This window comes from Streptosporangium sp. NPDC048886, from assembly GCF_055586905.1.
Genome location: NZ_JBVJHH010000011.1, coordinates 152191 through 208831, shown reverse-complemented (window position 1 = coordinate 208831; position 56641 = coordinate 152191). Strand labels below are relative to the sequence as shown.

Below are 56641 nucleotides of genomic sequence, written 5' to 3'. Positions count from 1 at the left end.
GGCAGGGCGGCGGACCGCCGCCTGCCGCTGGCGGGACGGCTGACCGTCATCGCGCCCGCCGCCCGCGGGCAGGGCTGGGACCGGGCCGCCCGCGCGCTGGCCGCGGTACTGACCGACGACGGGCTGGCGCGGAAGGTCGAGGTGGGCAACTATCCGGGCAGCCTGGGCGCCGCCGCGCTGGGGGCCTTCGCCGCCGCCCACGACCCGTTCGCGCACGAGGGCAGGCTGCTGCTCACCGGGATGCCGATGGTGGCCGGGGCGGAGATCGCCAACACCGCCTCCGTGGTGGAGTCCACCACCCCCCTGGCCCGCCTGGTCGGCGACTGGGCGGCCCTGGTCGTCCCGGAGAACTCCCGCCTGCGCACCTTCGAGGACCTCGCCGCGGTGCTCCGCCGCGACCCGGCCGGGCTGACGGTGGGCGGCCGGATGGAGGGCGGCTCCGACCACGTGCTCTACGGCATGATCGGCAAGTGCCTGGGGGTGGACACCCGGCTGCTGGACTACGCCGGCTACTCCAGCGGGGCCGAGGGCGTGCACGCCCTCCACGACGGCAGGGTGGCCGCGCTGCTGGGCTCCGCCCGCTCCTTCGTGCCCGAGATCGCCGAGGGCCGGCTGCGGCCGCTGGTGGTCTCCTCCGCCGAGCGGATCGACGGGATCGACGCCCCGACGCTGATGGAGCTGGACGTCCGGCTGGAGTACACCGACTGGTGCGGCGTGCTCGGCCCCCGCGGCATGAGCTCCGACGACAGGGACGTGGCCGTCGCCCTGTGCGACCGCGTCGACGCCTCGTCCCGCTGGCGGGCGATCTGCGCGGCCAACGGCTGGAACCGGGTCTATCTGAGCGGGGACGACTTCCGCCAGTGGCTCGTCACGGAGACGCGCCGGACCCGGGAAGTGCTCGACGAGCTCGGACTGCTGAGCACCATCGGCACAAGCTGTTGGGGTAGTTGCGTCCGGCAGCACTACATGTAGGATCCTGCTCGTTGCTGGTTCGCCCCTCTGGGGTGAGGCAAGAGGGAACCCGGTGAGATTCCGGGACTGCCCCGCAGCGGTGAACGGGAACGAAAGCCGTCATGGAGCACTGGGCGCACCTGCCCGGGAAGCGACGGCCGGTAGGCATGTGCCAGACGCCCGTGAGTCCGAAGACCTGCCGGCGACGTGTGGAGAGGGAGCCGAGCCGGGCACCGAGGGACGCGTGGAGCGGCCCGGAGCGTGCCGGGTGAGGCGGACCCGACCACGGAGATCGTTCAGGGCCTCGAGGGAGGGCCCACGCGATGAGGCGGTCCGGCGTGCCCGGGGCCGTTCTCTGGCGCGTGCGCCCTTCCGGCGAGAGCCGTACGGGGAATTCGAGCGCGCGAGGGGTAGCACGTGACACAGACCTTGGTCGACGTCGCCAAGGAGACCGGCAACGGCCCGGTCGACCGCCGGCTGGCCATCGAGGAGGCCGCCGCCCGGGTGATCGCCGACCCGGAGAACTCCAAGATCGCCGCCGGGCTGCTGGCGGAGCTGATCGCCGAGGAGGCCGCCGGGCACAGCGTCCGGACCTTCTCCGAGTCCGTCGCCGCGACCCACGCGGCCGGGCTGATCCAGGACGGGCTGGCCGCCTTCGTGGCCTCCAACGCCGTGGCGCTGGACGCGCTGGTGGACGGGGCGGCCGACGGCCGGTTCGAATACTTCGGGCTGCGCACGGTCTACGACCGCTACCTGCTGCGCCACCCGCAGACCCGCAAGGTCCTGGAGCGCCCGCAGCACTTCTTCCTCCGGGTGGCCTGCGGCCTGTCGGAGACGGTGGAGGAGGCCGCCGAGCTCTACGCGCTCATGTCCACCCTGTCCTACCTGCCGAGCTCGCCCACCCTGTTCAACTCCGGCTCGCGCAGGCCCCAGCTGTCGTCCTGCTTCCTGCTCGACTCGCCCCGGGACGAGCTGGAGGCGATCTACGAGCGCTACGGGCAGGTCGCGCGGCTGTCGAAGTACGCCGGCGGGATCGGCATCTCCTGGACCCGGGTCCGTTCGCGGGGCTCGCTGATCCGGGGCACCAACGGCCACTCCAACGGCATCGTGCCGTGGCTGCGCACGCTGGACTCCAGCGTCGCCGCGGTCAACCAGGGCGGCCGCCGCAAGGGCGCGGCCTGCGTCTACCTGGAGACCTGGCACGCCGACATCGAGGAGTTCCTCGAACTGCGCGACAACACCGGCGAGGAGGCCCGCCGCACGCACAACCTGAACCTGGCCAACTGGATCCCCGACGAGTTCATGCGCCGGGTCGAGGCCGACGGTGTGTGGTCGCTGTTCGACCCCAAGGAGGTCCCGCACCTCACCGACCTGTACGGCGCCGCCTTCGACGAGGCCTACCGGGCCGCCGAGGCCGAGGGCCGCTCCGTCAAGCAGATCCCGGCCCGCTCCCTGTACGGCCGGATGATGCGCACCCTCGCCCAGACCGGCAACGGCTGGATGACCTTCAAGGACGCCGCCAACCGGACCTCCAACCAGACGGCCCGCCCCGAGAACGTCATCCACCTGTCGAACCTCTGCACCGAGATCCTGGAGGTCACCAACGACGCCGAGACGGCCGTCTGCAACCTGGGCTCGATCAACCTCGCCGCCCACCTGGACGGCCAGGACGTCGACTGGCCACGGCTGCGCCGGACCGTCCGCACCGCCGTGCGGTTCCTGGACCGGACCATCGACCTGGGCTTCTACCCGACCCCGGAGGCCGAGGCGGCCAACCGGAAGTGGCGGCCGATCGGTCTGGGCGTGATGGGCCTGGCGGATGTGTTCTTCGCGCTGCGGCTGCCGTTCGACTCCCCGCAGGCGCTGGAGCTGTCCACCCGCATCTCCGAGGAGATCGCGCTGGCCGCCTACGGCACCTCCGCGGACCTGGCCGTCGAGCGGGGCCGCCACCCCTCCTACGACGAGACCAGGGCCGCCGGCGGCGTGCTCCACCCCGACCACTACGGGGCCGGCGGCTCGCCGGAGTGGACGCGCCTCAGGGAGCGGATCGCCGAGACCGGCCTCCGCAACTCGTTGATGATCGCGATCGCGCCCACGGCCACCATCGCCTCCATCGCCGGCTGCTACGAGTGCATCGAGCCCCAGGTCTCCAACGTCTTCAAGCGCGAGACCCTGTCGGGAGAGTTCCTCCAGGTCAACCGCTATCTGGTCCGTGACCTGCAGGCCCGGGGCCGGTGGACCCCGCAGATCCGGGACGCGATCAAGCGGGCCGACGGCTCCGTCCAGGACGTCCCCGGCATGCCCGAAGACCTCAAGGCGCTCTACCGGACCGCCTGGGAGCTGCCGCAGAAGGCGCTGATCGACCTGGCCGCGGCGCGCACGCCGTACATCGACCAGTCGCAGTCGCTGAACCTGTTCATGGCCACGCCGACCATCGGCAAGCTCTCCTCGATGTACGCCTACGCGTGGAAGTCCGGCCTCAAGACCACCTACTACCTGCGCTCCCGGCCGGCGACCCGGATCGCGCAGACCACCGTGGCCCAGGTCGCGCCCGACCCGGAGGCCGTCGCGTGCTCGCTGGAGAACCCCGAGTACTGCGAAGCCTGCCAGTAGCCACCTCCCCGAAAGGCACTTGCTGATGCTGCTCGACCCTGGCATGGACCTCACCCTGCGGCCCATGCGCTACCCGGAGTTCTACGAGCGCTACCGGGCCGCGATCCGCAACACCTGGACCGTCGAGGAGGTGGACCTCAACTCCGACCTGGCGGACCTGGCGAAGATGACGCCGGAGGAGCGCCACCTGATCAACCGCCTCGTCGCGTTCTTCGCCACCGGCGACTCGATCGTGGCCAACAACCTGGTGCTCAACCTCTACCAGCACGTCAACGCGCCCGAGGCGCGCCTGTATCTCAGCAGGCAGCTCTTCGAGGAGGCGGTGCACGTCCAGTTCTACCTGACCCTGCTGGACACCTACCTGCCCGACCACGACGAGCGGGTCAAGGCCTTCGCCGCGGTCGAGCACATCCCCTCGATCCGGGACAAGGCCGAGTTCTGCTTCCGGTGGATCGACTCGCTCGGCGGGCTCAACAGACTGGAGTCGCAGGACGACCGGCGGGCGTTCCTGCTCAATCTGATCTGCTTCGCCGCGTGCATCGAGGGGCTGTTCTTCTACGGCGCCTTCGCCTACGTCTACTGGTTCCGCTCCAGGGGCCTGCTGAGCGGCCTGGCCACCGGGACGAACTGGGTCTTCCGCGACGAGTCCATGCACATGGAGTTCGCCTTCAGCGTGGTGGACACCGTGCGGGCCGAGGAGCCGGAGCTGTTCGACGACAAGCTCGGCGCGCAGGTCACCCAGATGATCGAGGAGGCGGTGGAGGCCGAGCTCGCCTTCGCGGCCGACCTGTGCGGCGACGGTCTGTCCGGGATGGGCGTGGACCAGATGCGGCAGTACCTGGAGTACGTGGCCGACCAGCGCCTGGTCCGGCTCCGGCTCCCCGTCCGGTACGGCACCGCCAACCCGTTCGCGTTCATGGAGTTGCAGGACGTGCAGGAGTTGGCCAACTTCTTCGAACGGCGTGTCTCTGCCTATCAGGTAGCCGTTGAGGGGAATGTGACTTTCGACGAGGCGTTCTGATTACACGATGGATCCCCGGGCACGCCGTCTGGTAACGGACGACAAGGGGGGACGCCGTCAGTGTCCAGATGGATCATCCTGCTCGGTTCCATGCTGGCCGCCGCCGCGTGTGTGGAGATGGTGCGGCGGGCACTGAGATGGAGGTTGATCGGGGAGAAGTGGGTTCTCGCCGCTCCGCTCGTGCGCCGCTGCACCTGGCCCGGGTTCGCCACGGCGGTCGTGGTGACCGCCAACACGCTCTACCGGCCGAGCATGGCCGAGGGGCAGGTCGGCGGAGTGATCGACCAGCTGCTCAGCCTGGCCATGATCGGATGCGTCACCTGGCTGGTCATCCAGGCCGCCTACGCGGTCACCGACGTGGTCCTGGAGCGCCTGGTCGTCGTCCAGGGCGAGCGCAACCGGCGGGCCCGCCGGATCCGCACCCAGATCACCCTGGTCCGCCGGGTGGCCACGGCGGTGGTGGTCGTGCTGGCGATGGGCGCGATGCTCTTCACCTTCCCGCAGGTGCGCGCGCTCGGCGCCGGACTGCTGGCCTCGGCCGGCATCGCCGGCGTGGTCGTCGGCGTCGCGGCCCAGTCCACCCTGGGCAACCTGCTCGCCGGGCTGCAACTGGCCTTCAGCGACGCGCTCCGGCTGGACGACGTCGTCGTGGTCGAGGACGAGTGGGGCCGGATCGAGGAGCTCACCCTCACCTACGTGGTGCTGCGTCTGTGGGACGAGCGCAGGCTGGTGCTGCCGGTCTCCTACTTCACGACCAACCCGTTCGAGAACTGGACCCGGCACGGCAGCCGGGTGATCGGCGCGGTGATCCTCCGTCTGGACTGGTCGGTCCCGGTGGAGGAGCTGCGCGCCGAGCTCTACCGCGCCCTGCGCGAGCACCCGCTCTGGGACCAGAAGGACTGGGTCCTCCAGGTCGTCGACACCCTCCCCGGCGGGCTGCTGGAGCTGCGCGCCCTGATGAGCGCCGCCGACTCGCCCAGCGCCTGGGACCTCAAGTGCGACATCCGCGAGCACATGGTGAAGTTCGTCCGGGAGAAATACCCCGAGTCGATGCCCCGCTTCCGGGTGGTGGAGCAGCGCGAGCCGCTGTCCGGACTCGGGCTGGGGGAGCACTGAGGCCGTACATCCCCAGCCGGGAGTGGAAGACCGTCGCCTGAGGGGTCCGCTGGTAACGCCGCGGGAAACAGCGGATACGCGGGTCAGCGGCCCGTCGTCCAGGTGGTGTTCGAAGGCCCTCCGAGGGCTCCGACCCGCGTATCCGTCGGAAATCTCACCCGTACCGCCGGGACTCCTTGTCCTCGGCAGAGGTCTGCTCCGCGATCGGGCCGGCAGGCGCGGCCGCGGAGCGCGGGGCGGTGAGGGATTGCGGGTCCGAGGTCGGCCTGGGATCGAAGGTCGTCTCCGGCGCGGGGGTCGCGGTGGGTCGAGGGGTGGGGCAGGTGTTCGGGGTGGGTGTGGGTGAGGGGACGGGCGTCGGGGCGGGTGAGGGGCACGCGGTGGGGGTCGCGGTGGGTCGAGGGGTGGGGCAGGTGTTCGGGGTGGGGGTGGGTGAGGGGACGGGCGTCGGGGCGGGTGAGGGGCACGCGGTGGGGGTCGCGGTGGGTCGAGGGGTGGGGGTCGGGCACGCGCTCGGGGTTGGCGAAGGGACGGGCGTCGGAACGGGTGAGGGGCACACGGTCGGGACCGCCTGCGCGGGACCGGCCAAGCCCAATGGGCCGACCAGGACGGTCAGGGCCGCGGTCAGCGCGAGCACCACCGCAGACCAAGTGATCTTCTTGGTGTTCATGGCCCTCGATTCTGATGGGCCGCGACAGGCCTGGCGTCACCCGCGCGGGTAAGCGGCCGTGATCTACGTGATGACACGGCGCGGCCGGCACGCCGTCCGGAACGGTCGTATTCACCTGACAGTGCGCAACATCTCCGAGGCTCCGCGCGTCAAAGTGGCTATGAACTCACGTACCGGACGCATGAGCAGCCTGAGGGCCCGCCGATTCCGAGCCTGGGTGAGCACCGCCGCCCTCGCCACCTCACTGGCGACGGTCCAGGGCGCAGGCGTCGCCGACGCGGCCGCCGCGGACAGTACGGCGGCACGGGCCACCGCCACCGCGGGGAAGACCGGTCAGGCCGCCGGCCGGTTGGACCGGGTCGACTGGGCGGCCGTGGTGGAGCCGGCGCTGAACTGTCCTGAGCCGGGGCCGGATGCCACCTGGTACGTCGTGCGCGCCCGCGTCGCGGCCGTCGGCGACCTCACCCGTGACCGGCGGCGCGAGACCGTCGTCGTGTCGTCGTGCCCGAGCCCGACGTCGAGCAATCCCCTGACCGCCTTCGTCTACGACGGGGCCTCCGGCCGCTCGGCCCCCCATCTGCTCGGGAGGCTCGGCGGGAACCGCTACTTCAAGTCCCTGACGGTCACGATCGGCGGCGGGCGGGTGCACCTGCGCGGCAGGGCGGTCAGCCGCCAGGCCCCTAACTGCTGCCCGGATCTGATCGTCAGCCAGACCTACGCGTGGAACGGCACGAAGTTCCGCAGGACAGCCGAGAAGGTGACCCGCATCTCCTGAGCCCTCGTCCCCGCGTCTCGCCGGCGCGGGGACGCGGAATCCTCGCCCTGCGGCGCGGTCGACCACCGCCGCGAGGTGTTCGCCGCTGCCGCGCGGCGTGTCGAGGAGGGCGCCGAGCGGGAACGGCTCCCGGATGCGTCCGCACCCCGCCGGTGAAGAGGCGGCCGACCGGCTCGGGCCTGGCCGGGACGCCAGGGGGCCCGGACCCGGACCCAAGCCCGGGTCCGGATCCGGTGACGCTAGGAGGGATTGGCCGGGCGTAGCACCCGGGCGGCCCCGGCGATCAGGGCGGTGGCCAGGATCCAGCCGGAGGCGACCAGGGTCCAGGCCAGCCACTGGGTCCAGCCGACCGGCTCCCACGCCGCCCGCTGCTCGAAGACGCTCACCGGGACGAGCAGGTCCAGTGTGTAGACGAACGGCTGGAAGCTGCGCACCTCGTCCGGGTCGATCTGCGCCGGGGGCACGGCGGCGAAGACCGCGGTGCCCGTGGTCAGCAGGACCGCCACCCAGAACCCGGCCAGCCAGGGGCGGTAGCCGTAGCCGACGACGAGGTCGAGCAGCCGGCCCCAGATCTTCCCGGTGGGCCTGAGCGTGCGGCGGCGGCGGCGCTGCTTGGCCAGCAGCACCCGGCGGGCGTCGGGCTCGTGGCCGATCCGCCGGAACCAGGTGGCGAGCTGCTCGTACGGCTGCGGCTTGTAGCCGTCCGGGTCCCGCCCGAGCCAGTCGAGCCGTTGGGCCACCGTCCAGTGACCCCGCAGCGACTCGTAGGTCAGCCCGGTGAGCTGGACCCGGTCCGGATAGGCGGCGGGGTTGTCGAGCAGGACGCCGAGCCGGGAGTAGCCGAGGTTGACCTCCCCCTCGATGGAGGCCGGGTTCAAGATCAGCTCCTCCACCTGGGCGTGGCTCAGGTGGAGCACCCGGTCGGGGGCCTCCAGCGTGGCCCCGTCGAAGGAGAGCACGCCGTTGACGCGCGCGCCGCGCAGCCGGATGGTGCCCGTCGCGGTGAACCCCGCGCTGAACTCCGCCGCCCCGGCCTCCATGAAGTCGGCGTGCACGGCGTGCGGGCCGGTCGCGGTGACGACCGACCGCTGCAGGTAGATCCCGCCGTTGAACTTCGCGCCGATGAACCTGAGCCCGCCGGTGACGCGCATGTCACGCAGGAACGCCCCGCCCTCCACGGTCAGTCCGCCGGCCCACACCGCCCACTGGCTCTGGTCGTGGCCCCGCTCCAGCATCTCCGCCTCGGTGAACGGCCGCCGGGTGTCCTCCAGCCGGCTCTCGCTCGCCCTGGACTGCTCGCCGGGGGCGTGCAGACGCGATCTGGAGAGCCGGAACTGGCCCGTCACGTGCGCGTTGTCCAGCCGGATCCCGCTGTGGACCGTGGAGCCGTCGAACTCCAGCAGGCCGTTGACCGTGCACCTGGCGGCCCGGACCCGCTCCAGCTCGCACCCCCGGAACCGCACCCCCGTGGTGGTGGCGTCGGTGAGGGAGACGACCTCGGGGAGGTAGCAGTTGAGCATGTGGAGCTTACCGGTGAGGGTGGCGTCGGACAGGTCGAGCACTCCGGTCACACGGGCGCCCGCCAGCCGCAGGCCGGCGGTCCTGCCCGGCTCGGGCTCGCGCGCGCCGAGCAGGAGCGCGGCGACGACCTCCGCCCGGACCGTCCGCTCCGGCCCCCACTCCTGGCCGCCGGCCGGATCGTCGGCCTCCTTGTCCCCGGTCCGCAGGTCCACCCAGGTGCCCGCCGGGTAGGCCTCCCAGACCCGCCGCTCGGCGGGGCTCAGCCGGCCGAACGGCCGCGTCAGTCGCATCGGAGCCCTCTCATGATCCGCGCTCCCAGCGGCGCCCGCCGCCCCCGCCGGGTCGGGCGCGGCCACGGGGCGGACGGCGGGTGGGAACGGTCACGGCGGGGATGGGTGGCTGCGAACATCCGGCCTCTCTGGCTTGGGGGGTGATCTGCCCGCACGGTCCGGGTGATGTCCCGGGAGAATCTATCTCGTGCAGATCTCTGATGGTTTCGAGCTGTCCGTCGACCGCCACGTCGCCACGTTGCGGATCAACCGCCCCGGCAAGCGCAACGCGATGAGCGCGGCCATGTGGCGGGCGCTGCCCGGCCTGCTCGCGCCGCTGGCGGGCGATCCCGGGGTGCGCGTCCTGGTGCTGACCGGCGCGGGCGGGACCTTCTGCTCCGGGGCGGACATCTCCGAGATCGCCGGGCTCTCCGACGCCGGTGACGACACGGGGCTGACCGTCGCCGCGGAGCGGGCGCTCGCGACGTTCCCCAAGCCGGTGATCGCGATGATCGAGGGCTTCTGCGTCGGCGGCGGCTGCCAGCTCGCCCTCGCCTGCGACCTGCGCCTGGCCGCCGCCGACGCCCGCTTCGGCATCACCCCGGCCAAGCTCGGCATCGTCTACCCGCTGAGCTCCACCCGCCGCCTGGTCGACCTCGTCGGCCCGTCGGCCGCCAAGCTCCTGCTCTACTCCGCCGACCTCGTCGACGCCGGCCGGGCACTGCGCACCGGTCTGGTGGACGAGGTGCACGCCTCCGCCGAGCTGTCCGGGCGCGTGTACGGCCTGGCCCGCACCCTGGCCGGGCGCTCCCAGCTCACCCTGGCCGCCACCAAGGAGATCGTGGACGGCCGGGCCGACGAGGCGCGCGTGCGCCGGTGGCAGAAGGAGTCGCGCGAGGAGGTCGCCGAAGGTGTCGCCGCCTTCCTGGAGCGCCGCCCGCCCCGGTTCACCTGGTCCCCCTGACCGCCGGGGCGCCGTCTCACCGGGGGGACATGACCTCGTAGAGGTTGCCGGTCTCGTCGACGAAGAACAGGCCGCGGGGGCAGAGCGGGTGGTCGATCCGGCCGTCGGCGGGGTCGGCGGGGCTGCTGCCGTACGGCACGCCGCGCTCCTGGAGACGGGCGAGGATCCCGTCGAAGGTGGCGGGGTCGACGTCGAAGGCCAGGTGGTGCCCCTCGGGGTCGTCGACGGTCAGGTAGTCGAGGGTGAGGGAGGGGTTGACCCGGACGGGCGCGAAGTGACCGCGCGAGCCGGCGGGCGGCAGGCACTCCAGCCCCATGACCTCGGCGAAGAACCGCGCGGCCCGCTCGTTGTCGACGGCGGGGACGATGGTGTGGTTCAGGGTGACGGGCATGGTGCTCCTCTCAGTTCAGGGCGCCGTGCACGAACACGGTCACGAGATCGTCGTTGCTCACCTGGGGACCGCCCAGCGGGCGCCGGGCGCTGGACGTCAGCAGGTGGAGGAAGATCGTCGCCAGGCGCTCCGGGGGGAGGCGCAGCGCGTCGCGCTCGGGCTCGAACAGCTCGGTCAGCGCCTCGTGGGTCCGGCGCATCGACTCCTCGCGGTCCAGCGGATGCGCCGGGGCCCGCGGGTCCGGGGACGCGCTCTCGCCCGCCTGACCGGCCGTGGCCCCTTCACCCGCCTGGCCGGCCGTACGGCCGGCGGGGGTCTCCGGGACAGGCCCGGCGGGGGCGCCCGCGGGAGGCGGGGTGCGACGGTCGCGGGAACGGCGGTGGCCCGAGGCGTGCAGGGCGCCGAGGACGGTGCCGATCCGCGCCGTGTGCGCCTGCAGGGCGTCGGCGGCCTCGGTCAGGCGGGCGGCCAGCGGCTGGTCCAGCGGGATCTCGGCGAGCTGGTCCAGTGCGTGGTCGGGGCGGAGCGCCTCGACCACGCAGGCGTCCAGCAGCGTGTCCTTGTCGGTGAACGCCCGGAAGATCGTGGCCTCGCCGATCCCGGCGGCCCGCGCGATCTGGCTGGTGGTGACGGCGCCGCCGTACTCGGCGACGAGGGGGAGCGCGGCCCGTACGATCATGTGGCGCCGGCGCTCCAGGCTCATTCCCGGCGCGCGCCGCCGGGTGGGTGGGGTCTCCATGCGCCCATCATGCGGAGTGAGTGCTCACTCCGTCAATTGATTACGCGGACGTCCATGACGGCGGAGGGTGCGCGCCGGCCGTCGGCGGGAGACCTCCCCGCCCGGTGGCTCCACCGGGCGGGGGCGAGGCTCACCGCTCGACGATCTCGTTCTTGCCGATGACCACGATGCCGTTGCGGGTCACCGCGAAACGGCTGCGGTCGTACTCGAGGTCGAAGCCGATCCGGGCGCCGTCCGGAATGATCACGTTCTTGTCGATGATGGCCTTGCGGACGATGGCGCCCCGGCCCACCTTCACGTTGCCCATCAGCACCGAGTCCTCGACCACGGAGTGGGAGTGCATCACCACGCCCGGGGAGAGGATGGAGCGCTCGGCCAGGCCGCCGGAGACGATCACGCCGGCGGAGACCAGCGAGTCGACCGCCCGGCCGATCCGGTCGCCCTCGTTGTGCACGAACTTCGCCGGCGGGAGCGGGTCGTGGCCGGTGTAGATCGGCCACTGGCTGTTGTAGAGGTTGAAGACCGGGTGCGCCGAGATGAGGTCCATGTGGGCCTCGTAGTAGGCGTCCAGGGTCCCGACGTCCCGCCAGTAGCCCCGGTCCCGCTCGGTGGAGCCCGGCACGATGTTGTCGGCGAAGTCGTAGACCTCGGCGCTGCCCGCCTTCACCATCATCGGGATGATGTTGCCGCCCAGGTCGTGCTTGCTGGTGGGGTCGAGCGCGTCCTCCCGGAGCGCGTCGAGCATCGCCTGGGTCTTGAAGACGTAGTTGCCCATCGAGGCGTACACCTGGTCGGGGGCGTCCGGCAGGCCCACCGCGTTCTTGGGCTTCTCGCGGAAGGCGACGATCCGCCGTCCCGCGGGGTCGGTCTCGATCACCCCGAACTGGTCGGCCAGCGACAGCGGCTGCCGGATCGCCGCCACGGTCACATCGGCGCCGGACTCGACGTGCTGCTCCACCATCTGCCGGGGGTCCATCCGGTAGATGTGGTCGGCGCCGAACACGATGACGTGGTCGGGCATCTCGTCGTAGATCAGGTTCAGGTTCTGGAACAGGGCGTCGGCCGACCCGGAGAACCAGTGCGGCCCCAGCCGTTGCTGGGCGGGGACCGGCGTGACGTAGTTGCCCAGCATCGCCGACAGCCGCCAGGTTCGGGAGATGTGCCGGTCGAGGCTGTGGTTCTTGTACTGTGTCAGCACGACGATCTGCAGATAGTGACCGTTGGCCAGGTTCGACAGCACGAAGTCGACGAGCCGGTATATCCCCCCGAACGGCACCGCGGGCTTGGCCCGGTCAGCCGTCAGCGGCATCAGTCGCTTGCCTTCACCGCCGGCGAGCACGATCGCGAGGACTCTCATACCAGGACCTTAACCTGGCACGCAGGACTGAAACACTACGCTGATCACATGCGCGTTGATCTGCTGAGCCGTGAGTACCCGCCCGAGGTGTACGGCGGCGCCGGAGTCCATGTCGAATACCTCGCCCGCGAGCTGCGCCGGCTGGCCGACACCCGGGTCCGCTGCTTCGGAGCGTCACGATCCGAGCAGGGCGTCGAGGCATACCAGGTGCCCGGCGGGCTGGCGACGGCCAACGCCGCGCTCCAGGTCCTGGGCGTGGACCTGGAGATGGCCGCCGGCTGCGCGGGCGCCGACCTGGTGCACAGCCACACGTGGTACGCCAATTTCGCGGGTCACGTGGCCAAGATGCTGTACGGCACGCCGCACGTGGTGACCACGCACAGCCTGGAGCCGCTGCGGCCGTGGAAGGCCGAGCAGCTCGGCGGCGGTTACACGCTGTCATCATGGGCCGAGCGGAGCGCGCTGGCGAGCGCGGACGCGATCATCGCCGTGTCGGAGGGGATGCGGCGCGACGTGCTCACCAGTTACCCGGAGATACCGTCGGAAAAAGTTACGGTCATCCACAACGGGATCGACACCGGCGAGTACGCCCCCGACCGGGGCACCGGCGTCCTGGAGCGGCACGGCATCGACCCCGGCCGGCCCTATGTCGTGTTCGTGGGGCGGATCACCCGGCAGAAGGGCCTGGTCCACCTGCTCCACGCGGCCCGGGACTTCCACCCCGACGCCCAGCTGGTGCTCTGCGCGGGCGCGCCCGACACCCCCGAGATCGCCGCCGAGGTCACCGCGCTCGTCCAGGGGCTGGACCGGGCCGGCGTCGTCTGGATCTCGGAGATGCTCCCGCGGCCCGAGGTGATCCAGATCCTCACCCACGCGACCGTGTTCGTCTGCCCGTCGATCTACGAGCCGATGGGCATCGTGAACCTGGAGGCCATGGCCTGTGAGACGGCCGTCGTGGCCACCGCCACCGGGGGCATCCCCGAGGTCGTCGCCGACGGCTCGACCGGCCTGCTGGTCCCGATCGACCAGTCCGCGGCCGACGGCACCCCCGACGACCCCGAGCGGTTCGCCGCGGACCTGGCCGGGCGGGTCAACCGGCTGCTGGCCGATCCGGCGCTGGCCGCGGAGATGGGCAGGGCCGGGCGGGTCCGCGCCGTGGAGCACTTCTCCTGGCCGCGGATCGCCGAGCGGACCATGGACCTCTACCGGTCGGTCGCCCGGCCCTGACCGTGCGGCGCTGACGGCCGCCGCCCGCGCCCACGGGACGGGGCCGCCCGAGCCTACGAGATGAAGTGGAGGATCACGTTGTGCACGTGGTGGGCCTTGTTGTCGCCCCGGAACTCCACCTCGTAGGTGTGGGTGCCCACGTGGATGGCGATGGCCCCGGAGGAGAAGAACGAGCCCGCGATGGACTTGTTGCTCACCACGCTGACCGCTGAGACCTTCCCGTAGGGGATGCTCGTGATGGCGATCTTCTTGCCCACGAAGGACTTGTCCTGCACGATCACACGCTTGTCGGTGAGGCCCAGGAAGCCGGTCCCCGCGCCGATGGCGTCGTAGACGGCGATGATCTGCTCACCGGGCATCAGCCCGCTCTCGATCTGCTGGAGCTGTTCCTTCCGGTCGTACACGACCTGTGCCATGTCGCTCGCAATCTCTCGGGGATCTGCGTACTCATGCAACGTACGTCCCGAGAAGACGGTTCCTGGGGCGGGTAGGGTCGGGCCGTGAGCTTTCAGATGAGGATCACCGATCGCCACGGCGGCGTCAGCGCCGAGCCGTACGGCAGCCGCAACCTCGGGGGCCTGTGCGGGGACGACCCCGGGGCGGTCGCCGCGAACCGGGCCAGGACCGCGGCCGAGTTCGGCCTGGAGCGGGTCGTGTTCATGCGGCAGGTCCACAGCGCCGACGTCCGATACGTGAGTGAGCCGTTCGGCGACGACCCGCCGCCGCTGGACGGGGTCTTCACCGACGTGCCCGGTCTCGGCCTGGCCGCGCTCTGCGCCGACTGCGCCCCCGTCCTGCTGGCCGACCCGCGGGCCGGTCTGGTCGGGGCGGCGCACTCCGGCCGGGTCGGCACCGTCCTCGGAGTGGTCCCGGCGCTGGTCGCGGCGATGGCCGGGCGCGGCGCCGACCCGGTGGGGATGACCGCCCTGATCGGCCCGATGGCCTGCGGAAGCTGCTACGAGGTCCCCGCCGAGCTGCGCGCGGAGGTCGCGGCGGTCATCCCCGAGGCGTGGTCGATCACCCGCCAGGACACCCCCGCCCTCGACCTGCGCGCCGCGATCACCTCGCAGCTCGCCAAGGCGGGCGTCGGCGAGGTCACCCACGACACCCGCTGCACCATCGAGACCCCCGACCTGTTCTCCCACCGGAGGGATCACCGGACCGGCCGTTTCGCGGGCTACGTCTGGCTGGAGGGCTGAGATCCGGCGGCGGCGCACGGGTCAGGCCCGGAGCGCGGATCATGCCCGGAGCACGGTCCACCGCGCTCCGGCACGGCGTGCGGCGGGCCCGGCCGCCGGGCCGGTCCCTCCGAGGGGCGCCGATCTCCGCCACCCGCCAGAGGGAGCCACACGTCAGTCCTCGGCCAGGACGCTCCCGTAGGCGCGGGCGGCGAGGTCGGCGATGAGGCCGTGCGCGCCGAGGAGGTCGGCGCACTCGGCCCCGATCTCCGCCGCCGCCCCCGCGGCCAGGCCGGGATCGACCTCCGGGCCGACGGCGCACGGGGACAGGGCGATGCGCTGGGCGCCGATCTGGCGCATCCGCTCGGCCGCCTCGGCGACGCTCGGCGCGCTGTCCAGGGAGGCGACCACCACGGGGAGCGTCAGGCGGGAGGCCAGCAGCACCGCCGTCGGCTGCGCGGCCGAGGCGGCGTTCTCGCCGCCGACCGTGACGAGGATGACCGCGTCGACCGGGCTGGAGACGTTGAGCAGCCGCATCCGGTCGGCTCTGGCCAGGTCCTTCTCCGCGAGCCGGATGTGCAGGGCCTCGGCGAGCAGCGGGTGCGGGCCGAGGTGGTCGGTGACCGTCACCGACGCCCCGCTCGTCTCGACGGCGGTGGCGATCAGCCGGTCGGCGACCGGGTGCGGTCCGGTCAGGATCGGCACCACGATGGCGGCGACGCCGTCCCCCGGGCGCTCGCGGGCGGCCGCCTCCAGCTCGGCGGTCAGCGCTTTGCCGTCCTCGCCGAGACCGGCCAGGCGGACCTCGATCTGCGGGTTGTCCCCCCGTATCAGGGCCGCTAGCTCGGCGACGGCGCCTGTCGCGTCACCGAGGGCGGCCAGCACCAGCGCGGGTGCCTCGGGCGGGAGCTGGGAGGGCACGGGCCTGCGGTGCCGGCCGGAGGGCCGGACGGCGCGTCCGCGCACTGGGAGGATGGAACTCTCACTCACATGCGCGGACTCTAGGCCCATTTTGCTCACTTTGTAGTGAAAAATGGCCGCAATTCCGTCACGACATCCCCGCAGACGGGGATTCCCGTCGCGCAGGGCGGCGGAGCGGTGTCCCGGACCGCCCTCCGCCGGGCTGTCCCGCCGATCGCGGGGGCACGGGCCGGGCGCCGGGGGCGCGCCGGCCGGGTGGCGGCGCTGATCGCCAACCGGTCCGCACCGGCCGGGCGTCCGGGGACGCGCCCGGGGCGGGTACGCCGAGCGGAGTAGCCGGGCCTGCGACGAGCGGCGGATGCCACAGCCGGGGGAGCGCGGGACCCTGGGGGCGAGATCGTTCCCGAGGAAGAGGTGGCTCCGGTGGTGTCCGAGGTCGTTCAGGCGGACCGCACGGTCGTCGTGCTGCGGACCGTCAGCGCGCTGTACGGGGTGGCGGTCCTGGTCCAGGCGGTGACCGCCGGACAGCTGCTGAGCGGCGGCGGCGCCGGGGCGCACGGCGCCGGCGCGGGGGCCGTGCACCTGCTGGGCCTGGTCCAGCTCGTGGTCGCCGTCCTGCTCTGGCGGCCGGGCCGGGGACCGGGCCGGCCCGCGCTCGCCAGCCTGGTCCTGCTGCTGGCCGGCTTCGCCCAGTCCGCGCTCGGCGGCGCCGGCGGCACCGCGCTGCACGTCCCGCTGGGCATGGCGCTGTTCGGCGGTGTCGTCGCCATGACGGTCTGGGTGTGGACGTTCGGCGGGCACCGGGGATGACCTTCCCGGCCGGGGCGCCGTCCCGGCGCGTGCCGGGGGCCCTGCCCGGTCAGACGTCCCGGTGGCCCTCCCACTCGTCCTCCAGAGCCGAGTGGACGATGGAGTCGCGCCAGGCGCCGCGGGCCCGCACGTGGTGCCTGATCCTGCCCTCCTCGACCATCCCGGCGACCAGCATCGCGAGCTGGGCGGCGGTGTTGGCGGGGGAGCGGGCTCCCCAGATGCGGTGCAGGCGCAGGTGCCGGAAGCCGAACATCAGCATCAGCCGGATCAGGTCGGTGCCCATGCCCCGGCCCCAGTGGTCGGGACGGAGCCCGAGGCCGATCTCCGCGCTGTGCGGGTGGTCGGCCTCGATGTGCAGCCGGGCGACGCCGATGGCCTCGTCGCAGTCCAGATCGATCACCGCGAGCACGTACAGCCGCCGGGGCTCGGCCTGCGCCGCCTCCAGCGCCTGGGCGACTATCTCCTCGACCTCCTCGTGGGTGCGCGGGTCGAACGGCAGATGCTCGGTGGCGGTGGGGTCGCCGTAGACGGCGTGCAGCGCGGCCACGTCCTCGACCGTGACTTCTCTCAGCCCGAGCCTCTTACCGGAGATCTGAACGTGACGCATGCGCAGACGCTAACGCCTCAGGAGTCCCAGGGCTAGAGATCGTTCTGTCCGACAACTATGCCAAAGGCGGCAAATGTCGCTTTACTCCCGGTCAGTGGGCGGGTGGTGCCGCCAGGCGGAACGGCGGGTGGCGCCGTCAGGCGGAATGACGGGCGGGACCGGAGGCGAGGACGGACCGGAGGCGGGCGGGGGACGGTCCCCGGAGTGTGCTCACGGCCGCCGTCATGGCCGGTGGGGGATGGACGGTGAGGGATGGAGCAGAATAAGTGAATGATCCCTCCGGTCCCCAACGTGCTCGTGATCACCGGCCCGGGCCTGGTCGCCGACCTCCGGCTCCTCACCGAGGTGGCCGACCGCGAGTTCGCCGCCCTCGGCGTCAACGGGAAGGTCTCCCCGGCCGCCGACCTGCCCGCTCTGCGGGCGGCGCTGGAGTTCCCCGGCGCCCTCGTCGCCCTCCCCGGCCCCGGACCCGAGGCCCGGAGCCTGGTCTCCGGGCACCCCCGCGCGGTCTGGCTGGACCTGGAGAGATCCGTCGCCCCCGCCCGTCCCGCCCGCGACCCGGCGGGCGCCCACCTGCACGGACGGGGGATCTGGGGGCTGACGTGGGCGATCAGGCATGCCGTGCACCGGCTGCGGTGGCCGGCACGGCGGATCGCCTACGGCGACCACCCCGACCAGTGGGCGGAGGTGCGGCTGCCGCGCGGGGACGGCGGACCGCCGCCCGTCGCGGTGCTGCTGCACGGCGGCTACTGGCGCTCGATCTGGGGCGCGGACCTGATGGACGCGCTCTGCGTCGACCTGGCCGAGCGGGGGTTCGCCGCCTGGAACCTCGAGTACCGCCGTCCCGATCTGCACGGCTGGGCAGCCACCACCGAGGACGTCGCCCGGGCGATCGCCCTCGCGGCCGGGAGCACGCCAGGGCCGGTCGTGGCGGTCGGCCACTCGGCGGGCGGGCAGCTCGCCCTCCGCGCCGCCGCCGACGACCCCCGGATCACACTGGCCGTCTCCCTGGCCGGAGTGCTCGACCTGGTGGAGGGCGACCGCAGGCAGCTCAGCTCCGGCGCGGTCGCCGCGGCGCTCGGCGGGTCCGCGGCCGAGGTGCCCGAGGTCTACCGGCGTTCCAGCCCGATGGAGCGGCTCCCCCTGGGGGTGCCCCAGCTCGTCGTGCAGGGCGGCGGCGACGACCTCGACCTGGTCGACCTGGGCAGGCGCTACGCGCGGGCCGCCCAGACCTCGGGTGACGAGGTGACCTACCTCGAAATGTCGGGTGACCATTTCGACGTCATCGATCCCGCCTCCCCGATCTGGCGCGCGACGGCCGGAGTGATCTCCGACCGCACGTCCCCGGACCCGCCCCGCGGGCCCGGGGACGGCCCGCGCGCCGCGCAGGCCACCGATCCCGCGCCGTCAGGCCAGGGATAGGGCTCCCGACGGGCACAGGTGAACGGCGCGGCGGACCGCCGCGTCCATGGAGGCGGGCGGGTCGGCCTGCAGCAGGACCACGGTGCCCTCCTCCTCGCTCTGGTCGAAGACCTCCGGCACGGTGAGAGCGCACATACCGGCTCCGACGCAGCGGTCGGTGTCCGCGTTGATCTTCATGATCCGTTCTCCTACCAGGTGACCGGGAGCCGGTGCACGCCGTAGATGGTCATATTGGAGCGCATGGGCACCTCCTCCGGAGGCACCGCCAGGCGCAGGCCCGGGAAGCGGCGTAGCAGCGCCGGATAGGCGATGCGCATCTCGACCCGGGCGAGTTGCTGGCCGAGACACTGGTGTATGCCGTGGCCGAAGGTGAGATGGCCCGTCGGAGGCCGGGTGACGTCGAGGGTACCGGGGTCGTCGAACCGCTCGGGATCGCGGTTGGCCGCCGGCAGCGAGAACGCCACCGACTCCCCGGCCTTGATCAGCCGGCCGTCGAGCTCGACGTCCTCCAGCGCGGTCCGGACCGGGCCCATATGGATGATCGTGAGATAGCGCAGGAGCTCCTCGACGGCGCTCTCGGCCACCGCCGGGTCGTCGCGGACCAGGGCGAGCTGGTCCGGGTTGCGCAGCAGCGCGAAGGTGCCGAGCGCGAGCATGTTCGCGGTCGTCTCGTGGCCGGCGACGAGCAGGAGCACCGCGACGCCGGTGAGCTCCTCGTCGTTGAGCTCCTTGCCCGCGACGAGGGAGCCGAGCAGGTCGTCGGCCGGTTCGGCCCGCTTGCGGAGCACCAGCCCGTGCAGGTAGGCCATGAGGTCGGCCAGCGCCGTGGCCATCTGCTCGGCCGAGGAGTCGAGGTTCAGCAGCGCCGCCGAATCCCGCTGGAACTGCTCGCGGTCGGCGTACGGCACGCCGAGCAGCTCGCAGATCACCAGGGACGGGATCGGCAGGGCGAAGGACTGCACCAGGTCGACCGGCTGGGCGCTCCCCTCCATGGCGTCCAGGCAGTCGGAGGTGATCTTCTCGATCCGGGGTTCGAGCTGCCGCATCCTCCGCACCGTGAACTGCCCGGTCAGCAGCCGCCGGTAGCGGGTGTGCTCGGGCGCGTCCATCCGCAGGAAGAATCCCGGCGGCGTCCGCCGGTCCTCCTCCTGGAACAGCGGGTGGGCGACCGGCGGGTGGTTGAGCTCGGTGCGGTTGCTGAAGCGGTTGTCGGCGAGCACGGCCCGGGCGACGGCGTTTCCGGTCACCAGCCAGCCCAGATGCCCGTCGGCGAAGGTCATCCGGTGGAGCGCGCCCTGCTGCTGCCAGCGCAGCGCGTCCTCGGGCGGGTCGAAGGGGCGCTCGCGGACGAGGGGAAAGGTTACCGGGCGGGATGGGGCCTCGGTCATGGCGCAGCTCCTCGCAGGTAGACGACTGTTCTTCCATCCCCCACCAAACAACATCAGATGTAAATTTGCAATGGGTGAAGAAAATCTCCGGATGCAGTAAAGTACGTGCATGGTGGATGGTCTGGGGTTGCGGGAACGCAAGAAGCTGCGCACCCGCCGCGCGCTGATCGAGGCGGCCCTGCGCCTGTTCGAGGAGAAGGGCTACGAGGAGACCACCGTCGCGGAGATCGCCGCGGCGGCCGACATCTCGACGCGGACATTCTTCAGTTACTTCGCCAGCAAGGAGGACGTGCTCTTCTTCGACGGCCAGGCGCGGGTCGACGCGATCATCGAGATGATCGCGCAACGGCGGGCCGAGGAGAGCGTGGTCGAGATCCTGCTCCGCGTGGCCGAGACGGGCATGCGCATGGCGGAACGCGACGTGGTCATGGAGCTCGACCCCGTCCGCATGCGCCTGATCATGTCGGTCCCGGTGCTCCAGGCGCGCGCGCTGCGACTGCTGTTCGACACCCAGCTCCAGCTGGCCGAGGCGCTCCACCGGGCCTACCCCGAGGACATCGACCCCGTCGAGGCCGCCGCCGCCGTCGGCGCGCTCATCGGGGCGATGAAGCTCGCCATCATGGTCTGCCTGGACCGGGGCGACCCGCCCGCCCGGACATGGGCGGCGGCGCGCAGAGGCGTCGAGATCGCCATGCTGGGCCTGCGGTCGGTGGGCGTGCGGCCGGCCGGAGCGGGCGCCGCGGCACCGGGCCGGGAGCAGAGCCGGGCCACGGGGTGAGCCGGCGCCCCGGTGCCGCGCGGGAGCCCGCCGGCGGTCCGGGCGGCGGATGAATCCGCTGGTCCGGACGGTGAGGGTGCGCCCGCCGGGGCCGGAGAGCTGATAGGTCTGGTGGTGCCCAGTCCCCATCGGCGAGCGAGAGCATGCCTGACAGCCGCGACCGTCCCGGCCCCCGCGACCTGCGGGCCGTCCTGCGCCTGATCCGCCGCTACCGGCCGCCGGAGCGGCTGCTGTTCGGCGGCGTCTACGGCACGGTCCTGGCCAGCAGCGTGGCGGCCGCCCTGGACCGGGTCACCACCCCTCCCGACCCCGGATACGACGCGCTGTGGGTGCTGATCTCGGCGCTCGCGGCGGCCGCCGCCCACGGCTACGCGCACGCCATCGCCCGCCACACCGCCGCCGACGAGGCGGTCCCGGTCTACGCCGTCCGGTCGCTGCTGGAGGAGTGGCCGCTGGTCATGGCCGCCCTGCCCACCATCGGCGCGCTGCTCGCGGCCTACGCGGGCTGGTGGCACGAGTACACCGCGGTCGACGTCATCCTGGTCTTCAACGCGCTCACGCTCTTCGGCTGGGGGGCGTGGGCCTCCCGGTCCGCCGGCGGCTCCTGGGCGAACGCGTGCCGGGTGGGATGTGTCGACATGCTGCTGGGTCTGGGCATCGTCGTCGCGAACACCCTGATCAAGTAGGACGGCGCCGAGGATCGCTAGGCGGGGGAGAGCGGGCGCCAGGGGACCGGGCTGGAGAGCACCATCATGCTCGACGGGTGACCGTACGGCGCGAGCCGGTCGATCAACTCCTCGAAGGCCGTCATCGAGGAGGCGGCCACCCGCAGCAGGCAGCAGGTGTCGCCGGTCACCCGGTGGACCTCCAGGATCTCCGGCCAGGCCAGCGCCTGCTCGTCGCGGAGCACGCAGCGCGGCCCGTAACACGACATCCTGATCAGCGCCGCCACCCCGCGCCCGGCCAGCGCCGGGTCGACCCGCGCGTGGTAGCCGGTGATCACGCCGGACTCCTCCAGCCGCCGGACCCGCTCGGCCACCGCCGGGGCCGACATGTGGACCCGCCGGGACAGCTCGCTGTAGGACAGCCGCGCGTCACCCTGCAGCTCGGCCAGCAGTGCCCAGTCCATCGCGTCCACGTCACTCTCCGTCATCTCATAACCGGATCGGCCCAACGCCTTCCGTTCCGAAGGCTGGAGCCGATAAACGCCTTGTCCGTATTATTTCCGGACTTGTCAATACGGACGACCATGGAGGTGAACAACCTCAAGGAGTCACCAATGACCAGCACCAGGCAGCTCAGCGAGCGAGACCGGCAGGCACGGGCCGCGGCCAACGATGGACTGCCCACGCTCGGGTTCGACGCGGCCACGCCGTACGACGACTACGTAGGCACCGCCACCCTCCACCAGCTCCAGCGCACCGTCACCGACGCCCCCGAGGAGCTCGCGTTCCTGGTCACCACCCAGGTGATGGAGCTCTACTTCGGCCTGCTCCGCTCGGAGTGGCAGCTGGCCCAGCGCCAGCTCGACGATGACGACGCCGCCGCGGCGACCGTGACGGTCAAACGCACGGTCCGCCACTTCGAGGCGCTCAACGCCGCGTGGGCCTCGCTCAGCTGGCTCACTCCCGCGCAGTTCAACCAGTTCCGTGACGCGCTCGGCGAGGCGTCGGGCTTCCAGTCGGCGCTCTACCGGCACGTGGAGTTCCTGCTCGGCAACAAGTCCGAGGCGCTCATCCGCCCGCACCGCCGCAACCCCGAGGCGCACCGGGAGCTCGTCGAGGCGCTGGGCCGGCCGAGCCTGTACGACTCGGTGCTCGCCTTCCTCGCCCGGCAGGGCCACGCGATCCCGCGGGCGGTGCTGGAGCGTGACCACGCCGCCGACTACGAGCCCCGCCCCGAGGTCGAGGCGGTCTGGGTCGAGGTGTACGGCGGGCCGCTCGCGCCGCTGGCCGACGCGCTGACCGACCTGGCCGAGCAGTTCTCCGACTGGCGTTACCGGCACCTCATGGCGGTGCGCCGGTCGATGGGGGCCAAGCCGGGATCCGGTGGGTCGAGCGGCCTGAGCTGGCTGGAGCGGAGCATGCGGCGGGAGATCTTCCCCGAGCTCTGGACCGCGCGCACGCTGATGTGACGCGGGGCGACGTGCCGGCCCCCGGCCGGGCGGCGGGGGCTCCGCCCGCGGCTACCCGGCCGCCGCCCGGCCGGTGGGCCGCGGGTGACGGCCGCCGGGCAGCGAGGAGCGCAGCGCGGCGGTGAAGGCGGCGACGGCCGGATGGGAGGCGGCTCCCCGGCGGAAGGCGATCTGGGTGCGGCGGCGCATCGGCAGCTCGGTGAGCCGGACGCCGCCGGGCGGGTCGGCCGCCCCCAGCTCCGGCACCAGCGCGACGCCCTGGCCGACCGCGACCATCGCCAGCACGGTGGCGAAGTCGTCGATGTGGTGGCGGATCCGGGGGGCGAACCCGGCGGCCTGGCAGGCCCGCACCGTCATCGCGTGGCAGAGCGTGCCGGGCTTGGCGACGATCCAGGACGCGTCGCGCCGCCGGACCAGGCAGTCGCCGCCGTCACCGGGCGGTGACGGGGGGTCGCCGCCGTCACCGGACGCGAGGTACATGGGCTCCTCCAGCAGCGGCTCGGTGTCCAGGGCGAGGTCGGGGAGGGCGGGGACGAAGTCGTACTCGTGGACGAGGGCGACGTCCAGGTCGCCCGTCCGGAGCCGGGGGGCCACCTCGGCGGGGTCGATCTCGTCCACCATCGGCTCCAGCCCGGGATGGTCACGGGCCAGGGCGGCCAGGGCGGCGGGCAGGATCGTGCGGGTGGCGGTGGGGAAGGCCCCGACCCTGATGGCCCCGACCAGGCCCGTGTGCGCCGCCGCCAGCTCCGCCGAGGCCTGCTCCAGCCGTTCGAGCACGGCCTCGGCGTGCCCGACCAGCGCGACCCCCGCGGGGGTGAGCGTCACCCGGCGGCCGGTCCGCTCCAGCAGCGCCACCCCGGCCTCCCGCTCCAGCGCCGCGAGCTGCTGGGAGACGGCCGAGGGGGTGAACGTCATGGCCTCGGCGACCGCGGCGATCGTGCCCCGGTAGGACAGTTCGCGGAGCAGCCGGAGGCGTCGCACATCGAGCATCAGCTCAGCTTAACGGTTTCGGAAGAAACAGGAACTGGACCTGCATGGTCGGTGGCGGCGAGGCTTGGAGCATGACATTCAGCGGTGTTTACGTTCCCCTGATCACCCCGTTCGGCGAGGACGGCGAGGTCGCCGTGGAGGCGCTGGAGGGCCTGGCGCGCGCTGTGCTCGACGAGGGGGCGGCCGGGCTGGTCGCGCTCGGCACCACCGCCGAGGTCGCCATGCTCGCCGAGGAGGAACGGCGGGCGGTCGTCGAGGTCTGCGCGAAGGTGTGCCGGGAGCGGGGGACGACGCTGGTCGTCGGGGCCGGGTCCAGTGACACCCGCTCCTCCGTCGAGGCCCTGCGCGCGCTCAAGGACCAGGCGGACGCCGCGCTGGTCACGGTGCCGTCCTTCGTCCGCCCGTCCGAGGCCGGGGTGCTCGCCCACTTCGGCGTGCTGGCCGAGCAGAGCCCGGTGCCGCTGATCGTCTACAACATCCCCTACCGGACGGGGCAGTCGGTGGGCGCGGCCACCCTGCGCCGGCTGGGAGAGCTGCCCATGGTGGCCGGGGTCAAGCACGCGGTCGGCGGCGTCGACCAGGACACCGTCACCCTGCTGGCCGACCTGCCGGAGGACTTCGCGGTGCTCGCCGGGGACGACCCCTTCTTCTCCGCGCTGCTCGCGCTGGGCGCCTCCGGCGGCATCCTCGCCTCGGCCCACCTGCACACCGGCCGGTTCGTCGAACTGGTGGAGGCCTGGCGCTCCGGCGACGTCGCCCACGCCCGCGCGCTGGGCCACCGGCTCTCGGTCATGTCGGCGAGCCTGTTCGCCGAGCCCAACCCAACGGTGATCAAGGGAGTGCTGCACTCCCGGGGCCTGATCCCCACCGCGTCGGTCCGGCTCCCGCTGGTCCCCGCGGGCCGAGCCTCGGTCGAGGCGGCCGCGCGCCTGCTGTGATCACACCGGCTGGCAGCCCGGGCACCAGAAGAGGTTGCGGCCGGCGAGCACCTCGGTGCGGACCTCGGCCCCGCACAGCAGGCACGGCATGCCCGTGCGCCGGTAGACGTAGACCTCACCGCCGTGGTCGTCGACCCGGGGCGGGCGCCCCATCGCCTCGGGCGTGTGCTCGGGCCTGACCGTGTCGATCCGCCCCACCCGCACGCCGTCGGCCATCAGCGCCACCAGGTCCGCCCAGATGGCCGTCCACTGCCCGCGGGTGAGGTCGCGGCCGGCCCGGGACGGGTCGACGCCCTGCCGGAACAGCGCCTCGGCGCGGTAGATGTTGCCCACGCCCGCGACCACCGACTGGTCCATCAGCAGGACGCCGATGGAGGTGCGGCTGCGGCTGATCCGCCGCCAGGCGGCCTCCGGGTCGGCGTCGGCGCGCAGCGGGTCGGGCCCGAGCCGGTCGTGCAGCGCCCGCTTGGCCACGGGGTCCAGCAGCTCGCAGACGTTGGGCCCACGCAGGTCGGCGTACTGCTCGGCGTTGCTCAGGCGCAGCCGTACCGCACCCGTCGGCGGAGGCGCCGGAGCCGGGCCGAAGGGATATCTGCCGTAGATGCCCAGGTGCACGTGGAGCCAGCGGTCGTCGTCGAAGCCGAGCAGCAGGTGTTTGCCGTGCGCGTCGGTCTCCTGGAGCACCCGCCCGTCGATCTGGCGGGCCCCGGCGGCGAACCTGCCCTGCGGGCTCTCGGCGCGCACGGCCCCGCCGCCGAACACCTGCCGGTGCTGCGCGGCCAGGCGGTGAATGGTGTGTCCTTCAGGCATGGTCTCGAAATGATACGGCCGGCCGGTCGCCGGCCCGGCGTGACGGATCCGGGCGGAGGAGGGTGTGCGCCGCCGCGGCGAGAGCGGCCCCGACGGCGTAGGCGGCCAGGTCGGCGGCGCCGAACGTGCTGCCGAGCACCAGCCTGGCCAGCACGCTGGCCTCCGAGAGGGCGGCCGGGACGGGAGTGAGCTGGGCGAACTCGACCGCCCAGCTGAACGCCAGGGCGCCGATCGCGGCGCGGACCGGCGCGACCCGGGGGAGCACCAGCACGATCAGCGTGTGGACGAGCACGGTGTAGAGGGCGTCACCGGCGTATTTGGCGAACCAGCCGCCGGTGACCGCGCGGACCGTGAGCCCCGCGGCGACGGTCGCGACGGCCGCGAGGGCGGCCGGCAGGCGGCTGCGGAGAGCGGGGGACAGGCGGGTCTGGAGAGCGGGGGACACCCGCTCACGATAACGAGCGCACCCCGCGGCCGGGGACACCCGCTCACGACAACGAGCGCACCCCGCGGCCGGGGACACGGCGGCACCGTACGGCCGGCACGGGACGGCACCGGCCCGGCCGGGGCGCGGTGACACCGGCCGGGAGCGCCGGGCCGGCCGGCCGGCGGCTCAGGTGAGCCGCCAGACCGCCGGGAGGCCCCTGCCGCCGCCGTCGGCGGAGTAGTCGTGCGCGACCTCCAGCAACTCGTCCATCCGGGCCTGCCAGGCGATGTTCACCGGCAGGCCGGCCAGCGACGCGAGCAGCGCCTCGTAGTCGTCGCAGTCGATCACGTGGAAGAGCTCCAGGCCGCTGCGCCAGATCGTCCACTCGCGCGCGCCGCCCTTCTTGATCGCCTCCACCAGTTCGGCGGGCACCTCCCGGTGCGCCCGCTCGTACTCCGACTCCTTGCCCGGCCTGATCCGGGTGTGCAACGCGACGCGCATGCCGTGCCTCCAATGGTCGTAGCCCGTTATAGCAGTGATCCGATCTATTTCGGAAAATATCCGGATACCGAGTCCGGCTCACGCTGATACCGGGTGAAAGCTCCGATGAAAGGCGGGTCAGGGTAGTGCGGGGAGGCGGGAGCCGTACAGCCAGCCGGACAGCAGCCCCTCCAGCGGGCCGGCCGTGCGGCGTGCGACCAGGTCGACGAACTGGCCGGTGGTGACGGAACCGTGGCGGTGGCCGGCCGTCCACTCGCGCAGCAGCGCGAAGAACGGCGCGTCGCCCATGGCGCGCCGGAGCGCGTGCAGGGTGAGCGCGCCGCGCTTGTAGACGCGGTCGTCGAACAGGCGCGGAGCACCCGGGTCGGCGAGGACGAAGTCTTGGGGGAGGGCGGCGAGCCTGCGGTGCCAGCGGGACGCCAGGTCGTCGGCGGTCGCGCCGCCGGAGGCCTCCGACCAGATCCACTCCGCGTAGGCGGCGAACCCCTCGTGCAGCCAGATGTCGCACCAGGCGGCCGCGGTCAGGCTGTTGCCGAACCACTGGTGCGCCAGCTCGTGGGCGACCAGCCGCTCCTGTCCGCGCCGGCCGTCCACGTGGTTCACCCCGAAGATCGACATGCCCTGCGCCTCGACCGGGATCTCCAGCTCGTCGTCGACCACCACCGCGGTGTAGGAGCCGAACGGGTAGGGGCCGAACCGCTCACTGAAGACCTCCATCATCCGGTCCTGGCGCTCGAAGTCGTGCCGGACCCGGGAGGCGAGCCTGGCGGGGAAGGCCACCCGCGTCCCCGGTCCGAGGTCGGCCTGCCGGTAGCGCCCGATCTGGACGCTCGCCAGGTAGGAGGCCATCGGCTCGGCCTGCTCGTACACCCACGTGGTCGTCGACGCCGCCTGCCGCCTGGAGACCAGCTCCCCGTTGGCGATCACCGTGTACGGCGAGGCGGTGGTCACCGAGATCCGGTAGCCGGCCTTGTCGTCCGGCCGGTCGTTGCACGGGAACCACGACGGGGCCCCGATCGGCTGGCTGGCCACGATCACGCCGTCGGTGAGCTGCTCCCAGCCCAGCCCGCCCCAGTGGCTGGACACCGGTCGGGGGCTGCCGGAGTAGCGGACCTCGACGGTGAACGGCCCGGCCGCCGGCCGCCCCGGCGCCAGGTGGAGCCTGCCCCCGCGATGGGTGAAACGGACCGCCTCGCCGTTGACCAGCACCCCGCTCACGCGGAAGGCGCCGAGGTCGAGGGTGAGGCCGTCGAGCGGCCCGGGCGCCACCGCCGACAGCCGGGCGATCCCGTCGAGCCGGTTGGCGGGGACCCGGTAGTCGAGGGACAGGTCGTAGTGCTCCACCCGGTAGCCGTCGTCGCCGTGCGTGGGGAAGTACGGCTTGCGGGGGGTCGTGCTCACAAACACGCTCGTTTCCTCTGCTACGTCTCGTGGGGCCGGGCCCGCTACCTCTCGCGGGTCCACGCCGCGATCGGATTGCCGAACCAGCGCGTGCCGGGTGGCACCGACTCGCCCCGCATGACCAGGGACGCCGGTCCGACCGTGGTGTTCTCCCCGACCGTCGCCGCGGGCAGGACGACCCCGTGCGGGCCGAGCGTCGACCCGTCCCGCAGGACGACAGTATCGATGCTCATGACCCGATCATGGAACAGGTGCGTCTGCAGCACGCAGCCCCGGTTCACCGACACCCCGGCGCCCAGGGCGACCAGGTCGACCTCCGGCAGCCAGTAGGTCTCGCACCACACGCCCCGGCCGATCCGCGCGCCGAGCGAGCGCAACCACAGGTTCAGCGGCGCCGTGCCCAGCCACGGCTGGGCGAACCAGGGGGCGGCCAGCACCTCCACGAAGTTGTCCGCCAGCTCGTTGCGCCACACGAACGAGCTCCACAGCGGCCGGTCGCCGGCCGAGATCCGGCCGAGCAGAGCCCACTTGGCCACGGTGGTGACCGCCGCGGCCAGCACCCCCGCCGCGGCCAGCACCACGCCGCTCAGCAGCGCCGCGGCGGCCAAGCCGTACGATCCGGCCAGCCACTCCAGCGCGGCCGCCACCAGCACGGCGAGCGCGACCGCGCACATCGCGGGGACGACCCGGCACACCTCGACGGCGGCGCGGGCCGCCTTCAGCCGCGGCGGCGGGTCGTAGGTGCGGCTGCGGTCGCCCTCCTCGGCCGTGCGGCGCAGCTCCACCGGCGGCATGCCCAGGTAGGACGAGCCCGCCCGGGCCTTCTTCGGCGCGGCCGACAGCACCGCGACCAGGCCGTCCTTGGGCACCTTGCGGCCGGGCGCGGTCATCCCGGAGTTGCCGAGGAAGGCGCGCTTGCCGATCCGCACGTGGTCCACCCGGAACCGCCCGCCGTCCAGCTCGTACGGCGCGACCATCGTGTCGTCGGCGAGGAACGCGCCGTCCCCGACGGAGGTCATCGACGGCAGCGCCAGCACCGTCGACAGCTCCACGTCCCGGCCCACCCGCATGCCCAGGGCGCGCAGCCACACGGGGGTGACCATGCTCGCGTACAGCGGGAACAGCCAGACCCGGGCCATCGACATCAGGCGCCCGGTGGCCCACGCCTGCCAGGCCACGCGGCTGTGCACCGGGTGGTGGCCGGCGTGCAGGCCGACCGCCAGCAGCCGCACCAGCGCCAGGATCACCAGGGCCAGGGCGGCCATCGAGGTCACGGTGGCGAGCGGCACGCCGTACAGGAGGCCGGGCAGGGAGGTGGTGTCCCCGCGCAGGAGCACGGCGAGGCCGGGGACGGCGGCGATCGCCGGGACGAGGCTGAGCGCCAGCGCGGACAGCCCGTAGACGGCCGCCCAGCGCCGCGAGCGCGGTGGCCGCTCGGCGGCGGGCGGGCGCGCCTTGCCCGTCCTGACGGCGGGCACGCCCGCCCAGCGCTCCCCGGACGGCACCGCGCCGGCCACCGCGGCCCCCGGCGCGACCTGCGCGTTCTTCCCTATCCGCGCGCCCGGGAACAGGGTGGCGCGGGCGCCGACCGTGGCGGAGGCGCCGATCTTGATCTCGCCGACGTGCACCCGGTCGCCGTCGATCCAGTAGCCGCTCAGGTCGACCTCGGGCTCGACGGCGGCGTTCCTGCCGAGCTTGAGCATCCCGGTGATCGGCGGCGCCGAGTGCAGGTCGGCGTCGGCGCCGACCTGGGCGCCGAGCGCCCGGGCGTAGTGCGTGAGCCACGGGGCGCTGGACAGCTCGGCCACGCCGAGCCGTTCGGCGAGCCGCTCGGCGGTCCACAGCCTCAGGTGCGTCGCGCCGCCCCGGGGGTAGGTGCCCGGCTCCAGTCCCCGCAGCAGCAGCCGTGCCGCGCCCGCGCTCAGCGCGATCCGCCCGGCGGGGGAGACGAACACGACGGCGCCCAGCAGCACCCACCACCACGAGACGGCGGGCGCCCCCGGCAGGCCGACCACGTTGTTGAGAGCGGCCAGGCCCACCAGCCAGCGCAGCGCGCCGGCGGTGAGCAGTGGCACGGTGAGGACCGCCTGCGCGATCGCCGCGCGGCGCGGCATCGGCGTGACGACCCTGCCGGTGGTCACGATCTCCGGCGTGTCCAGCGCGGCCAGGTGGCCGGCGAGCCCGCGCAGCGTCGGGTGCTCGTAGACGTCGCCGACGGTGACCGCCGGATACCGGGCCCGCAGCGCCGACACCAGCCGGGCCGCGGCGAGGCTGGTGCCGCCCTCGGCGAAGAAGTCGCCCTCGGTGTCGCCGAGGACGTCCTGCCAGCATCCGGTCACCCACGGGTCGACGCCGGGGCGCCCGGCCCCGTCGCGGCCGGGCAGCGGCCACGGCAGGGCGTCCCTGTCGATCTTCCCGGACGTGCGGGTGGGCAGCCCGTCCACCAGGGCGATCCGCGGGACCAGCGCGGCGGGCAGCGCGTACCGCAGCCGGTCCTTGGCCTCCTCCGGATCGAACCCCTCGCCGGGCACGACGTACCCGACGAGGAGCTGGTGCCCCCCGCCGGTCGTGCGCACCGCGGCCGCCGCCCCGGCGACCCCGGGCAGGGCCTGCAGGGCCGCGTCCACCTCGCCCAGCTCGATCCGGCGCCCGCCGAGCTTGATCTGCTCGTCGGCCCGCCCGACGAAGATCAGCCCCTCGGGCTCGGCCCGCACGAGGTCGCCGCTGCGGTAGGCCCGCTCCCAGCCCAGCGAGCCGAGTGGGGCGTATTTCTCGGCGTCCTTGACCGGGTCGAGGTAGCGGGCCAGGCCGACCCCGCCGATGACCAGCTCGCCGGTCTCGCCCATCGCGACCGGCTCGCCGCCCGCGTCCACCACGGCCAGGTCCCAGCCGGCCAGCGGCAGCCCGATCCGCACCGGCCCGTCCCCGGTCAGCGGCGCCGCGCACGCGACCACCGTCGCCTCGGTCGGGCCGTAGGTGTTCCACACCTCCCGCCCCGGTACGGCCAGCCGCTCGGCCAGCTCGGGCGGGCACGCCTCGCCGCCGAAGATCAGCAGCCGCACGTCGTCGAGCGTCTCGACCGGCCAGAGCGCCGCCAGCGTCGGCACCGTCGACACGACCGTGATGCCCATCTCGACCAGCCACGGCCCCAGGTCCATGCCGGTGCGCACCAGCGCCCGGGGCGCGGCGACCAGGCAGGCGCCGTGCCGCCAGGCCAGCCACATCTCCTCGCAGGATGCGTCGAAGGCCACCGAGAGCCCGGCCAGCACCCGGTCGCCGGGGCCGATCGGCTCCTGGGCCAGGAACAGCCCCGCCTCGGCGTCCACGAACGCCGCCGCGCTGCGGTGGGTCACCGCGACCCCCTTCGGCCTGCCGGTGGAGCCGGAGGTGAAGATGATCCACGCGTCGTCGTCCGGCACCGGCCGGCCGGCGGCTCCCGGGGGCCCGCCCTGACCGCCGGGAACGATGATCTTCTCCCCGTCGACGATGACGGCGCGCACCCGGGCCTCGGCGAAGACCAGCTCGGCCCGCTCGTCGGGGTCGTCGGCGTCCACGGGGACGTAGGCCGCGCCGGCGGTCAGCACGGCCAGGATCGCGACGTACAGGCCGGTGGTGCCCGAGGGCACCCGCACTCCGACGCGGTCGCCGCGCCCGACCCCGGCCTGCCTCAGGTCGCCGGCCAGCCGGCCCGCCTCGGCCAGCAGCCCGGTGTAGTCGAGGCGGGTCCGCCCGTCGTCGAGGGCGGGGGCGTGCGGATGTCGCCGGGCCGTCCGGTCGAGCACGTCCAGCAGGGTGCGGACCCGCGGCGCGGAGCCCCCTGGCAGGAGCGCGCGTGATGTCAGAGCGGTATCCGCTGGTGACGGGCTCACTTTTCCCCCTGGGTATCAGGTTTCCCCCACGTATCAGGTCACCCTGAAACCGGAACAGCTTACGTGGCGGAAATGAACACCCTTTGTGAAGAATCTCTGCACATTTAGTGAATCTTGCACATAGGTCCTGGTCGGCTGGCCAATGTCATGGGTCGCCGTGCCGTCACGGCGCCGTACGGCCGTGTCCGCCGTATGGGCGCGGCTGTGTCCGCCGTACGGGCGCGGCCGTGTCCGCCGTACGGGCGCGGCCGTGTCCGCCGCACGGGCGCGGCCGTGTCCGCCGTACGGCTGTGCCCGCCGTACGGGCGTGGCCGTCGACGCCTCTGGGACTCCCGGTCCGCCACGGCTCCCGGCCCGTCATGGCCGCCGAGCGCCCACCGTCACCTCACGCACCGGGGGCGCCCGTCTGGCCGCCGCTGGGGGTGTGCAGACGCCGGGTGAGGGAGACGTCCCCGAGGCCGAGCCGGTCCAGCTCGGCACGGGTGCGCTCCTCGATGTCCCAGCCGTTGCCGATCGTGGCGAAGTGTTCCTCGCCCGCGTCTCCGGACTCGACGGCGTCCAGCGCTTTGATCGCCGGAGCGACCCCCAGGCCCTCGGCCACGGACCGGGGCCGGTCGGCGGCGGCTGTTGTTAGGCGGTGACGGCGCGGGCCGGGAGGCCGTGCGGGGGCGCCTCCGCCAGGACCTCCTCGGCCGCTCCGCCGAGCCGTACGGCCAGCCGGAAGCGGTGCCGCTCGCCGACCCTGCGCGGTTCGAAGGAGACATGGGCGAAGGCCGCCTCCGCCGTGCCGGCCGCGGCGAGCCGCTCCAGCTCGCCCTCGACTCGCGCCCATTCGGCGGCCGGGACGTACTGGCGCATGATCGAATGCCAGACGACGGTGAGCGTGCCGGGCTCCAGCCGGACACCCGAGAGGAAGTCGGCGGCGCCGACGGCGTCGACCTCGGCCGGCACCCGGGCGGCCAGCCGCAGGGCGCCGTCCAGCCGTGCGGCGCGGGCGGTCTGGTCCGGCCAGACGTAGGCGCGCAGGGCCAGCTTCCCGGCGGGCGACAGCGGATCGATGGGCGTCAGATCACAGCCGCGCCGCTCGACCACGGTCAGGGCCGGACGCCCGGCGGCGGCCTCGGCCAGCCACCCGGGCGGGGCGCCCAGCCAGGCGTCCTCCAGCGAGACCGGCGAGTCGGCCGGACCCCAGGCGAACCCCTCGCACGCGTAGCGGAAGTGGTCGGCGCGCAGGTTGAGCCCGGCGCTGGCGCCCAGCTCGAACAGCCTGACCGGCAGCGGGCCGGCGTGCGTGGCCTTCAGCAGGCCGGCGATCAGGAGATTGGCCCGGCCGACCTCGTTGGTCTGCGGCGGCCGGGTCAGCCAGTCGCGGACCCACTCCATTCCGGAGGCGACGGCGGCCCGGAAGGCGTGCCAGCAGGCGTCCGGCCGCTCCGGGTCGAAGACGCCGCCCATGCTGGGATAGCAGGCGGCCAGCTCGGGGGCGCCGCCGGTGAGGGCCAGCGCGTGCACCCCGCCGAGCAACCGCAGCGCGACGGCGTCGGGCCCGGGGGCGTCCTCGTACCCGGCGAGCGCCTCCATGCAGGGACCTCCCGCGCGGACGTCCTCCGCGACCCGTTCCAGCAGGAACGCGTACAGCGGGGAGCCGAGGTCCGCGCAGCCCCGTGCCTGATGCTCGACCATGACGGCGGCGCGCTCGCGGGACATCGAGTCCTCCTCGTCCGGATACCGGCGGTCCGTTGGACCTGGGTACCGACGATCCTCCCTCCTGCGGCGGCGCACACGGCAGGGGTGGGACGGGTGAGCCTCGTCACGCGCCCTCCGGCGTCCGCGCGGCGGGCCACGGCGGCAGGACCGCGCGATCCATCGAGGGCCCGGATCGCCTGCGTGGTCTCCACGGGCGCTCGGTCACGCCGGAGAGCTCCGCCCGCCGGAGCCGGGGGATCGCCGTGCAGGAATCGTAGACCCCCACCGTCATCAGCTCTTTCTCCCTGCCGACCGTGACGCGGATGGCGCTCGTGGCGGGAACGTCCGCCGTATCCACTTCTCGCCCAGCACGGAAAGGGCATCGGGGTTTGATGGGCGGATCCGCGATCGCCACGCTGGACGGAGACGGCCGTACGAGGTATCACCCCAAGTGACCAAGAAGACGTCGCCGTGGAGCGTTTCGAGGCCATCGGAGCGAAGCGTTGCCGATAAGTATGTCCATCGATCTCGTCCAGAAGGCGGTAGCGGAAAAATGGACCTGAGTAACGCCGAGTGGCTCAAGTCGAGTTTCTCCGGAGACAACGGTGGCAACTGTGTCGAGGTCGCGGAGCTCAAAGACGTCGCGGGCGGCGCCGAGCACACCGATCTGATCGCCGTACGCGATTCGAAGGACCCCGACGGCCCCAAACTGTTCTTCACCCCCGCCGAGTGGGACGCCTTCGTCAAGGGTGTGAAGGCCGACGAGTTCGACCGCGGCTGAAGCGACGCGGCCGGCCGCCATGGTGACGGTCCATGGCGGCCGGCCGCTTTCCCGGGCCCGGATTCGAAAGGCGGTTTGAAGTCACGGCGATGACGTCGAGGGCCATCGAGACGACAGGGGAGCACGGCCGCCGCGAGGATCGAACCCACTTCCCGTCCCCCGGAGGCCGGGTGTCCGATCCGCACACGCCGTCAGAGCCGAACACGGGCGGTCGCATGCCCGTGAGGCCAGGGCTGCCCAGCTGATCATGTGATGCAGGTGGTTCTCGCGACGCTGGAACTGCTTCTCGCAGTACTAAATAGGAAACTTTCCTGTGCAATAGCGTGTTGTCGCTGACCTCTCACCAGTTCTGAACGGTGTCGTCCCTTCCGTGTGCAGGGGCGGGGTGCCGCTCGGGGGCGCCTGCCTGGGCCTCGGGCGGGTGGGGTCCTGTCGCTGCGGCCGGAAGGATGGGGCGAGACGGGGCGGCCGGCGATCATTTCGGTGGATGGTCCGGGATTCCGGGGCGGCGGCCGATCGACGCTCATATACCGCCTTCTTTTTTGTTTACCAAACAAAACTCGCGATTCATGGCTAATCTCTGGCCGGAATGTCGGATTAGCGTGAGTTCAATGTTAGATCTTGCTGCTATATGATCCTTGTGAGATTCTGACGCGTTGTGGCGGCGAATACGACGGCGGGATTAGAGGCGGCGTTATCGCGGGTCGCGCGGCTCGGGGAAGGCCATGCTGGATTACTGGATCCGTGTGCGCGGTGCATGGTGGCGCACGCGTGGGTCGGCGGGGGAGCCCCGATGTTCAGCCAGGCGCTCGCGCACCGGCGCGGGACCCTGCAACTGGCTTTCCAGTCGGCGGCCGAGTCGATAGCGCAGCGGATCAGGCAGCTCGGCGGTCAGGCACGCGTGCCGTCGTTCTCGACGTCGGTCAGCGTGATGGCCGCGGCGCCGGCCCCCTTCTCTGGGATGGACGTCGCCGCCATGGACCGCCTGGTCGCTGATCTGCAACGGGCCGGGCAGGAGTTGCCCGAGGCCGGCCGGCGGCTGGGCGCCGAACTGTCGGCGCTCTGCCTTCCCGGCCCCTCCGGCCGGCAGGTCGCCGACGCCGGGGTCTGGGCGGAGGAGCAGGCGCGGGACCTGCGGCGGCGGCTGGCCACGATCCGGCGGCAGCACGATTTCGGCGCGGCCTCCCAGGCGACGGCCGGTTTCGGGCTGTTCGGTGGACACGCTCCTGACCCGGCCGGGATCGCGCGGCTGACGGCCGCCGCGGGCAGCGGGGACGCCGCGGCGTTGAAGGCACTGCTGGACCTGCAACGGACCGGCAAGGAGGCGACCCTGGCCGCCCGGCTCAACGCGTGGTGGCGGCAACTGGACCCGGCCGCCCAGGACCGCTTGATCGCCGCCTCCCCGGCCCTGGTCGGCAGCCTGAACGGCCTCCCGGCCACAATCCGCGACCAGGCGAACCGGAGATATCTGGCCGACCAGAAGACCACGACCTACATGAAGCTGGAGCGGTTGCGTAAAAGCCGGGCAGAGGTGGACAAGCTGATCAAGGGGCTGGAGCTGAGCAGAGTCGGCGGCCTCACCGGCCGGGCGACCGGGGTCACCGCGGAGCTGGAGCGGCTGCTTGGATCATCGGCGGACATGGAGGAAGCGATCGAAGAACTGGAACTGAAGACGCGGCAGATCGCCGCGGTGGAGAAGGGGCTGGCGCTCGGCGGGCAGAACGGCCGTCCCCCGGCGCTCCTGCTCCAGCTGGAGCTGGGGGGCCCGGGCCAGACCGCCATCTCGTTCGGAGATCCCGACGAGGCCGACAACCTGGTCGCCTACGTCCCCGGTACCGGCACCACGCTGGAAGGTTTCGCTGGAGACGCCAACCGCGCCGCCGTCATATGGGACCAGTCACACTATTTCCAGCCGGACAAGAAGATCGCTTCCATCGCCTGGCTCGGTTACGAGGCCCCGCAGTGGGGCGCGACTCTGAGTCTGACCAGGACGGTCGCCAACATGAACGCCGCCCAGGAGGGCGCTCCGATGCTGGCCGGCTTCGCCGACGGCCTGCGCGCCGCGCACCGGGCGGCCTCCGATGCCCGGTTCACCGTGCTGGGGCACAGCTACGGATCGACCGTCACCGGCCTGGCGGCCCAGCAGCGCCCGGGTGCCTTCGCCGATCAGGTGATCTTCGTGGGGAGCCCCGGTGTGGGCGCCGTGAAGGCCGGGGACCTGGGCGTCGGCTCGGTGTGGGTGGGGGAGGCGCCCAACGATCCGGTGGGAGATATCGGTTCCGTCCCTCTCCAGCTCACCGGGACCCTCAACGACCACGCGCCCCATCTCCCGGAAGTGAGCGGCCCGCTCGGCGTCGACCCCAGCGCGGCTGAATTCGGCGCCCGGCAGTTCTACGTGGAAGATACCGGAGATCCCGCCTACACCTTCAAAGCTCACTCAAGCTACTGGGATAGCAACTCCACGTCACTTAAGAATCTTGCATACCTAATCAACGGTCAGCATGACGCTCTCACTCCGTTTCCCGAGTGGTCTGGGATTCCATCGGCGACTCCGCCGCCTCCCGTCGCCTCGCACTTTCCATCGCCACAACCGGCGTCGACGGAGACTCCGCCATCCCATCTGCTGCCCTCGCCGAAGCCGGCCGGAGGATAGATGCCACGCCTCACCGCGATAATCGTTGCTGTTGTTGTTCTTGCCGTCGGCTGTGCCGAAGGAGGAGAAACCGTGAACGAGCCCACAATGACCCGGGCTCAGGCGCTCGCCAGAGTTGAGCAGCTCATCAAGGAGACGGTCGCGGTGATCAGGCCGGAACCTCGTCTGGACCTCTACCGTCCCAGTCTCAATGTCAACAGCTGTCTCGACCCCACCGACGGGGGTTCCGAAGATCGCATTGTGATCAACCGCTCGTACTATCTGCGGGATATTCCCATGGATCAAATCGGGGAGGTGGCCAGGCAGGTCAAGCAGTATTGGGAACAGCAGGGCCACTACATCGGAGGAGTTTCCAAGAACGGTCTTAATATTTCAGGACGCTCCCGGCCTGATGATTTTCTGCTTTCACTTGCGCCAACCGGCGACGATAACGTGTTAGGTCTGGGAGCTACATCGCCCTGTATCTGGCCGAACGGGACGCCGGGGCCCTCCACCACCACCTGAAAGGAGGGCGGCCGGAGTGCGCCGGAAACGGATCGTGCGCTTGTACGCTCCGTGATGATCTACCGCGGACAACTGCCGATCATCTGTGGCACCGGAGCCGCCGCGATCGGGTCGCGGCTGGTCACCACCGGCAGCGTCAGCGCGAGCGTGAACAGGCCGCCGTGGCCGACGCCGAGCGCGACGATCCAGAGCCACGCGGCGGCGGGCGCGTACGCCAACCCCCGCGATCGCGGGAGGTCTTCCGGCTCCCGCTCGCACTGGATCTCGGCACCCTCCTTCCGGCGCTCCGCACGCCCTTTCGGTGCTCCTCATGCCTCGGTGACGTTGCTGCCGGCAGGTCGCCGGTGGGGCAGGTGATGGGCGTGCCCGGGCGGGGGTGTCCGGGGGGTCGCCTCCGCATGTCCTGGTAAATCCTTCCTTGACATGCAGTGCGCCGATGTGGTCGGCTTTGCGCTTTCTTGATTATCGGCCGACGCGATCCGATCCCCGGGGGAAAGCCACTCATGCCGCGGCGTCACCGGCACGCTCTGACCTGTCTGTCCGTCTCCGTGGCCGGCGCGCTGCTCATGGGGGTCCCCGCGCCGGCGCACGCCGGCGGGCACGCCGCGGTGTCCAGGCCGAGGATCGACCCTGTGCCGGAGGTCCCCGTCCCGGCGAGCGGGTCGGCCGGCGTGCCGCTGGAGCCGTCTCCGGCAGCCCGGCCGGTGCCGGAACGGCCCGTCGGCCCCGAACCGCCCCCGGTGACCACCCCGGCGGGTCCCGCCCTGGTCAACGGGATCGTCGCGGACGCCGAGCGGCGGCTGGCGGCGGAGGGGGCGGGGCGCACGGCGCCTGTGGTCCAGGAGTTGCTGCCCGCGGCCGACCAGGCGCCGATCCTGGAGGTCTCCAGGCCGGCGGCGAGAGCGCTCGGCCGGATCAAGGAGCTCGCGGGGGTCTCGAAGGGCGTCCCGCTGCTCACCTACCGGCTCTGCGCGGAGAGCGCCGGCCGCCCGGCGTCCTGTTCGGCGCCGCAGCCGCCGGCCACGCCGGTGCAGGCCGACGTGACCGGCGACGGCACGGCCGACGTGCTCGCGAGCCTCGTGCCGCAGAAGGTGAAGGGCTCGGACGCGGTGGGGATCGGCCTGGCGAGCGCCAGGCTGCCCGGCAGCGAGACCCACGACGGGCCGCTGAAGGCACAGGTGTGGGCGCAGTACGACATCCCCGGCAAGGACGGCGAGGTCAGGCGGCTGTCGGTCGGCTTCGACGGATACCGGCGCGGGTCCTCGCTGTCCGGGCTCGACTGGGGCATCTTCACCGTCGACCTGGCCGCGCAGGCCGCAGGCGTGGTCGACGTGCGGGCGGACGTGCGGAGGTCCGACCCCGGAGCCTCGGCCGCGGTGGTGGCGGGACTCGACGGCAAGACGCTGATCAGCCTGAGACAGGCGCCCGCGGCCGCGAGGTTCACCGCCCGTGCCAGGTCCGACGGTGAGCGGAGCAGGCTGGGCGTCACATCCTCGGCGCCGGCCGAGCTCGACGCGCTGGTCGTGACCGACCGGCGGAGGTTCACCCGGATGCTGGCCGACGAGATGCGGACCCGGTTGAGCGCGGAACTGACCCGCTCCGGGGGCGCCGCCGACGTCCACTTCACCAGCCCCGCCCCGATCGGCAGAGCGCAGCTCCACGACTACGTCTACCGTGACGGGCTGCTGGCGAAGGCCGCCGGCCTCTCGATCACGAGGCTGCCGTCCGACTTCCGCGCGCGCTACGCCTCGGCGGCGGGCACCCAGGCGCTGACCGTGACCTCGGGGGCGCCACGGGCGGAGGCCGCCGACGTGCTCTACTTCGACAGGGCGGCCGACAGGACCGTCGTCCAGGCCGCGCTCACCGGCCTGCCGGCCCGGGTCAGGCTCGTCAACGACCTCGCCGCCCACCGGGTGACGCACACGGCCAGCTCGGCGATCGGCGGTCTCGAGGTGATCCTCCAGCGCAACGAGGGGGCGATCTCGACCCCCCGGGGCGGCCACGTCACCATGATCAAGGACGGCGGCCGGCTCGGTGTCTCGGGCCGGCTGTCCCAGGTGGCCGGGGCCGACGTCACCTACGGCGGCGTGCCACGGATCCGGTTGAGGCTCGGCCCGAGCGGCCGCCCGTTCCTCGGCGCGGCCAGCATCGACCGGACCCATCTGGTCCGGCTGGAGCTGTCCAACACCCCCGCCAGGATCAGGGCGGAGCTTGATCCGGGCGCGGGCCGGGCCGAATACGGGGCGAGCGGGGTGATCGACAGGCTACGCGCCGCCTACGCCCACACCAGGACCGGCCCGACGGTCGACGGCAGCCTCTACGGCGTCCGCTCGACCGTCAGGGCGTCCTGGCGGCTCGGCGAGCGGACCGCCGTCGACGTGGCGACCACGGCGGACCTCAAGAAGGTCGGGCTCTACGCCGCCAGGAGCTACCTGACGCGGGTCGGCCCGGCCGGCGGCGAGGACGTGCAGGCGGCCGTGGAAGGCGTGCGCGGGCACGTCACCGCCGTGGTCGACACGCGGGACAGCCGCCTGGACTGGACCGCCGACCGCCCGGTGGCCTCGGTGACCGCCGTCGCCAGGGCCGGTGTTCAGGGCCGCGCCTTCAGGCTGGCGGTGAGCGCGACCGGCGTCCCCGCCCGCTTCGACGCCTCATGGGCGGCGCGGACCCCTCGCTTCCGCGGTCTGTCCGGGCCGATCGGCTCGGCGGCGATCGCCGTCACCAACCACGCGGGCGCCCGGGCTCCCGCGGGGCCGCACCTGGCCGCGCACTACGTCGAGGCCAGCGGCGACTTCGACGCCAGCGTCAGGATCGACGGGCTCAAGCACGCGGAGTTCACCCCCACCGGCAGCGGGTTCAGGGCCGGCGTCCGGGCGGCGCGGCAGACCGTCGCCCTCGACGCCGACATCCGGCCGGCCGGGGATCTCCGGTTCGGCGTGCTCGGCCGCCTCGGGCCCGTTCCGGGCGGCATCGCGGTCTCCGCGGCGGCGGGCGGCCCCGTCACCTATGACGCGGGCGGCCGGCGGCTGGACCTGAGGGCCCAGGTCTGGCTGGGCAAGGCCGCGGCCCTCGATGCCATCAAGGCCGTCCCGCACGTGCCCGGCGGTCTCTCCCTGGTCGACGCCGGCTGCGACGGCTGCGGCACCGGCGGCCCGTTCTGCACGGCGGAGCGCGGCTGCTTCGGCCTCAAGGGATCCGTCGACGTCACCGGCCTGCCGTCCAAGGTCACGGTGGACCCCGCCAGGCAGACGTTCGCCTTCACCGGCTATCGGCCCGCCTCCGGCAGGCTCGGCCTGTATCTCGACAGCACCGTCCTCGCCCCCGCGCCGGTCAGGGCGCTCGCCATCCTGACCGGGCTGCCCCGGTCGATCACCCGCATGTCCGTCGGCCCATTCGGCATCGCCAGGGGCAAGGACGACGAAGGCCGCGACACCAGCGTGGTCACCGCCAACTACAGACTGGAGCCCGCCGCGACGGTCGGTTCGCTGAAGGTGCTGGCCGAGACCGACGCGGGAGGCGGATACGGCCGCGTGCGCGGCCAGGTCGCCCTGGACCCGGTCCCCGCCGCCGTCGCGATCAGCGGCGCGTACGGCAAGCGGACGCGGATCCGGGTCCACAACTCCACCCCCGTCCGGAGGCTGCAGGCGAAGGTGACCGCGCTGGGCGGCGGCAGCGGGCCCGGGACCGGCCTGCTCCGGTTCACCGACGTGCCGGCCGTGTTCGGCATCGACGCCGACGCCGCGGACACCGGGCTCCAGCTGCCGGGCCTGACCTACAAGGCGGGCGCCGGCACTCTCGACGGGCTCTTCGCCGTCGAGGGCGCGCTGATCGAGCGGGTCTACCGGCCGCGGGAGGGCGAGCTGCTCGACACCTCCTTCGCCGTCGAGGACCTGGCCGCCGACACCACCGCCAAGGTGAACCCCGACCTGTCCGTCGAACTCGTGTCCAGGCCGGTGCCGACCAGGCTGCTGGAGGTGCACACCGGGCTGTCCCTGGCGCCGGTCGCCGCCCAGCGGGTCTCCGCTCGCAAGGACGTCCCGCGCACCGGGGGATTCCTCGCATACCAGCTGGGCGGCGAATTCGGGCTCGGGCGCAGCAGGATCGGGGACCTGTCGCTCGCCGTGCACCGGATGTCGTGGCTGAGGATCCGTCCCGGCCGGATCCCGTTCGGGATCGCGGCACCGAAGGCGCTCGGCTACCTCACGCCCGGCTTCGAGGGCGGCTACGACCGCCTCGACCTGCGCGCGGACGGGGTCGACCTGCGCCCCGACGTGAAGCTGAACGTCAAGGTCAGCAGGAGCGTCGGAGCCGACGTCTTCAACCAGGACGTGCGGCTCGGACCGGTCAGGTCACTCGCGTTCCGCCACTACGACCAGCGGATGCGCCCCATCGGCGGCAGGCAGACGATCAAGGCGGCCGATCTGCCGCTGGCCTGCGTGACGGTCGGCACCAGGCCGGGGCTCGTCTCCGCACGGGCACGGGACTCGATCACCCTGCGCGGAGCCGCAGGCCCGCAGATGGTCTCGCTGCTCGACCAGGGAGGGCAGGTGCCCGGCTACGCCGTCGACCTGCTGTCCCACTTCATGTCACCTTTCCCCGGAGCGGACTGGAAGATCTCCGCCGTCGACCCCGGCCGCTGCTAGACGGGACCCGGCGTCCCGGCGCCCTCGCGCGTCGCCGGGCGGAGCGGTTACGCGGGTCTCACCACGAGGGTGACGGTGGTGCTCGACGGGGCGGACCTGCCGTCACCGCCGTGGGCGACGGTCAGCGTGGGCCCGCCGACCGGCAGGTCCCGGGAGAGGTCCGCCTTCGCCCTGCCGTCGCGGTTCAGGGTGGCCTCGCCGAGGACGGCGGCGCCCTCCGTCACGGTCACCCGGCCCGAGGGAGCGCCGGAGGCGGCCGTCACCTCGGCACCGGGCCGGTGACCGGCGCCGCGGACAAGGCCAGGGATCAGGCTTTCTTCTCACATGGGGTTCCTCGACCTTTTGTTAGCGTTAACGAACAGGCGTGGCGGTGGAGTGAGCGTTAACAACGGGGGACGGCCAACAGTTAAGGACCTGATGGGCTGCTACGTCAATAGCGGGTTGACGAGACGTTCCACGTGACCGGACCGTAACCGGGCGAGTGCTTGACGGGGAGTGTTGTTAACGTTCACAGTCTTGCCCAAGCCGGGAAAACCCCGGCCGGAAGCCCCGGCGGGGAGACCTGGCCGGGAAGTCCTCGGCAAGGAAAGGAACGACCTGTGGGAACGGCCGCCGAGCGTCGCCCTCCCGTGATGGCCGACGTCGCCAGGGTGGCGGGCGTGTCGCACCAGACCGTCTCCCGGGTGCTCAACGAGCATCCGAACGTCCGCGCCGAGACCCGCGCCCGGGTCCTGGAGGCGATCGACCAGCTGGGCTACCGCCGAAACCTCGTCGCTCGCGCCCTCGTCACCAAGCACTCGCGCCGGCTGGGCGTGGTCAGCTTCGACACCACGCTCTACGGTCCGGCCAGCACGGTTTACGGCATCGAGCAGGCCGCCCGGGCGGCGGGTTACTTCGTGAGCATCGTCAGCCTGCGGACCATCGACAGGGCGGGCGTGCGCGACGCGCTCGACTACCTCGCCGACCAGGGCGTCGACGGCATCGTCGTGGTCGCGCCGCAGCGCTCGGCGGCCCGGGCGCTCGACGACCTGCCGGCGGGCATGCCCGCCGTGGCCGTCGAGGGCGGCCACGCCGGGGACGTCTCGGTGGTCAGCGTCGACCAGGTCATGGGCGCCAGGCTCGCCACCGAGCACCTCCTGGACCTGGGCCACGGAACGGTCTGGCACGTCAGCGGGCCTTCGGACTGGCTGGAGGCCGAGGGGCGGATCGCCGGCTGGCGCGGCGTCCTGGCCGCCGCCGGACGTCCGGTCCCCGAACCGCTGGACGGCGACTGGAGCCCGCGCTCCGGCTATCTGGCGGGCCGGCGGCTGGCCGCGATGGCCGATGAGGTCACCGCGGTCTTCGTGGCCAACGACCAGATGGCGCTCGGGGTCCTGCGGGCGTTCACGGAGGAAGGGGTGAGGGTGCCCGAGCAGATCAGCATCGTGGGCTTCGACGACATCCCGGAGTCGGAGTTCTTCTCCCCTCCGCTCACCACCGTCAGGCAGGACTTCGGGGCCGTGGGCCGGCGCAGCATCGAGGTGCTCCTGCGGCAGATCGAGGCGGACGGGCCGCCCGTGCGCGAACGTCTCGTCGTGCCCCCCGCGTTCGTCGCCAGGGCCAGCACCTCACCCCTGCGCTAGCCGTACAGGCGGGGCCGCACAGAGAACGGAAACAGGGGGCGCTGGAGTCGCCACGGTGATGTTAGCGCTCACAAAGTAGGACCCACAGCATGAAAGGACACCCCCCATGATGAATAGGATCTCGGCGCTGCTGTTGGCCGGCGCCGTCGCGATGACGATGGCAGGATGCGGCAGCGGCGGCTCCGGCGGCTCCGGCGGCTCGGCCGGTGACGGCAAGATCACGATGGGCTTCTCCCAGGTCGGCGCCGAGAGCGGCTGGCGCACCGCCAACAGCAAGTCCGTCCAGGACGCGGCGGGCAAGGCCGGGGTCACGCTGAAGTTCTCCGACGCCCAGCAGAAGCAGGAGAACCAGATCAAGGCCCTGCGCTCCTACATCCAGCAGAAGGTGGACGTCATCGCCTTCTCGCCGGTCGTCGAGTCCGGCTGGGACACCGTGCTGAAGGAGGCCAAGAACGCCGGCATCCCGGTCATCCTCACCGACCGGGCGGTGGACTCCAAGGACACCAGCCTCTACAAGACCTTCCTCGGCTCGGACTTCGTCGAGGAGGGCCGCAAGGCCGGCAAGTGGCTGTCGGAGGAGTTCAAGGACTCCAAGGACCCGGTGAACATCGTCGAGCTGCAGGGCACCACCGGCTCGGCCCCGGCCAACGACCGCAAGGCGGGCTTCGCCGAGATCATCGGGACCGACCCCAAGTTCAAGGTGATCGCCTCGCAGACCGGCGACTTCACCCGTGCCAAGGGCAAGGAGGTCATGGAGGCCTTCCTGAAGTCCAACCCGGACATCGACGTGCTCTACGCGCACAACGACGACATGGGCCTGGGCGCCATCGAGGCGATCGAGGGCGCGGGCAAGGTGCCCGGCAAGGACATCAAGATCATCACTGTCGACGCCGTCAAGGACGGCATGCAGGCCCTGGCCGACGGAAAGATCAACTACATCGTCGAGTGCAGCCCGCTGCTCGGCCCGCAGCTGATGGACCTGGCCGCCAAGGTCGTCAAGGGTGAGAGCATCCCGGCCCGCGTTGTGACGGAGGAGACCACGTTCACGCAGGAGCAGGCCAAGGAAGCCCTGCCGAGCCGCCAGTACTGATCGACGACGGGCCGCTTCCCGGAGCGGCCCGTCCCCATCGAGGAAGGTGGACGCCGCATGGCCGCACCCGTCCCGATCCTGCGGATGAGCGGGATCAGCAAAGAGTTCCCCGGCGTGAAGGCGCTGTCCGACGTCGACTTCCGGCTGCTGCCGGGAGAGGTGCACGCGCTCATGGGGGAGAACGGCGCCGGGAAGTCGACCCTCATCAAGGTCCTCACCGGGGTCTACGACATCGACGCCGGCGAGATCGAGCTGGGCGGCGAGAAGGTCGCCTTCACCGGTCCGCCGGCCGCCCAGCAGGCCGGGATCAGCACGGTCTACCAGGAGGTCAACCTCTGCACGAACCTCTCGGTCGCGGAGAACATCTTCATCGGCCGCGAGCCGCGCCGCCTGGGCCGGATCCAGTGGGGCGCGATGCGCCGCCGGGCCGCCGAGCTGCTGGCCCGGCTGGAGCTCGACGTCGACGTGTCGGCGCCGCTGTCGTCCTACTCGCTGGCCGTGCAGCAGATGGTCGCGATCGCCCGGGCCGTGGACATCTCGGCCCGGGTGCTGATCCTGGACGAGCCCACCTCCAGCCTCGACGCCGGCGAGGTCGCCCAGCTCTTCCGGGTGATGCGCAGGCTCAAGGAGGAGGGCATCGCGATCCTGTTCGTCTCGCACTTCCTCGACCAGATCTACGAGATCGCCGACCGCATGACGATCCTGCGCAACGGCCGGCTCGTGGGCGAGCACCTCACCAGCGAGCTCGGCCAGGTCGAGCTGGTCGGCAAGATGATCGGCCGCGAACTCGCCGACCTGGAGAAGCTGGAGGGCAAGCCGCTCTCGCGGAAGACGGAGCCCCTGGTGGAGGCCGAGGAACTGGGCCGGGCCGGGGCCGTCGAGCCGTTCACCCTCACCATCCACGAGGGCGAGGTCGTCGGCCTGGCCGGGCTGCTCGGCTCCGGGCGCACCGAGATCGCCCGCCTGCTGTTCGGCGCCGACCACGCGGGCACCGGCGCCCTCAAGGTGGGCGGCCGGCCGGTGAACCTGCGCACCCCGCGGGCGGCCATGAACCAGAAGATCGCCTTCTGCTCGGAGAACCGCCGGACCGAGGGGCTCATCCCCGACCTCACCGTGCGGGAGAACCTCATCCTGGCCCTGCAGGCCGCACGCGGCTGGAGCAGGCCGATCCCGCGCCGCAAGCAGGATGAACTGGTCGAGAAGTACATCTCCGTGCTGAAGATCAGCCCGGCCGACCCCGAACAGCTGATCAAGAACCTCAGCGGCGGCAACCAGCAGAAGGTGATGCTGGCCCGCTGGCTCATCCTCGAACCCCGCCTGCTGATCCTCGACGAGCCCACCCGGGGCATCGACGTCGGTGCCAAGGCGGAGATCCAGCGTCTGGTCGCCTCCCTCTCCGACGGTGGCATGGCCGTGCTGTTCATCTCCGCCGAGTTGGAGGAGGTGCTGCGGCTCAGCCACAAGGTCGGCGTGCTGCGCGACCGCAGGCTGGTCGCCGAGCTGGACAACGACGACGACCTCACGACCGACGTCCTCATGGAGACGATCGCGAGCGGAGCCCGCGCATGAACCCCATCCTCAGGCACCGGCTTCTGTGGCCCGCCGTCGTCCTGGCCGCGCTGCTGCTGACCAACCTGCTGTTCACCGACAACTTCTTCGCCGTCCAGATGCGCGACGGCCACCTCTACGGCAGCCTGATCGACATCGTCAGGTTCGGCGCGCCGCTGATCCTCGTCGCGCTGGGCATGACGCTGGTCATCGCCACCGGCGGCATCGACCTGTCCGTCGGCTCGGTCGTGGCGATCTCCGGGGCCCTGGCCTGCCTGCGGATCAGCGGCCTGGACGACCAGGACTCCGTCTCGGGCGTGATCACGGCCGTCGGCCTGGCCCTCGTGCTCTCCCTGGTCCTCGGGGTGTGGAACGGCTTCCTCGTCGCGGGCGTCGGCATTCAGCCGATCATCGCGACGCTGATCCTCATGGTCGCCGGCCGCGGCCTGGCCCAGCTCGTCACCGACGGCCAGATCATCACCGTCAACAGCGGCCCGTACAAGCTGATCGGCGGCGGCTACTGGCTCACGCTCCCGTTCGGCATCATCATCGTGCTGGCGGTCCTCGCGCTGACCGCGGTGCTCACCCGGCGCCTGGCCCTGGGCCTGCTCATCGAGTCGGTCGGCGGCAACGCCGAGGCGAGCCGCCTGGCGGGCATCCGCTCGCGCGGCGTGATCATCATGGTCTACACGTTCGCCGCGCTGTGCGCGGGCATCGCCGGGCTCATGATCAGCTCGAACGTCTCCAGCGCCGACGGAAACAACGCCGGCCTCTGGATCGAGCTGGACGCCATCCTCGCCGTCGTCATCGGCGGCACCTCGCTGTCGGGAGGCCGCTTCTCCCTCGGCGGCACCGTGCTGGGCGCGCTCATCATCCAGACGCTGACCACCACGATCTACTCGATCGGGGTGCCGCCGGAGACGACGCTGCTGTTCAAGGCGCTGGTGGTCACCGTGGTGTGCCTGCTGCAGTCCCCGGCCTTCCGCGCGAAGGCGTTCCACCGCCGCAGGCGCCCGCAGCGGGCGTCCTCGCAGGCCGAAGAGAAGGTGAAGGTCCCGGCGTGAGCGCGGAACGAGTCCGGTGCGGTGAGCGGCCGATGGGTGTGGAGCGAGTCCGGTGCGGTGAGCGGCTGATGGGTGTGGAGCGAGTCCGGTGCGGTGAGTGGCTGATGGGTGTGGAGCGGATCCGGTGCGGTGAGCGGCCGATGGGTGTGGAGCGGATCCGGTGCGGTGAGCGGCCGATGGGTGTGGAGCGGATCCGGTGCGGTGAGCGGCCGATGGGTGTGGAGCGAGTCCGGTGCGGTGAGCGGGGTGGCCCGCGGGGCGGCAGTGGCCCCCGGAACGGGCGAGGGGCGGTGAGCGGCCGATGAGCACCGCCGTCCTGGCCGGCCGCCGCGCGCTCTCGCGCAAATACGTCCCGGTCCTCGTGACCGGCTGCCTGTTCGTGGCCATGTTCGTCGCCGGCGGCGTCCGCTACGACAGCTTCGCCACCGGCCAGGTCGTCCTCAACGTCTTCATCGACAACGCCTTCCTGCTCGTCGTCGCGGTCGGCATGACGTTCGTGATCCTCATCGGCGGCATCGACCTGTCGGTCGGCGCGGTGGTCGCGCTGTCGACGATGATCTCGGCGAGTCTCGTCACGGACCAGGGCTGGCCACCGTCGGCGGTGATCCCGCTGGTGCTGGCCGTCGGCGCGGCACTCGGCCTCGCGATGGGCTGCATCATCCACTACTTCGAGATCCAGCCGTTCATCGTGACGCTGGCCGGGATGTTCCTGGCCCGGGGGCTGTGCTACACGATCGGCACCGACTCGATCTCCATCACCGACGAGACCTACACGGCCCTCGCCCAGGCCCGCGTCGACCTGCCGGGCGGCATGTTCGTCTCGCCGAGTGTGATCATCGCGCTCGTGGTGGTCCTCGCCGCGGCCTACATGCTGCACTACACCCGCCTGGGCCGCAATGTCTACGCGACCGGCGGGAGCGAGCAGTCGGCGCTGCTCATGGGGTTGCCGGTGGCCAGGACGAAGATCGCGGTCTACACGATCAGCGGGTTCTGCTCGGCGCTCGGCGGCGTGCTGCTCTCCCTCTACATGCTCTCGGGGTACGGCCTGCACGCGGTCGGCATGGAGCTGGACGCGATCGCCGCGGTCGTCATCGGCGGCACGCTCCTGACCGGCGGCTCGGGCTATCTGCTCGGCACCGTGCTCGGCGTGCTCGTCCTGGGTCTGATCCAGACGATCATCAGCTTCGAGGGCACCCTCAGCTCGTGGTGGACCAAGATCTTCATCGGCCTGCTCCTGCTGGTCTTCATCCTGCTGCAGCGCCTCATCTCGATGCGCCGCGCCTAGATCGTTCAGCGGTACGGCGGAGCCGCACCTGATCACTGGAGATTGTGTGAACGCTAACAACGACCGCTACGTGGTCGGTGTCGATTTCGGCACGCTGTCGGGCCGCGCCGTCGTGGTGCGGGTGGACGACGGCGCCGAGGTCGGCAGCGCCGTGCACGAGTACGCCCACCGGGTGATCGAGGACCGGCTGCCCGGCACCGACGTGCGCCTCGGCGCCGACTGGGCGCTGCAGTCGCCGCAGGACTGGCGCGACGTGATGCGCAAGGCGGTGCCGGAGGCGCTGGCCGCCTCGGGGGTGTCCGCGTCGCGAGTCATCGGCATCGGCACCGACTTCACCGCCTGCACCGTGCTGCCCGCCACCGTGCAGGGGCTCCCGCTGTGCGAGCTGCCGGAGCTGAAGGACCGGCCGCACGCCTGGCCGAAGCTGTGGAAGCACCACTCGGCGCAGCCGCACGCCGACCGGATCAACGCCCTCGCCGAGCGGCGGGGCGAGAGCTGGCTGCCCCGCTACGGCGGCAAGATCTCCTCCGAGTGGGAGTTCGCCAAGGGCCTGCAGGTCCTGGAGGAGGACCCGGAGGTGTACGGCAGGGCCGAGCGCTGGATCGAGGCCGCCGACTGGATCGTCTGGGAGCTGACCGGCGTGGAGACGCGCAACGTCTGCACCGCCGGCTACAAGGGCATCCACCAGGACGGCGCCTACCCCACCGAGGACTTCCTGGCCGAGCTCAATCCCGCCTTCGCCGGTTTCACCGGCAAGCTCGGCCGGGAACCGGCCCCCCTCGGCGGCCTCGCCGGCCGGCTGACCGCGCGGGCCGCCGGGTGGACCGGACTGCCCGAGGGCATCGCGGTCGCCGTCGGCAACGTCGACGCGCACGTCACGGCGGCCGCCGCGGACGCCGTGCGGCCCGGCCAGATGGTCGCCATCATGGGAACCTCGACCTGCCACGTCATGCCGTCCGACCGGCTGGCCGAGGTGCCGGGCATGTGCGGCGTGGTCCGCGACGGCATCGTGCCGGGGCTGTGGGGCTACGAGGCGGGCCAGTCGGGCGTCGGCGACATCTTCGCCTGGTACGTCGAGACCTCGGTGCCCGAGTCCTACACGCGAGAGGCCGGCCGCCGCGGCCTCACCGTGCACGAGTATCTGACCGAGCTGGCCGCCGCGCAGAAGGTGGGCGGGCACGGGCTGGTCGCGCTCGACTGGCACAACGGCAACCGCTCGGTCCTGGTCGACCACAACCTCTCCGGAATGATCGTCGGACAGACGCTCGCGACCCGGCCCGAGGACACCTACCGGGCGCTCATCGAGGCCACCGCGTTCGGTGCCCGCGTGATCGTGGAGACGTTCGAGGCCGCCGGGGTGGCGGTGGAGGAGTTCATCGTCGCCGGCGGGCTGATGAGGAACCACTTCCTCATGCAGGTCTACGCCGACGTGTTGCGCCGCCCGCTGTCGGTGATCGGCTCCGGCCAGGGCCCGGCGCTCGGCTCGGCGATCCACGCGGCGGTCGCCGCGGGCGCCTACGCCGACGTCACCGCGGCCGCCGCGGCGATGGGCAAGCGCGCGGAGGCCGCCTACGTGCCCGACGCCGGCCGGGCCGACGCCTACGACCGGCTGTACGCCGAGTACCGCATCCTGCACGACCACTTCGCGGACGGTGAGCTGCTGCACCGGCTCCGCGCCATCCGTAACGAGGTGACCGAATGAGACAGACCGTCTGCGCGCTCCACCGGGAACTGGTCCGCAACAACCTGGTCGCCTGGACCGCGGGTAACGTCTCGGGCAGGGTACCCGGGGAGGACCTGTTCGTCATCAAGCCGAGCGGAATCTCCTACGACGACCTGACCCCCGAGTCGATGGTCGTGTGCGACCTGGAGGGCAACCTCGTCGAGGGCTCGCTGTCGCCCTCCAGCGACACGGCCGCGCACGCGTACGTCTACCGGCACATGCCCGAGGTGAACGGCGTGGTGCACACCCACTCGACCTACGCCTCGGCCTGGGCGGCACGCGGTGAGCCGATCCCGTGCGTGCTGACCGCGATGGCCGACGAGTTCGGCGGCGAGATCCCCGTGGGCCCGTTCGCGCTGATCGGCAACGACGACATCGGCAAGGGCGTCGTCGCCACGCTGGAGGGTCACCGCTCCCCGGCGGTCCTCATGCGCAACCACGGGGTCTTCACCGTCGGCGACTCCCCGAAGGCGGCGGTGAAGGCCGCCGTCATGTGCGAGGACGTCGCCCGCACCGTGCACCTGGCACGGCAGCTCGGTGATCCGCTGCCGATCCCGCAGGGCGACATCGACCGTCTGTACGACCGCTACCAGCACGTCTATGGGCAAAGGAGTCAGCGTTGAAGGTCTGGTTTCTCACCGGCAGTCAGGGCCTTTACGGCGAGGACACCTTGCGCCAGGTGGCCGAGCAGTCCCGGCGGATCGCCGCGGCCCTGGGCGGCTCGCTCCCGTTCGAGCTGGAGTGGAAGCCCGTGCTCACCGACGCCGCGGCGATCCGCAGGATCTGCCTGGAGGCCAACGCCTCCGACGAGTGCGCCGGGCTGATCGCGTGGATGCACACCTTCTCCCCGGCCAAGATGTGGATCGCCGGCCTGGACGCCCTGCGCAAGCCGCTGCTGCACCTGCACACCCAGGCCAACCTGGAGCTGCCGTGGAGCTCCATCGACATGGACTTCATGAACCTGAACCAGGCGGCGCACGGCGACCGCGAGTTCGGCTACATCCAGGCCAGGCTCGGCGTGCCCCGCAAGACCGTGGCCGGTCACGTCAGCGACCCGTCCGTGGCGGCGCGGATCGCCGCCTGGGCCAGGGCGGCGGCCGGCCGGGCCGAGGTGGGCTCGCTGCGGCTGGCCCGCTTCGGCGACAACATGCGCGACGTGGCCGTCACCGAGGGCGACAAGGTCGAGGCCCAGCTCCGCTTCGGCGTGTCGGTCAACACCTACGGCGTCAACGACCTGGTCGAGGCGGTCGAGGCCGCCTCCGACAGCGAGGTCACCACGCTGGTCAAGGAGTACGAGGACCTGTTCCGGGTCGCCCCCGTGCTGCGCGCCGGGGGCGAGCGGCACGACTCCCTGCGTTACGCGGCCCGGATCGAGCTGGGCCTGCGCCACTTCCTGGAGGACGGCGGCTTCAAGGCGTTCACCACCAACTTCGAGGACCTCGGCGGGCTGCGGCAGCTGCCCGGCCTGGCGGTGCAGCGCCTGATGGCCGATGGCTACGGCTTCGGCGGCGAGGGCGACTGGAAGACCTCGGTGCTGCTGCGCACGCTGAAGGTGATGTCGGCCGGGCTGGAGGGCGGCACCTCGTTCATGGAGGACTACACCTACCATCTGACGCCGGGGCAGGAGGTCGTCCTCGGCGCGCACATGCTGGAGGTCTGTCCGACGATCGCCTCGGGCATCCCGTCGTGCGAGGTCCACCCCCTGGGCATCGGCGGCCGGGAGGACCCGGTCCGCCTGGTCTTCGACGCCGAGCCGGGGCCCGCCGTCGTCGTCGGCCTGGCCGACATGGGCGAGCGGTTCCGGCTGGTGGCCAACGAGATCGACGTGGTGGCCCCGGCCGAGCCGCTGCCGAACCTGCCGGTGGCCCGCGCGGTCTGGAGGCCCCGGCCCGACCTGCGCACCTCGGCCGAGGCGTGGCTCACCGCCGGCGCCCCGCACCACACCGTCCTGTCGGCCGCGATCGGCGCCGAGGAGCTCACCGACTTCGCCGACATGCTCGGTGTCGAACTGCTCGTCATCGACGTCGGCACCACCTCGCGCCAGTTCGCCAAGGAACTGCGCTGGAACCAGGCCTACTACCGCCTCGCCCAGGGATTCTGACGGCGACGAGGACGACGGCGAGGACGAGAACGGCGAGGACGACGACGGCGAGGACGGAGGGGCGCTGATCGCCGTGCCCGGCCGGCCTCCCCGCCGGAGCCCCTCCCCGCACGGCCGGCCTCCCCGCCGAGCCCCTCCCCGCATGGGAAGGGGCCCCGGCGGGCGGTTTCACCCGGGCCCGGGGTGGAAAGTTCACCGGCGTGGACGAGGTGTGGGATCTGGTGATCGTCGGCGGCGGCCCCGCGGGCTCCGCGGCGGCGCTGAGTGCCAAGCAGCTCCGGCCGCAGGCGCGGGTGCTCCTGCTCGACAGGGCGGACTTCCCCCGTGACAAGGCGTGCGGCGACGGCATCGCCGCCCACGGCCGCGACGAGCTCGCCCTGCTCGGCGTCCCCGACCTCATCGCCGACTACCGGCCGACCCGGCGTCTGTCGGTGATCTCACCCGGGGGCGCGCACGTCTGCGCCACCGTCGCCCGTCCCCACCACGTCGTCCCCCGCGTGGTCTTCGACGCCCGGCTCGTCGATGCCGCCCGGGCCCGCGGCGTCGAGGTCCGCCGCCACCGCGTCCGCACGCTCGCCGTACACCCCGGCCACGTCGTCCTCGACGGCGCCGTCACCGCCCGCGCCGTCGTCGCCGCAGACGGGGCCAACTCGGCCGTGCGCCGCCTCATCGGCGTCGCCCCCGCTCCCGACAGGCACACCGCGATCGCCGTCCGCGGCTACGCCGACCTGCCCGCCGACGACGACGTCCAGCTCATCGCCATGCAGAGGGAGGGCTGGCCCGCGTACGCGTGGTCGTTCCCGATCGGCGACGGCACCGCCAACGTCGGCTTCGGGATGCTCCTGCCCCGGCTGCGCGCCACCGGGCTGCCCGGCCGGGAGGTGCTCCACGGCCGGCTCGCCGCGCTGCTGCCCCACCTGCCCGCCCGGGACCTGCGCGCCCACCACCTGCCCCTGTCGCCCGGCCGCCCGGTGCCCGGAGCCGGCCGGGTGATGCTCGCCGGTGACGCCGCCGGCCTCGTCAACCCGCTCACCGGCGAGGGCATCTACTACGCCCTGCTGTCCGGCCGGCTCGCCGGCGCGGCCGCCGTCCAGGCCGCCGGCGACCCGCTGCCCGCCTACCGGCGCGCGCTGGGGAAAGCCCTCGGACGGCACCTGCGCACCACCGACGTGCTCGCCCGCGCCGCCCAGGCGCCCGGGTTCATCGACGCCGCGATCGGCACCGCCGCCCGGCGCAAGGAGGTCTTCGACCTGCTCGTCGACGTGGGGCTCGGCGCGGGCACGGTGCCGCTGGGGCTCGGGTGCGCGGTGGCCGGCCGCTGGCTGCTGAACGGCCTGCGGGGGAGGGGAGGATGAGGTGCCGGTCCGGTGACGGACGGACGGCGGGAGGGCTCGACGGGCCGGTCCGGCGGGCGCGTGGGCCGGGGGATCAGCCGGCGTCTCCGCCGGCCGTGGCGCCGATGACCTGCGCGAGATCCGCCGGCACGGGGTAGGGGCGCTCGGCCGGGAGCAGTCCGGTCACGTCCCGGCCGCTCCGGAGGGCGGCGTGGAGGTCGCGGACCCGGCCGGTGATGTCGGTGATCGTCAGGGTCCACCCGTCGAGATAACGGTCGACGGCCTCGCCGGACAGGCCGATCTGGACGGACCGGTACGGCAGCGCGTTGTGGTGCGGATCGCGTTCGGGGTCCCACTGGATCCGGACCGGGCTGTGCCGCAGCCGCTCGGCCCACCCGGCACGGTCGTCGTCCGGCCCGTGGTGGCTGAGACAGGAGTGGGCCAGCGCCCACTCGAAGCCCTCGCGGGTGATGTCGACGGCCAGGACGCGGGTCTGGCCGGGCTTGGTGGCCCAGCCGCAGCGGTACATCATCCAGCGGAACGACGGTTTGATCCAGGTCATCCGCTCCCGTTTGAACGGTGCGACGAACCGCTGGGCCGCGACGGCGGGGCCGGCGATCACCGGATCGTAGGCCTGGTAGACGGTGATCGACTCCTCGGTGTAGGCGGCACGGATCTGCCGGTAGGGCACGTTCATGACGCCCAGGGTGGCGGGCCGGGCCCTGCCGGGCAACCGGATTAACCGGGTGGGGCGCGGACGGGACAGCCGCTGACCTGCGGATCACGGTGACAGGCGACCGGCGGGAGGGCGGCGGCGGACCTGTACGCCGAGCCCGGGGCGCCGGCCGGAAAAAGCCGGTGCGCGCCGTGGCGGGGGGCGGGTAGGCTGCGCGGCATGTCCACACCCCGGATCTCTTAGCTCGGACACCCGCTTCCACGCCACCCTTGTGTCCTTGAGCTATCCGGAGTGCGATCAAATGATCACTGTCCGCGGTGTCGACGTGCGCGTCGGCGCCCGCCTGCTGCTGTCCGACATCTCCTTCCACATCTCCCCGGGCCACCGGGTCGGCCTGGTCGGCCGTAACGGCGCCGGCAAGACCACCCTGCTGAGCATCCTCGCCGGCCAGGCGCAGCCGGCGGCCGGCGCCGTCACCCGTACCGGTCCGGTCGGCTACCTCCCGCAGGACTCCCGGGCCGGCGATCCCACCGCCACCGCCACCGAGCGCGTCCTGTCGGCCCGCGGCATGGACCGCGCGGTGCGCGCGCTGCGCGCCGCCGAGGCCGCGATGGCCGGGGCCGCCGGCGCGGTCCAGGACCGGGCGATGCGCGCCTACACCCGCGCGGAGGCGGAGTTCCTGGCCTGCGGCGGGTACGCCGCCGAGGCGGAGGCGGCGCGGGTCGCCGCCGGGCTGGGCCTGCCCGACCAGGTCATGACCCGGCCGCTGGGCACCCTGTCCGGCGGGCAGCGGCGCCGTGTCGAGCTGGCCCGCATCCTGTTCGCCGGCCACGGAACCCTGCTGCTGGACGAGCCCACCAACCATCTCGACGCCGACTCGATCGCCTGGCTGCGCGCCTTCCTGACCGCCCACCAGGGCGGCCTGGTCCTGATCAGCCACGACACCGACCTGCTGGCGGCCACCGTCAACCGGGTCTTCCACCTCGACGCTCACCGCGCGGCCATCGACGTCCACAACACCGGCTGGGAGGCATACCTCGCCCAGCGCGAGGCCGACGAGCGGCGCCGCATCCGCGAGCGCGCCGGCGCCGAGCGCAAGGCCGAGGCGCTGCGGACGCAGGCCGACAAGATGCGGGCCCGCGTCAAGACCGCCGTCGCGGCCAAGAACATGGTCCGCCGGGCCGACCGCATGCTGGCCGAGCTGGAACCCGTCCGCCGCGCCGACAAGGTCGCCAGGATCCGGCTGCCCGAGCCCGCTCCGTGCGGCCGGATCCCGCTGGCCGCGATCGGCCTCACCAAGTCGTACGGGCCCCTGGAGGTGCTCACCGGAGTCGACCTCGCCGTCGACCGGGGCAGCCGCATCGTGGTCCTCGGCCTCAACGGCGCCGGCAAGACCACCCTGCTGCGGACCCTCGCCGGGCATGAGCGTCCCGACGCGGGCCGGGTCGTGCCCGGGCACGGGCTGCGGCTGGGCTACTTCGCCCAGGAGCACGAGACGCTGGACGGTGCCCGCACGGTCCGGCAGAACCTGGCGTCGGCCGCGCCGCACCTGACCGACGGCGAGGCCCGGACCATCCTCGGGTCGTTCCTGTTCTCCGGCGACGACGCCGACAAGCCGGCCGGGGTGCTGTCCGGTGGTGAGCGGACCCGCCTGGCGCTGGCGACCCTGGTCTGCTCCGGTGCCAACGTGCTCCTGCTCGACGAGCCCACCAACAACCTCGACCCGGCCTCGCGGGGTGAGGTCCTCACCGCGGTGAGCGCCTACCCGGGGGCGGTGGTGATGGTCACGCACGACGAGGGCGCGGTCGAGGCGCTGCGGCCGGACCGGGTGCTGCTGCTGCCCGACGGCGTCGAGGACCACTGGAGTCCCGGCTACGCCGGCCTGGTGCCGCTCGCCTGAGATCCCGAGGCGGCGGATCCGCCGCGTCCCGCCCGCCGATCAGCGTGACGGGGCGCCCGTACGGCTCACGCCGTGCGGGCGCGCCGGTCGCGGGAGTGCGGGGGAGAGGCGGTGGTGAGAAGTGGAAAAGACAATCCCCAGGTCGCTGACCTGGGGATTGTCTGTGGTGGACGATACAGGGATTGAACCTGTGACCTCTTCCGTGTCAGGGAAGCGCTCTCCCGCTGAGCTAATCGTCCTCGC

49 protein-coding genes, 1 tRNA gene and 1 riboswitch (1 of these 51 cut by a window edge) are annotated in these 56641 nt (G+C 72.5%); of the genes, 28 read left to right on the top strand and 22 right to left on the bottom strand.

Translation table 11 applies throughout. From position 1 onward, the window contains the following. The 5 genes from ACZ6R6_RS16145 to ACZ6R6_RS16125 all read left to right on the top strand — a co-directional run. Positions 1–972: the 3' portion of a Bug family tripartite tricarboxylate transporter substrate binding protein gene (locus ACZ6R6_RS16145; RefSeq protein WP_470093960.1), read on the top strand. It extends 57 nt beyond the left edge of the window; 972 of the gene's 1029 nt are visible here — the last part of the coding sequence; its start codon lies off the left edge, out of view; the stop codon is at positions 970–972. Then, positions 971–1169: riboswitch (cobalamin riboswitch) on the top strand. Its footprint overlaps the gene before it by 2 nt. A 199-nt stretch (positions 1170–1368) precedes the next feature. Then, positions 1369–3564: a ribonucleoside-diphosphate reductase subunit alpha gene (locus tag ACZ6R6_RS16140; protein WP_470093958.1), complete on the top strand. Its 2196-nt coding sequence runs from the start codon at positions 1369–1371 to the stop codon at positions 3562–3564. A gap of 25 nt (positions 3565–3589) precedes the next feature. Further along, entirely contained in the window at positions 3590–4585 is a 996-nt protein-coding gene (locus ACZ6R6_RS16135; RefSeq protein ID WP_470093956.1) for a ribonucleotide-diphosphate reductase subunit beta, read from the top strand. Positions 4586–4645: 60 nt separating this feature from the next. Then, on the top strand, positions 4646–5701 hold the full coding sequence (locus ACZ6R6_RS16130) for a mechanosensitive ion channel family protein (protein WP_470093955.1): 1056 nt from the start codon (positions 4646–4648) through the stop codon (positions 5699–5701). A gap of 851 nt (positions 5702–6552) precedes the next feature. Then, entirely contained in the window at positions 6553–7146 is a 594-nt protein-coding gene (locus ACZ6R6_RS16125; protein WP_470093953.1) for a hypothetical protein, read from the top strand. A gap of 239 nt (positions 7147–7385) precedes the next feature. Here the strand turns inward: ACZ6R6_RS16125 and ACZ6R6_RS16120 are convergent, their stop codons facing one another. Further along, a complete protein-coding gene (locus ACZ6R6_RS16120; protein ID WP_470093952.1) occupies positions 7386–8957 on the bottom strand; it encodes a pentapeptide repeat-containing protein in 1572 nt (523 codons plus the stop codon). A 187-nt stretch (positions 8958–9144) separates the two neighbouring features. On the opposite strand from ACZ6R6_RS16120, the gene ACZ6R6_RS16115 reads away from it, so the two are divergent. Continuing rightward, positions 9145–9900 (top strand): enoyl-CoA hydratase/isomerase family protein, encoded by a 756-nt coding sequence (locus ACZ6R6_RS16115; protein WP_470093951.1) that lies wholly within the window; start codon positions 9145–9147, stop codon positions 9898–9900. Positions 9901–9916: 16 nt separating this feature from the next. Here ACZ6R6_RS16115 and ACZ6R6_RS16110 read toward each other — a convergent pair whose 3' ends face one another. From ACZ6R6_RS16110 to glgC, 3 genes are all read right to left on the bottom strand, one after another. Further along, complete coding sequence (locus tag ACZ6R6_RS16110; protein ID WP_470093950.1) at positions 9917–10291, bottom strand: VOC family protein; 375 nt, start codon at positions 10289–10291, stop codon at positions 9917–9919. 10 nt (positions 10292–10301) lie between these two features. Then, positions 10302–11030: a TetR/AcrR family transcriptional regulator gene (locus ACZ6R6_RS16105; protein WP_470093949.1), complete on the bottom strand. Its 729-nt coding sequence runs from the start codon at positions 11028–11030 to the stop codon at positions 10302–10304. 130 nt (positions 11031–11160) lie between these two features. Continuing rightward, a complete protein-coding gene (gene glgC / locus ACZ6R6_RS16100) occupies positions 11161–12387 on the bottom strand; it encodes a glucose-1-phosphate adenylyltransferase (RefSeq protein WP_470093947.1) in 1227 nt (408 codons plus the stop codon). Between the two features lie 48 nt (positions 12388–12435). Here glgC and glgA point away from each other — a divergent pair, with 48 nt between their 5' ends. Further along, positions 12436–13614 carry a glycogen synthase gene (gene glgA, locus ACZ6R6_RS16095; protein WP_470093945.1) on the top strand — a complete coding sequence of 393 codons (1179 nt, stop codon included), beginning with the start codon at positions 12436–12438 and terminating at the stop codon, positions 13612–13614. 53 nt (positions 13615–13667) lie between these two features. Here the strand turns inward: glgA and ACZ6R6_RS16090 are convergent, their stop codons facing one another. After that, positions 13668–14030: a PH domain-containing protein gene (locus tag ACZ6R6_RS16090; RefSeq protein ID WP_306868455.1), complete on the bottom strand. Its 363-nt coding sequence runs from the start codon at positions 14028–14030 to the stop codon at positions 13668–13670. Between the two features lie 96 nt (positions 14031–14126). On the opposite strand from ACZ6R6_RS16090, the gene pgeF reads away from it, so the two are divergent. Beyond that, positions 14127–14813: a peptidoglycan editing factor PgeF gene (pgeF, locus tag ACZ6R6_RS16085; protein WP_470094064.1), complete on the top strand. Its 687-nt coding sequence runs from the start codon at positions 14127–14129 to the stop codon at positions 14811–14813. A gap of 153 nt (positions 14814–14966) precedes the next feature. Here the strand turns inward: pgeF and ACZ6R6_RS16080 are convergent, their stop codons facing one another. Continuing rightward, the gene (locus ACZ6R6_RS16080; RefSeq protein ID WP_470093943.1) at positions 14967–15758 is read right to left on the bottom strand and encodes a sirohydrochlorin chelatase; all 792 of its coding nucleotides are present in this window, start codon (positions 15756–15758) and stop codon (positions 14967–14969) included. 381 nt (positions 15759–16139) lie between these two features. Here ACZ6R6_RS16080 and ACZ6R6_RS16075 point away from each other — a divergent pair, with 381 nt between their 5' ends. Then, complete coding sequence (locus ACZ6R6_RS16075; RefSeq protein ID WP_470093942.1) at positions 16140–16523, top strand: hypothetical protein; 384 nt, start codon at positions 16140–16142, stop codon at positions 16521–16523. A gap of 49 nt (positions 16524–16572) precedes the next feature. On the opposite strand, the gene ACZ6R6_RS16070 is transcribed toward ACZ6R6_RS16075, so the two are convergent. Then, complete coding sequence (locus ACZ6R6_RS16070) at positions 16573–17130, bottom strand: GNAT family N-acetyltransferase (RefSeq protein ID WP_470093940.1); 558 nt, start codon at positions 17128–17130, stop codon at positions 16573–16575. A gap of 270 nt (positions 17131–17400) precedes the next feature. Between ACZ6R6_RS16070 and ACZ6R6_RS16065 the strand changes: the two genes are divergently transcribed. Then, a complete protein-coding gene (locus tag ACZ6R6_RS16065; RefSeq protein ID WP_470093938.1) occupies positions 17401–18552 on the top strand; it encodes an alpha/beta hydrolase in 1152 nt (383 codons plus the stop codon). Here the strand turns inward: ACZ6R6_RS16065 and ACZ6R6_RS16060 are convergent. Further along, positions 18538–18729, bottom strand: coding sequence for a ferredoxin (locus tag ACZ6R6_RS16060; protein WP_306868463.1), 192 nt, complete (start codon positions 18727–18729; stop codon positions 18538–18540). The two genes, ACZ6R6_RS16065 and ACZ6R6_RS16060, sit on opposite strands and share 15 nt — an antisense overlap. Positions 18730–18740: 11 nt before the next feature. Beyond that, entirely contained in the window at positions 18741–19940 is a 1200-nt protein-coding gene (locus ACZ6R6_RS16055; protein WP_470093936.1) for a cytochrome P450, read from the bottom strand. 109 nt (positions 19941–20049) lie between these two features. Here ACZ6R6_RS16055 and ACZ6R6_RS16050 point away from each other — a divergent pair, with 109 nt between their 5' ends. Both ACZ6R6_RS16050 and ACZ6R6_RS16045 read left to right on the top strand, forming a co-directional pair. Next, entirely contained in the window at positions 20050–20718 is a 669-nt protein-coding gene (locus ACZ6R6_RS16050) for a TetR/AcrR family transcriptional regulator (RefSeq protein WP_470093934.1), read from the top strand. Between the two features lie 143 nt (positions 20719–20861). Beyond that, complete coding sequence (locus ACZ6R6_RS16045) at positions 20862–21404, top strand: hypothetical protein (protein ID WP_470093932.1); 543 nt, start codon at positions 20862–20864, stop codon at positions 21402–21404. Between the two features lie 17 nt (positions 21405–21421). Here the strand turns inward: ACZ6R6_RS16045 and ACZ6R6_RS16040 are convergent, their stop codons facing one another. Next, the gene (locus ACZ6R6_RS16040) at positions 21422–21871 is read right to left on the bottom strand and encodes an Lrp/AsnC family transcriptional regulator (RefSeq protein ID WP_470093930.1); all 450 of its coding nucleotides are present in this window, start codon (positions 21869–21871) and stop codon (positions 21422–21424) included. Between the two features lie 126 nt (positions 21872–21997). Between ACZ6R6_RS16040 and ACZ6R6_RS16035 the strand changes: the two genes are divergently transcribed. After that, entirely contained in the window at positions 21998–22852 is an 855-nt protein-coding gene (locus ACZ6R6_RS16035) for a tryptophan 2,3-dioxygenase (protein ID WP_470093928.1), read from the top strand. Between the two features lie 51 nt (positions 22853–22903). On the opposite strand, the gene ACZ6R6_RS16030 is transcribed toward ACZ6R6_RS16035, so the two are convergent. After that, on the bottom strand, positions 22904–23842 hold the full coding sequence (locus tag ACZ6R6_RS16030) for a LysR family transcriptional regulator (protein WP_470093926.1): 939 nt from the start codon (positions 23840–23842) through the stop codon (positions 22904–22906). Positions 23843–23913: 71 nt separating this feature from the next. Here ACZ6R6_RS16030 and ACZ6R6_RS16025 point away from each other — a divergent pair, with 71 nt between their 5' ends. After that, complete coding sequence (locus ACZ6R6_RS16025; protein WP_470093924.1) at positions 23914–24780, top strand: 4-hydroxy-tetrahydrodipicolinate synthase family protein; 867 nt, start codon at positions 23914–23916, stop codon at positions 24778–24780. On the opposite strand, the gene ACZ6R6_RS16020 is transcribed toward ACZ6R6_RS16025, so the two are convergent. The 7 genes from ACZ6R6_RS16020 to ACZ6R6_RS15990 form a co-directional block, all read right to left on the bottom strand. Then, a complete protein-coding gene (locus tag ACZ6R6_RS16020; protein WP_470093922.1) occupies positions 24781–25590 on the bottom strand; it encodes an Fpg/Nei family DNA glycosylase in 810 nt (269 codons plus the stop codon). Beyond that, entirely contained in the window at positions 25583–26035 is a 453-nt protein-coding gene (locus ACZ6R6_RS16015) for a ribosomal maturation YjgA family protein (RefSeq protein ID WP_470093920.1), read from the bottom strand. The genes ACZ6R6_RS16020 and ACZ6R6_RS16015 overlap by 8 nt, the downstream gene beginning before the upstream one ends. A 168-nt stretch (positions 26036–26203) precedes the next feature. Continuing rightward, positions 26204–26518 (bottom strand): L-rhamnose mutarotase, encoded by a 315-nt coding sequence (locus ACZ6R6_RS16010; protein ID WP_470093918.1) that lies wholly within the window; start codon positions 26516–26518, stop codon positions 26204–26206. A 117-nt stretch (positions 26519–26635) separates the two neighbouring features. Beyond that, positions 26636–27919: a M1 family metallopeptidase gene (locus ACZ6R6_RS16005; protein WP_470093916.1), complete on the bottom strand. Its 1284-nt coding sequence runs from the start codon at positions 27917–27919 to the stop codon at positions 26636–26638. Between the two features lie 44 nt (positions 27920–27963). Then, entirely contained in the window at positions 27964–31701 is a 3738-nt protein-coding gene (locus ACZ6R6_RS16000; protein ID WP_470093914.1) for a Pls/PosA family non-ribosomal peptide synthetase, read from the bottom strand. 472 nt (positions 31702–32173) lie between these two features. Further along, positions 32174–32389 (bottom strand): hypothetical protein, encoded by a 216-nt coding sequence (locus ACZ6R6_RS15995; protein WP_470093912.1) that lies wholly within the window; start codon positions 32387–32389, stop codon positions 32174–32176. Positions 32390–32418: 29 nt separating this feature from the next. Further along, a complete protein-coding gene (locus tag ACZ6R6_RS15990; RefSeq protein WP_470093910.1) occupies positions 32419–33495 on the bottom strand; it encodes a DUF2332 domain-containing protein in 1077 nt (358 codons plus the stop codon). Between the two features lie 532 nt (positions 33496–34027). Here ACZ6R6_RS15990 and ACZ6R6_RS15985 point away from each other — a divergent pair. The 3 genes from ACZ6R6_RS15985 (at position 34028) to ACZ6R6_RS15975 (ending at position 37412) form a co-directional block, all read left to right on the top strand. Then, complete coding sequence (locus tag ACZ6R6_RS15985) at positions 34028–34255, top strand: DUF397 domain-containing protein (protein WP_470093908.1); 228 nt, start codon at positions 34028–34030, stop codon at positions 34253–34255. Between the two features lie 793 nt (positions 34256–35048). Beyond that, the gene (locus tag ACZ6R6_RS15980) at positions 35049–36908 is read left to right on the top strand and encodes an alpha/beta hydrolase (RefSeq protein WP_470093906.1); all 1860 of its coding nucleotides are present in this window, start codon (positions 35049–35051) and stop codon (positions 36906–36908) included. Beyond that, positions 36909–37412, top strand: a complete 504-nt coding sequence (locus ACZ6R6_RS15975) for a PH domain-containing protein (RefSeq protein ID WP_470093904.1) — start codon at positions 36909–36911, stop codon at positions 37410–37412. A gap of 59 nt (positions 37413–37471) precedes the next feature. Here the strand turns inward: ACZ6R6_RS15975 and ACZ6R6_RS15970 are convergent, their stop codons facing one another. Next, complete coding sequence (locus ACZ6R6_RS15970; RefSeq protein WP_470093902.1) at positions 37472–37630, bottom strand: hypothetical protein; 159 nt, start codon at positions 37628–37630, stop codon at positions 37472–37474. A 285-nt stretch (positions 37631–37915) separates the two neighbouring features. Here ACZ6R6_RS15970 and ACZ6R6_RS15965 point away from each other — a divergent pair, with 285 nt between their 5' ends. Continuing rightward, positions 37916–42055 carry a hypothetical protein gene (locus ACZ6R6_RS15965; RefSeq protein WP_470093900.1) on the top strand — a complete coding sequence of 1380 codons (4140 nt, stop codon included), beginning with the start codon at positions 37916–37918 and terminating at the stop codon, positions 42053–42055. 47 nt (positions 42056–42102) lie between these two features. Here ACZ6R6_RS15965 and ACZ6R6_RS15960 read toward each other — a convergent pair whose 3' ends face one another. Then, positions 42103–42318: an Ig-like domain repeat protein gene (locus ACZ6R6_RS15960; protein WP_470093898.1), complete on the bottom strand. Its 216-nt coding sequence runs from the start codon at positions 42316–42318 to the stop codon at positions 42103–42105. A gap of 369 nt (positions 42319–42687) precedes the next feature. Between ACZ6R6_RS15960 and ACZ6R6_RS15955 the strand changes: the two genes are divergently transcribed. The 9 genes from ACZ6R6_RS15955 (at position 42688) to ACZ6R6_RS15915 (ending at position 53843) form a co-directional block, all read left to right on the top strand. After that, positions 42688–43677 carry a LacI family DNA-binding transcriptional regulator gene (locus ACZ6R6_RS15955; RefSeq protein ID WP_470094062.1) on the top strand — a complete coding sequence of 330 codons (990 nt, stop codon included), beginning with the start codon at positions 42688–42690 and terminating at the stop codon, positions 43675–43677. A gap of 106 nt (positions 43678–43783) precedes the next feature. Beyond that, complete coding sequence (locus ACZ6R6_RS15950) at positions 43784–44767, top strand: ABC transporter substrate-binding protein (RefSeq protein WP_470093896.1); 984 nt, start codon at positions 43784–43786, stop codon at positions 44765–44767. A 57-nt stretch (positions 44768–44824) separates the two neighbouring features. Beyond that, positions 44825–46336 (top strand): sugar ABC transporter ATP-binding protein, encoded by a 1512-nt coding sequence (locus tag ACZ6R6_RS15945; RefSeq protein ID WP_470093894.1) that lies wholly within the window; start codon positions 44825–44827, stop codon positions 46334–46336. Next, positions 46333–47379 (top strand): ABC transporter permease, encoded by a 1047-nt coding sequence (locus ACZ6R6_RS15940; protein ID WP_470093892.1) that lies wholly within the window; start codon positions 46333–46335, stop codon positions 47377–47379. Before ACZ6R6_RS15945 ends, ACZ6R6_RS15940 begins: the two co-directional genes overlap by 4 nt. A 301-nt stretch (positions 47380–47680) precedes the next feature. After that, positions 47681–48664, top strand: a complete 984-nt coding sequence (gene yjfF, locus ACZ6R6_RS15935; protein ID WP_470093890.1) for a galactofuranose ABC transporter, permease protein YjfF — start codon at positions 47681–47683, stop codon at positions 48662–48664. A 46-nt stretch (positions 48665–48710) separates the two neighbouring features. Then, positions 48711–50366 (top strand): ribulokinase, encoded by a 1656-nt coding sequence (gene araB, locus ACZ6R6_RS15930; RefSeq protein WP_470093888.1) that lies wholly within the window; start codon positions 48711–48713, stop codon positions 50364–50366. Next, positions 50363–51010 (top strand): L-ribulose-5-phosphate 4-epimerase, encoded by a 648-nt coding sequence (locus ACZ6R6_RS15925; protein ID WP_470093886.1) that lies wholly within the window; start codon positions 50363–50365, stop codon positions 51008–51010. Before araB ends, ACZ6R6_RS15925 begins: the two co-directional genes overlap by 4 nt. Next, positions 51007–52488 (top strand): L-arabinose isomerase, encoded by a 1482-nt coding sequence (gene araA, locus ACZ6R6_RS15920; RefSeq protein WP_470093884.1) that lies wholly within the window; start codon positions 51007–51009, stop codon positions 52486–52488. Before ACZ6R6_RS15925 ends, araA begins: the two co-directional genes overlap by 4 nt. 200 nt (positions 52489–52688) lie before the next feature. Beyond that, on the top strand, positions 52689–53843 hold the full coding sequence (locus ACZ6R6_RS15915; RefSeq protein ID WP_470093882.1) for an NAD(P)/FAD-dependent oxidoreductase: 1155 nt from the start codon (positions 52689–52691) through the stop codon (positions 53841–53843). A 73-nt stretch (positions 53844–53916) separates the two neighbouring features. On the opposite strand, the gene ACZ6R6_RS15910 is transcribed toward ACZ6R6_RS15915, so the two are convergent. After that, positions 53917–54519 (bottom strand): DUF4291 domain-containing protein, encoded by a 603-nt coding sequence (locus ACZ6R6_RS15910; RefSeq protein ID WP_470093880.1) that lies wholly within the window; start codon positions 54517–54519, stop codon positions 53917–53919. Between the two features lie 280 nt (positions 54520–54799). Here ACZ6R6_RS15910 and ACZ6R6_RS15905 point away from each other — a divergent pair, with 280 nt between their 5' ends. Continuing rightward, positions 54800–56398: an ABC-F family ATP-binding cassette domain-containing protein gene (locus tag ACZ6R6_RS15905; RefSeq protein WP_470093878.1), complete on the top strand. Its 1599-nt coding sequence runs from the start codon at positions 54800–54802 to the stop codon at positions 56396–56398. A 164-nt stretch (positions 56399–56562) separates the two neighbouring features. Here the strand turns inward: ACZ6R6_RS15905 and ACZ6R6_RS15900 are convergent. After that, a tRNA-Val gene (locus tag ACZ6R6_RS15900) sits at positions 56563–56637 on the bottom strand. Positions 56638–56641 lie beyond the last annotated feature (4 nt).

Excerpts from the sequence above, each read along its gene's own strand:
- ACZ6R6_RS16065 (WP_470093938.1), top strand. The coding sequence starts at position 17,401 with ATGATCCCTCCGGTCCCCAACGTGCTCGTGATCACCGGCCCGGGCCTG.
- ACZ6R6_RS15980 (WP_470093906.1), top strand. The coding sequence starts at position 35,049 with ATGTTCAGCCAGGCGCTCGCGCACCGGCGCGGGACCCTGCAACTGGCT.
- ACZ6R6_RS16045 (WP_470093932.1), top strand. The coding sequence starts at position 20,862 with ATGCCTGACAGCCGCGACCGTCCCGGCCCCCGCGACCTGCGGGCCGTC.
- ACZ6R6_RS15950 (WP_470093896.1), top strand. The coding sequence starts at position 43,784 with ATGATGAATAGGATCTCGGCGCTGCTGTTGGCCGGCGCCGTCGCGATG.
- ACZ6R6_RS16025 (WP_470093924.1), top strand. The coding sequence starts at position 23,914 with ATGACATTCAGCGGTGTTTACGTTCCCCTGATCACCCCGTTCGGCGAG.
- ACZ6R6_RS15965 (WP_470093900.1), top strand. The coding sequence starts at position 37,916 with ATGCCGCGGCGTCACCGGCACGCTCTGACCTGTCTGTCCGTCTCCGTG.
- ACZ6R6_RS16125 (WP_470093953.1), top strand. The coding sequence starts at position 6,553 with ATGAGCAGCCTGAGGGCCCGCCGATTCCGAGCCTGGGTGAGCACCGCC.
- ACZ6R6_RS15985 (WP_470093908.1), top strand. The coding sequence starts at position 34,028 with ATGGACCTGAGTAACGCCGAGTGGCTCAAGTCGAGTTTCTCCGGAGAC.
- ACZ6R6_RS16050 (WP_470093934.1), top strand. The coding sequence starts at position 20,050 with ATGGTGGATGGTCTGGGGTTGCGGGAACGCAAGAAGCTGCGCACCCGC.
- ACZ6R6_RS15940 (WP_470093892.1), top strand. The coding sequence starts at position 46,333 with ATGAACCCCATCCTCAGGCACCGGCTTCTGTGGCCCGCCGTCGTCCTG.
- ACZ6R6_RS16055 (WP_470093936.1), bottom strand. The coding sequence starts at position 19,940 with ATGACCGAGGCCCCATCCCGCCCGGTAACCTTTCCCCTCGTCCGCGAG.
- ACZ6R6_RS15955 (WP_470094062.1), top strand. The coding sequence starts at position 42,688 with ATGGCCGACGTCGCCAGGGTGGCGGGCGTGTCGCACCAGACCGTCTCC.
- ACZ6R6_RS16105 (WP_470093949.1), bottom strand. The coding sequence starts at position 11,030 with ATGGAGACCCCACCCACCCGGCGGCGCGCGCCGGGAATGAGCCTGGAG.
- ACZ6R6_RS16120 (WP_470093952.1), bottom strand. The coding sequence starts at position 8,957 with ATGCGACTGACGCGGCCGTTCGGCCGGCTGAGCCCCGCCGAGCGGCGG.
- pgeF (WP_470094064.1), top strand. The coding sequence starts at position 14,127 with ATGAGGATCACCGATCGCCACGGCGGCGTCAGCGCCGAGCCGTACGGC.
- ACZ6R6_RS16040 (WP_470093930.1), bottom strand. The coding sequence starts at position 21,871 with ATGACGGAGAGTGACGTGGACGCGATGGACTGGGCACTGCTGGCCGAG.
- ACZ6R6_RS16090 (WP_306868455.1), bottom strand. The coding sequence starts at position 14,030 with ATGGCACAGGTCGTGTACGACCGGAAGGAACAGCTCCAGCAGATCGAG.
- ACZ6R6_RS16035 (WP_470093928.1), top strand. The coding sequence starts at position 21,998 with ATGACCAGCACCAGGCAGCTCAGCGAGCGAGACCGGCAGGCACGGGCC.
- ACZ6R6_RS16135 (WP_470093956.1), top strand. The coding sequence starts at position 3,590 with ATGCTGCTCGACCCTGGCATGGACCTCACCCTGCGGCCCATGCGCTAC.
- ACZ6R6_RS16060 (WP_306868463.1), bottom strand. The coding sequence starts at position 18,729 with ATGAAGATCAACGCGGACACCGACCGCTGCGTCGGAGCCGGTATGTGC.
- ACZ6R6_RS15910 (WP_470093880.1), bottom strand. The coding sequence starts at position 54,519 with ATGAACGTGCCCTACCGGCAGATCCGTGCCGCCTACACCGAGGAGTCG.
- ACZ6R6_RS16030 (WP_470093926.1), bottom strand. The coding sequence starts at position 23,842 with ATGCTCGATGTGCGACGCCTCCGGCTGCTCCGCGAACTGTCCTACCGG.
- ACZ6R6_RS16110 (WP_470093950.1), bottom strand. The coding sequence starts at position 10,291 with ATGCCCGTCACCCTGAACCACACCATCGTCCCCGCCGTCGACAACGAG.
- ACZ6R6_RS15945 (WP_470093894.1), top strand. The coding sequence starts at position 44,825 with ATGGCCGCACCCGTCCCGATCCTGCGGATGAGCGGGATCAGCAAAGAG.
- ACZ6R6_RS15905 (WP_470093878.1), top strand. The coding sequence starts at position 54,800 with ATGATCACTGTCCGCGGTGTCGACGTGCGCGTCGGCGCCCGCCTGCTG.
- glgC (WP_470093947.1), bottom strand. The coding sequence starts at position 12,387 with ATGAGAGTCCTCGCGATCGTGCTCGCCGGCGGTGAAGGCAAGCGACTG.
- ACZ6R6_RS16070 (WP_470093940.1), bottom strand. The coding sequence starts at position 17,130 with ATGCGTCACGTTCAGATCTCCGGTAAGAGGCTCGGGCTGAGAGAAGTC.
- glgA (WP_470093945.1), top strand. The coding sequence starts at position 12,436 with ATGCGCGTTGATCTGCTGAGCCGTGAGTACCCGCCCGAGGTGTACGGC.
- ACZ6R6_RS15990 (WP_470093910.1), bottom strand. The coding sequence starts at position 33,495 with ATGTCCCGCGAGCGCGCCGCCGTCATGGTCGAGCATCAGGCACGGGGC.
- ACZ6R6_RS16020 (WP_470093922.1), bottom strand. The coding sequence starts at position 25,590 with ATGCCTGAAGGACACACCATTCACCGCCTGGCCGCGCAGCACCGGCAG.
- yjfF (WP_470093890.1), top strand. The coding sequence starts at position 47,681 with ATGAGCACCGCCGTCCTGGCCGGCCGCCGCGCGCTCTCGCGCAAATAC.
- ACZ6R6_RS15925 (WP_470093886.1), top strand. The coding sequence starts at position 50,363 with ATGAGACAGACCGTCTGCGCGCTCCACCGGGAACTGGTCCGCAACAAC.
- ACZ6R6_RS16010 (WP_470093918.1), bottom strand. The coding sequence starts at position 26,518 with ATGCGCGTCGCGTTGCACACCCGGATCAGGCCGGGCAAGGAGTCGGAG.
- ACZ6R6_RS15975 (WP_470093904.1), top strand. The coding sequence starts at position 36,909 with ATGCCACGCCTCACCGCGATAATCGTTGCTGTTGTTGTTCTTGCCGTC.